57 protein-coding genes, 1 tRNA gene and 2 pseudogenes (1 of these 60 running past the window's edge) are annotated in these 55571 nt (G+C 63.7%); 38 read left to right on the top strand and 22 right to left on the bottom strand.

The window, feature by feature from the left end; genetic code table 11:
- Window positions 1-577, top strand: the 3' portion of a protein-coding gene (locus tag IVB13_RS31960) for a helix-turn-helix domain-containing protein (RefSeq protein WP_018455343.1). The gene continues 236 nt to the left of window position 1, outside the view; 577 of the gene's 813 nt are visible here — the last part of the coding sequence; its start codon lies off the left edge, out of view; the stop codon is at window positions 575-577.
- 163 nt (window positions 578-740) lie between these two features.
- On the top strand, window positions 741-1670 hold the full coding sequence (locus IVB13_RS31955; RefSeq protein WP_247299768.1) for a tripartite tricarboxylate transporter substrate binding protein: 930 nt from the start codon (window positions 741-743) through the stop codon (window positions 1668-1670).
- A 42-nt stretch (window positions 1671-1712) separates the two neighbouring features.
- On the opposite strand, the gene IVB13_RS31950 is transcribed toward IVB13_RS31955, so the two are convergent.
- Entirely contained in the window at window positions 1713-2420 is a 708-nt protein-coding gene (locus tag IVB13_RS31950; protein WP_085351121.1) for a GntR family transcriptional regulator, read from the bottom strand.
- 265 nt (window positions 2421-2685) lie between these two features.
- Between IVB13_RS31950 and IVB13_RS31945 the strand changes: the two genes are divergently transcribed.
- From IVB13_RS31945 to IVB13_RS31920, 6 genes are all read left to right on the top strand, one after another.
- Window positions 2686-3672 (top strand): ABC transporter ATP-binding protein, encoded by a 987-nt coding sequence (locus IVB13_RS31945; protein ID WP_085396144.1) that lies wholly within the window; start codon window positions 2686-2688, stop codon window positions 3670-3672.
- A gap of 42 nt (window positions 3673-3714) precedes the next feature.
- Entirely contained in the window at window positions 3715-5004 is a 1290-nt protein-coding gene (locus IVB13_RS31940) for a PotD/PotF family extracellular solute-binding protein (protein WP_247476132.1), read from the top strand.
- Between the two features lie 4 nt (window positions 5005-5008).
- Window positions 5009-5968 (top strand): ABC transporter permease, encoded by a 960-nt coding sequence (locus tag IVB13_RS31935; protein ID WP_018455339.1) that lies wholly within the window; start codon window positions 5009-5011, stop codon window positions 5966-5968.
- Between the two features lie 3 nt (window positions 5969-5971).
- Window positions 5972-6850: an ABC transporter permease gene (locus IVB13_RS31930; protein ID WP_018455338.1), complete on the top strand. Its 879-nt coding sequence runs from the start codon at window positions 5972-5974 to the stop codon at window positions 6848-6850.
- 20 nt (window positions 6851-6870) lie between these two features.
- Window positions 6871-7599, top strand: a complete 729-nt coding sequence (locus IVB13_RS31925; protein WP_247491410.1) for an aspartate/glutamate racemase family protein — start codon at window positions 6871-6873, stop codon at window positions 7597-7599.
- A gap of 176 nt (window positions 7600-7775) precedes the next feature.
- Window positions 7776-8270: a hypothetical protein gene (locus IVB13_RS31920; RefSeq protein ID WP_247491260.1), complete on the top strand. Its 495-nt coding sequence runs from the start codon at window positions 7776-7778 to the stop codon at window positions 8268-8270.
- 179 nt (window positions 8271-8449) lie between these two features.
- Here IVB13_RS31920 and IVB13_RS31915 read toward each other — a convergent pair whose 3' ends face one another.
- Window positions 8450-8818: a hypothetical protein gene (locus tag IVB13_RS31915; protein ID WP_247476128.1), complete on the bottom strand. Its 369-nt coding sequence runs from the start codon at window positions 8816-8818 to the stop codon at window positions 8450-8452.
- 103 nt (window positions 8819-8921) lie between these two features.
- Window positions 8922-9218, bottom strand: coding sequence for a hypothetical protein (locus IVB13_RS31910; protein WP_247491258.1), 297 nt, complete (start codon window positions 9216-9218; stop codon window positions 8922-8924).
- Window positions 9219-9360: 142 nt separating this feature from the next.
- On the opposite strand from IVB13_RS31910, the gene IVB13_RS31905 reads away from it, so the two are divergent.
- Entirely contained in the window at window positions 9361-9525 is a 165-nt protein-coding gene (locus IVB13_RS31905) for a hypothetical protein (RefSeq protein ID WP_247371639.1), read from the top strand.
- Window positions 9526-9527: 2 nt separating this feature from the next.
- Here the strand turns inward: IVB13_RS31905 and IVB13_RS31900 are convergent, their stop codons facing one another.
- Both IVB13_RS31900 and IVB13_RS31895 read right to left on the bottom strand, forming a co-directional pair.
- On the bottom strand, window positions 9528-10058 hold the full coding sequence (locus IVB13_RS31900) for a gamma carbonic anhydrase family protein (RefSeq protein WP_247476126.1): 531 nt from the start codon (window positions 10056-10058) through the stop codon (window positions 9528-9530).
- A gap of 90 nt (window positions 10059-10148) precedes the next feature.
- A complete protein-coding gene (locus IVB13_RS31895) occupies window positions 10149-10478 on the bottom strand; it encodes a hypothetical protein (protein ID WP_007602553.1) in 330 nt (109 codons plus the stop codon).
- Between the two features lie 221 nt (window positions 10479-10699).
- On the opposite strand from IVB13_RS31895, the gene IVB13_RS31890 reads away from it, so the two are divergent.
- On the top strand, window positions 10700-11407 hold the full coding sequence (locus IVB13_RS31890) for a hypothetical protein (RefSeq protein WP_247476125.1): 708 nt from the start codon (window positions 10700-10702) through the stop codon (window positions 11405-11407).
- Window positions 11408-11670: 263 nt separating this feature from the next.
- Window positions 11671-12255 (top strand): DUF1349 domain-containing protein, encoded by a 585-nt coding sequence (locus IVB13_RS31885; protein ID WP_026232925.1) that lies wholly within the window; start codon window positions 11671-11673, stop codon window positions 12253-12255.
- Window positions 12256-12344: 89 nt separating this feature from the next.
- Here the strand turns inward: IVB13_RS31885 and IVB13_RS31880 are convergent, their stop codons facing one another.
- Both IVB13_RS31880 and cysE read right to left on the bottom strand, forming a co-directional pair.
- Window positions 12345-12563 carry a DUF3126 family protein gene (locus IVB13_RS31880; protein WP_007602550.1) on the bottom strand — a complete coding sequence of 73 codons (219 nt, stop codon included), beginning with the start codon at window positions 12561-12563 and terminating at the stop codon, window positions 12345-12347.
- A 151-nt stretch (window positions 12564-12714) separates the two neighbouring features.
- Window positions 12715-13539 (bottom strand): serine O-acetyltransferase, encoded by an 825-nt coding sequence (gene cysE / locus IVB13_RS31875; protein ID WP_007602549.1) that lies wholly within the window; start codon window positions 13537-13539, stop codon window positions 12715-12717.
- A 275-nt stretch (window positions 13540-13814) separates the two neighbouring features.
- On the opposite strand from cysE, the gene IVB13_RS31870 reads away from it, so the two are divergent.
- Entirely contained in the window at window positions 13815-15173 is a 1359-nt protein-coding gene (locus IVB13_RS31870) for a hypothetical protein (RefSeq protein WP_247491256.1), read from the top strand.
- A gap of 160 nt (window positions 15174-15333) precedes the next feature.
- Here IVB13_RS31870 and IVB13_RS31865 read toward each other — a convergent pair.
- Together IVB13_RS31865 and IVB13_RS31860 are read right to left on the bottom strand one after the other, a co-directional pair.
- Window positions 15334-15935, bottom strand: a pseudogene (locus IVB13_RS31865) (hypothetical protein).
- 188 nt (window positions 15936-16123) lie between these two features.
- Complete coding sequence (locus IVB13_RS31860) at window positions 16124-16894, bottom strand: alpha/beta hydrolase (protein ID WP_026232924.1); 771 nt, start codon at window positions 16892-16894, stop codon at window positions 16124-16126.
- Between the two features lie 214 nt (window positions 16895-17108).
- Here IVB13_RS31860 and IVB13_RS31855 point away from each other — a divergent pair, with 214 nt between their 5' ends.
- On the top strand, window positions 17109-18071 hold the full coding sequence (locus IVB13_RS31855; RefSeq protein ID WP_247367960.1) for an AraC family transcriptional regulator: 963 nt from the start codon (window positions 17109-17111) through the stop codon (window positions 18069-18071).
- Window positions 18072-18217: 146 nt separating this feature from the next.
- Here the strand turns inward: IVB13_RS31855 and IVB13_RS31850 are convergent, their stop codons facing one another.
- Window positions 18218-18973: an alpha/beta hydrolase gene (locus IVB13_RS31850; protein ID WP_085396325.1), complete on the bottom strand. Its 756-nt coding sequence runs from the start codon at window positions 18971-18973 to the stop codon at window positions 18218-18220.
- A 34-nt stretch (window positions 18974-19007) separates the two neighbouring features.
- A complete protein-coding gene (locus tag IVB13_RS31845) occupies window positions 19008-20144 on the bottom strand; it encodes a hypothetical protein (RefSeq protein ID WP_247491254.1) in 1137 nt (378 codons plus the stop codon).
- Window positions 20145-20447: 303 nt separating this feature from the next.
- Here IVB13_RS31845 and IVB13_RS31840 point away from each other — a divergent pair, with 303 nt between their 5' ends.
- Window positions 20448-20693, top strand: a complete 246-nt coding sequence (locus IVB13_RS31840) for a zinc-finger domain-containing protein (protein WP_007602543.1) — start codon at window positions 20448-20450, stop codon at window positions 20691-20693.
- Between the two features lie 19 nt (window positions 20694-20712).
- Complete coding sequence (locus IVB13_RS31835; protein WP_247491252.1) at window positions 20713-21915, top strand: FAD-dependent monooxygenase; 1203 nt, start codon at window positions 20713-20715, stop codon at window positions 21913-21915.
- 15 nt (window positions 21916-21930) lie between these two features.
- Here IVB13_RS31835 and IVB13_RS31830 read toward each other — a convergent pair whose 3' ends face one another.
- Window positions 21931-22362: a twin-arginine translocation pathway signal gene (locus tag IVB13_RS31830; RefSeq protein WP_247361955.1), complete on the bottom strand. Its 432-nt coding sequence runs from the start codon at window positions 22360-22362 to the stop codon at window positions 21931-21933.
- A 171-nt stretch (window positions 22363-22533) separates the two neighbouring features.
- On the opposite strand from IVB13_RS31830, the gene IVB13_RS31825 reads away from it, so the two are divergent.
- Both IVB13_RS31825 and IVB13_RS31820 read left to right on the top strand, forming a co-directional pair.
- Window positions 22534-22622, top strand: a tRNA-Leu gene (locus tag IVB13_RS31825).
- Window positions 22623-22782: 160 nt separating this feature from the next.
- Complete coding sequence (locus tag IVB13_RS31820) at window positions 22783-24033, top strand: multidrug effflux MFS transporter (RefSeq protein ID WP_026232922.1); 1251 nt, start codon at window positions 22783-22785, stop codon at window positions 24031-24033.
- Window positions 24034-24237: 204 nt separating this feature from the next.
- Here the strand turns inward: IVB13_RS31820 and IVB13_RS31815 are convergent, their stop codons facing one another.
- Both IVB13_RS31815 and IVB13_RS31810 read right to left on the bottom strand, forming a co-directional pair.
- Complete coding sequence (locus IVB13_RS31815) at window positions 24238-25821, bottom strand: glycosyltransferase family 39 protein (protein WP_346731689.1); 1584 nt, start codon at window positions 25819-25821, stop codon at window positions 24238-24240.
- 240 nt (window positions 25822-26061) lie between these two features.
- The gene (locus IVB13_RS31810; RefSeq protein ID WP_247361948.1) at window positions 26062-27669 is read right to left on the bottom strand and encodes an ABC transporter substrate-binding protein; all 1608 of its coding nucleotides are present in this window, start codon (window positions 27667-27669) and stop codon (window positions 26062-26064) included.
- Window positions 27670-27949: 280 nt separating this feature from the next.
- Between IVB13_RS31810 and IVB13_RS31805 the strand changes: the two genes are divergently transcribed.
- The 8 genes from IVB13_RS31805 to IVB13_RS31770 all read left to right on the top strand — a co-directional run bounded on the left by IVB13_RS31805 (window position 27950) and on the right by IVB13_RS31770 (window position 38121).
- Window positions 27950-29080 carry a M20/M25/M40 family metallo-hydrolase gene (locus IVB13_RS31805; protein ID WP_247491248.1) on the top strand — a complete coding sequence of 377 codons (1131 nt, stop codon included), beginning with the start codon at window positions 27950-27952 and terminating at the stop codon, window positions 29078-29080.
- A 168-nt stretch (window positions 29081-29248) separates the two neighbouring features.
- The gene (locus tag IVB13_RS31800; RefSeq protein WP_007602533.1) at window positions 29249-30190 is read left to right on the top strand and encodes an ABC transporter permease; all 942 of its coding nucleotides are present in this window, start codon (window positions 29249-29251) and stop codon (window positions 30188-30190) included.
- A 20-nt stretch (window positions 30191-30210) separates the two neighbouring features.
- Entirely contained in the window at window positions 30211-31098 is an 888-nt protein-coding gene (locus IVB13_RS31795) for an ABC transporter permease (RefSeq protein ID WP_018455317.1), read from the top strand.
- 14 nt (window positions 31099-31112) lie between these two features.
- A complete protein-coding gene (locus IVB13_RS31790) occupies window positions 31113-32762 on the top strand; it encodes an ABC transporter ATP-binding protein (protein ID WP_247491408.1) in 1650 nt (549 codons plus the stop codon).
- Between the two features lie 212 nt (window positions 32763-32974).
- Window positions 32975-34480 carry a M81 family metallopeptidase gene (locus IVB13_RS31785; protein ID WP_247491246.1) on the top strand — a complete coding sequence of 502 codons (1506 nt, stop codon included), beginning with the start codon at window positions 32975-32977 and terminating at the stop codon, window positions 34478-34480.
- A gap of 13 nt (window positions 34481-34493) precedes the next feature.
- Window positions 34494-35666, top strand: a complete 1173-nt coding sequence (locus tag IVB13_RS31780) for a M20 aminoacylase family protein (RefSeq protein ID WP_085351102.1) — start codon at window positions 34494-34496, stop codon at window positions 35664-35666.
- Window positions 35659-37080 carry an amidase gene (locus tag IVB13_RS31775; protein ID WP_247371619.1) on the top strand — a complete coding sequence of 474 codons (1422 nt, stop codon included), beginning with the start codon at window positions 35659-35661 and terminating at the stop codon, window positions 37078-37080. The genes IVB13_RS31780 and IVB13_RS31775 overlap by 8 nt, the downstream gene beginning before the upstream one ends.
- Before the next feature lie 150 nt (window positions 37081-37230).
- Window positions 37231-38121: a crotonase/enoyl-CoA hydratase family protein gene (locus IVB13_RS31770; RefSeq protein WP_247371617.1), complete on the top strand. Its 891-nt coding sequence runs from the start codon at window positions 37231-37233 to the stop codon at window positions 38119-38121.
- 12 nt (window positions 38122-38133) lie between these two features.
- Here IVB13_RS31770 and IVB13_RS31765 read toward each other — a convergent pair whose 3' ends face one another.
- Together IVB13_RS31765 and IVB13_RS31760 are read right to left on the bottom strand one after the other, a co-directional pair.
- Window positions 38134-39111, bottom strand: coding sequence for an NADPH:quinone oxidoreductase family protein (locus IVB13_RS31765; protein WP_247371614.1), 978 nt, complete (start codon window positions 39109-39111; stop codon window positions 38134-38136).
- Entirely contained in the window at window positions 39111-39719 is a 609-nt protein-coding gene (locus IVB13_RS31760) for a 2-hydroxychromene-2-carboxylate isomerase (protein ID WP_247371610.1), read from the bottom strand. The genes IVB13_RS31765 and IVB13_RS31760 overlap by 1 nt, the downstream gene beginning before the upstream one ends.
- A gap of 110 nt (window positions 39720-39829) precedes the next feature.
- Between IVB13_RS31760 and IVB13_RS31755 the strand changes: the two genes are divergently transcribed.
- Together IVB13_RS31755 and IVB13_RS31750 are read left to right on the top strand one after the other, a co-directional pair.
- The gene (locus IVB13_RS31755; protein ID WP_247403910.1) at window positions 39830-40852 is read left to right on the top strand and encodes a methionine synthase; all 1023 of its coding nucleotides are present in this window, start codon (window positions 39830-39832) and stop codon (window positions 40850-40852) included.
- A gap of 4 nt (window positions 40853-40856) precedes the next feature.
- On the top strand, window positions 40857-41084 hold the full coding sequence (locus tag IVB13_RS31750) for a hypothetical protein (RefSeq protein WP_247371605.1): 228 nt from the start codon (window positions 40857-40859) through the stop codon (window positions 41082-41084).
- Here IVB13_RS31750 and IVB13_RS31745 read toward each other — a convergent pair.
- The 3 genes from IVB13_RS31745 to IVB13_RS31735 form a co-directional block, all read right to left on the bottom strand.
- Window positions 41081-41698, bottom strand: a complete 618-nt coding sequence (locus IVB13_RS31745; protein WP_247403907.1) for a hypothetical protein — start codon at window positions 41696-41698, stop codon at window positions 41081-41083. The genes IVB13_RS31750 and IVB13_RS31745 overlap by 4 nt on opposite strands.
- A 107-nt stretch (window positions 41699-41805) precedes the next feature.
- On the bottom strand, window positions 41806-42333 hold the full coding sequence (gene gpt, locus IVB13_RS31740) for a xanthine phosphoribosyltransferase (protein ID WP_007602504.1): 528 nt from the start codon (window positions 42331-42333) through the stop codon (window positions 41806-41808).
- Between the two features lie 36 nt (window positions 42334-42369).
- Window positions 42370-43107 carry a molybdopterin-binding protein gene (locus IVB13_RS31735; protein WP_027567758.1) on the bottom strand — a complete coding sequence of 246 codons (738 nt, stop codon included), beginning with the start codon at window positions 43105-43107 and terminating at the stop codon, window positions 42370-42372.
- Between the two features lie 277 nt (window positions 43108-43384).
- On the opposite strand from IVB13_RS31735, the gene IVB13_RS31730 reads away from it, so the two are divergent.
- The 5 genes from IVB13_RS31730 (at window position 43385) to IVB13_RS31710 (ending at window position 48335) form a co-directional block, all read left to right on the top strand.
- A complete protein-coding gene (locus IVB13_RS31730; RefSeq protein ID WP_018455304.1) occupies window positions 43385-44803 on the top strand; it encodes a circularly permuted type 2 ATP-grasp protein in 1419 nt (472 codons plus the stop codon).
- Window positions 44804-44807: 4 nt separating this feature from the next.
- On the top strand, window positions 44808-45752 hold the full coding sequence (locus IVB13_RS31725; RefSeq protein WP_247453793.1) for an alpha-E domain-containing protein: 945 nt from the start codon (window positions 44808-44810) through the stop codon (window positions 45750-45752).
- A gap of 68 nt (window positions 45753-45820) precedes the next feature.
- A complete protein-coding gene (locus tag IVB13_RS31720) occupies window positions 45821-46669 on the top strand; it encodes a transglutaminase family protein (RefSeq protein WP_247299785.1) in 849 nt (282 codons plus the stop codon).
- A gap of 122 nt (window positions 46670-46791) precedes the next feature.
- Window positions 46792-47550: a proteasome-type protease gene (locus IVB13_RS31715; RefSeq protein ID WP_026232918.1), complete on the top strand. Its 759-nt coding sequence runs from the start codon at window positions 46792-46794 to the stop codon at window positions 47548-47550.
- Window positions 47551-47576: 26 nt separating this feature from the next.
- On the top strand, window positions 47577-48335 hold the full coding sequence (locus IVB13_RS31710) for an SDR family oxidoreductase (RefSeq protein WP_247299787.1): 759 nt from the start codon (window positions 47577-47579) through the stop codon (window positions 48333-48335).
- A 167-nt stretch (window positions 48336-48502) separates the two neighbouring features.
- On the opposite strand, the gene IVB13_RS31705 is transcribed toward IVB13_RS31710, so the two are convergent.
- The gene (locus IVB13_RS31705) at window positions 48503-49741 is read right to left on the bottom strand and encodes an MFS transporter (protein WP_039799415.1); all 1239 of its coding nucleotides are present in this window, start codon (window positions 49739-49741) and stop codon (window positions 48503-48505) included.
- Window positions 49742-49899: 158 nt separating this feature from the next.
- Here IVB13_RS31705 and IVB13_RS31700 point away from each other — a divergent pair, with 158 nt between their 5' ends.
- The 4 genes and pseudogenes from IVB13_RS31700 (at window position 49900) to IVB13_RS31690 (ending at window position 53380) form a co-directional block, all read left to right on the top strand.
- Window positions 49900-51150, top strand: coding sequence for a nucleoside transporter C-terminal domain-containing protein (locus IVB13_RS31700; RefSeq protein ID WP_247491243.1), 1251 nt, complete (start codon window positions 49900-49902; stop codon window positions 51148-51150).
- 103 nt (window positions 51151-51253) lie between these two features.
- Window positions 51254-51874 (top strand): tetratricopeptide repeat protein, encoded by a 621-nt coding sequence (locus IVB13_RS31695; RefSeq protein WP_247491241.1) that lies wholly within the window; start codon window positions 51254-51256, stop codon window positions 51872-51874.
- Between the two features lie 12 nt (window positions 51875-51886).
- Window positions 51887-52126 (top strand): annotated as a pseudogene (locus tag IVB13_RS40520) (tetratricopeptide repeat protein); the annotation flags it as partial.
- 45 nt (window positions 52127-52171) lie between these two features.
- Window positions 52172-53380, top strand: coding sequence for a hypothetical protein (locus IVB13_RS31690; RefSeq protein ID WP_346658578.1), 1209 nt, complete (start codon window positions 52172-52174; stop codon window positions 53378-53380).
- Between the two features lie 12 nt (window positions 53381-53392).
- Here IVB13_RS31690 and IVB13_RS31685 read toward each other — a convergent pair whose 3' ends face one another.
- Both IVB13_RS31685 and IVB13_RS31680 read right to left on the bottom strand, forming a co-directional pair.
- A complete protein-coding gene (locus tag IVB13_RS31685) occupies window positions 53393-53932 on the bottom strand; it encodes a cupin domain-containing protein (protein ID WP_247371583.1) in 540 nt (179 codons plus the stop codon).
- Between the two features lie 149 nt (window positions 53933-54081).
- The gene (locus tag IVB13_RS31680) at window positions 54082-54369 is read right to left on the bottom strand and encodes an usg protein (protein ID WP_007611911.1); all 288 of its coding nucleotides are present in this window, start codon (window positions 54367-54369) and stop codon (window positions 54082-54084) included.
- 372 nt (window positions 54370-54741) lie between these two features.
- Here IVB13_RS31680 and IVB13_RS31675 point away from each other — a divergent pair, with 372 nt between their 5' ends.
- Entirely contained in the window at window positions 54742-55056 is a 315-nt protein-coding gene (locus tag IVB13_RS31675; RefSeq protein ID WP_007611913.1) for a co-chaperone GroES, read from the top strand.
- Between the two features lie 44 nt (window positions 55057-55100).
- A partial coding sequence (locus IVB13_RS31670) for a TCP-1/cpn60 chaperonin family protein (protein ID WP_276578410.1) occupies window positions 55101-55571 on the top strand: 471 nt, incomplete at its 3' end.

The raw sequence follows: 55571 nt of genomic DNA, 5'->3' as shown, positions 1-55571 counted from the left end.
GCCGACCTGGATTGGCGGCATCGCCGAACCCATCCTGAACAAATTCCGCAAGCAGATCCATTGGCCGTCAGACATCGCGGTGCTCGATCAGGAGTCCATGGTCATCGCCCACACGACGCGCGTCGATGGATCGCTGCTGTTCAGCCGCCCGCCGGGTTTTCGCTTTCCCGTCCTCGGCACCTCGATGGGACGCGCCTATCTCGCCTTCTGCGAACCCGCCGAGCAGGAGCGCATTGCCGCACGGCTGGCCCTTGGTCCGGAGCCCTGGAACGATCTGGCGCGCAATCCCGGCAGACTTGCCAAAGTGCTGCGCACGATCCGTAGCGCGGGGTTCGCAGTCATGGACGAGACCTACAGCCGCCGCGTCTTCGGGGGCGCAGTGTGGGCGATCGGCGTACCCGTCGTTTTGCGGAATCGCCTGTTCGGCAGCATGAACGTGATGATGCTTCGCGAGGCGGTCGGTCTGGAGGACGGTGTGCGGCGCTTCGTACCGCCGATGAAGAAGGTCGCTTCCGCACTTGCCGAGGCGCTCGGTGCCAAGCTTGCTGCGCCGGGTTCTCCTGCAGGTCGGCGATGATCATTTCACACAGTGAAACGATATTTTGATTTCTTGACCCCCCTTCCTGCCCGTGTGACACCTCGTTGCGGCGGCTGCCGGCTGCCCAATGACACAGGGAAAAGGGGAGGCCGAAGTGCGGACATCCGCGAGAATTTGGGCTGCCGCGATGGCATGCCTGACGATGGCCGCTTCTGAAACGGCTTTGGCCGAAGCCTGGCCGACCCGGGCAATCAGGATCGTCGTCTCCACGCCGGCAGGCGGCATCACCGATGCCTTCGCCCGCGCCTATGGCGACTATATCTCGCAGAAGCTTGGCCAGCCGGTCATTGTCGAAAACAAAACCGGAGCCAGCGGTGCGCTGGCGGCACAGTCGGTGAAGGATTCCCCGGCCGACGGCTACACGCTGATGTACACGATCTCGTCCACCTTGCTCGGTAACCGGCTGTTGTTGAAATCGCTGGCCTATGATCCGGACAAGGATTTCACGATCGTCGCGATGACGCCTTCGGGGCATCTGCCGCTGGTGGTCCATTCCGCCACCAATGCAAAGACGATCGAAGAGTTCGTCGCGTACGCACGTGGCAACAAGGTCACGGCCGGCTCGTACGGCATCGGCTCGTTCGCACATATTGCGATCGCCGAGCTCAACCGGCAATTCGGTCTCGACATTTCCATCGTGCATTACCGCGGCGAAGCGCCGATGTGGCAGGATCTGGCCGCGGGGGTGATCCAGGCGGCCGTCGGCAGCTATCAGGCTGCGCTACCGGTGCTCGATACCGGCATCGGCCGCCCGATTGCCGTGCCGACACCAGTGCGCATGAAGAAGCTGCCCGAAACCAAGACATTTGCCGAGCAAGGGGTCACGGGCAATGTCTTCCAGCTCATCAGTTTTACCGCGCTGGTGGCGCCCGCTGCGATGCCGGCAGACCGGATCGACATGCTCGCCAAGTTGATGGTCGAAGGCGGCAAGACGGAGCGCGTGCAGAAGCTGCTCGATGCCTTCGGCGTCGACCAGCCGGCCATGGATCGCGCATCCTCGATTGCGCTCTACGAAAAGGAAGGGCCGATCTGGCTCGAGTCGATCAAGACTCTCGGATTAGAGCCGCAATAGCCGCCGTCGCGCCCAGCCGGGTGCGGACGCGCCTCGTTGAGCTCAGACCCCGAGCACGTCCGCGAGTCGCAACTCGTCAGCGGCGGGATCCTTCAGAAACAGCTCGGCCTCGATCTCGTTCAGATGCGACAACATCTGCGCGCGCGCGGCCTCCCTGTCGCATTTGCGGATCGCGGAGACGATTCCGGCGTGATGATCGGTGCCGCAGGCCGGCGTGTCGTGCCGGCGGTAGAGCAGGATGATCAGCGAGGACCGCGCGATCAGCTCCTTGAGAAAACCAAGATAGATGCTGTGGCCACTCATCTCGGCGACGAGTCGATGGAAGTCGCCGGAGAGGCGGACCGAAGCACGCGCATCGCCACGCAGCTCCGCCTCGCGCTCCTCGGCAAGATGCCGCTGGAGACGCCCGATCCAGGCCGGCGACACCGCGTCAACGGCGTGATCGACGATTGTCGGCTCGATCAGGCGGCGCGCCTCGAACACTTCGCGGGCGTCCGCAGGCGTCGGCCGCGCGACGAAGGCGCCGCGGTTCTTCTCGATGTTGACGATGCCCTCGTGCGCGAGCTGTTGCAGCGCGGTGCGAACCAGCGTTCGGCTTGCTCCGTAGATCTCGCCGATCTCGTCCTCACCGAGTTTCGTGCCGGGCAACAGGCGATGCTCGAGGATCGCCGCAGTCACACCTTCCCGGATGCGGCTGACGCGATCGCTCGCATCTGGCGCGTCGGATTTCGGTCGGGACTTGACGGCCATGGGGGTGAGGACTCGATCGTCGACGAGGGCGTTGAATCCTAATCGACCAGCTGTATCCAATCACAGGCGAAACTTTATACAATCCGCGCCTGTTTTGTGTGCACGCAACTGCGAAGGCAGCGAACCGCCCAAGCCCGTGGGATTCGATCTAACGATCTGACTCCGCTGCACTGTTTTGGAATTCGGCCGGCCGAGAACGATTCAAGCGCGATTGGCATGGACCTTGCGGAGAGAGGCGCAGCATCGCCCTCGCCCCGGACACGCCATGGCCACTCCCGCCGCCCTCGAACTGGTCGCCGTCACCAAGCGCTACGACACGACGCTGGCGGTCGACACCGTCAATCTGAAGATCCCGGCCGGCACTTATTGTTGCCTGCTCGGCCCCTCCGGCTGCGGCAAGACCTCGACCTTGCGCATGATCGCCGGCCACGAGGCCGTCAGCGAAGGCGACATCATCCTGGGTCCGCAGAACGTCACGGATCTCGAACCCGCCAAGCGCGGCACGGCGATGATGTTCCAGTCCTACGCGCTGTTTCCACACCTCACCGTGCTCGACAACGTGGCGTTTGCCCTGAAAATGCGCGGCATCGACCGGGCGACGCGGCACAAGCGCGCCGGCGAGTTGCTCGAGCTGGTGGCGATGACGCCCTATGCGGCCCGCCTCCCCGCACAGCTGTCCGGCGGCCAGCAGCAGCGCGTCGCGCTCGCCCGCGCGCTGATCACGGAGCCGCAGATCCTGTTGCTCGACGAGCCGCTCTCGGCGCTCGATCCGTTCCTGCGGGTGAAGATGCGGGGCGAATTGAAGCGGCTGCAGCGCGAGCTCGGCATCAGCTTCGTTCAGGTCACGCACGGCCAGGAAGAGGCGATGGCGCTGGCCGACCACATCGTGGTGATGAACCAGGGCAGGATCGAACAGCAGGGAAGCGCCCGCGACATTTTCCATCACCCCCGCACCGAATTCGTGGCGCGCTTCATCGGCGGTCACAACGTCCTCAGCGACGCAGGCAAACTCATCGCCGTGCGCGCCGATCAGCTCGGCATCGCGCCGTTCACTGACGGCGCCTTCGGCGCGCCCGCGCTACTGACCCAGACCGAGTACCAAGGCTCCTACATCGCCGTCTCGCTCACGCTCGACGACGGGACCGCCCTGTTTTCCCACCTTCCCGAGGCCGCCTTCGACGTCCACCAGTTCCGGCCGGGCGATCGCGTGCTGGCCATCTGGGATCCCGCCAAGGCGCAACGTCTGCAATAGCGCCGATCAATCACCGGAATGCGCAACAGAGGAGTGAGTGATATGACCGAAACGACCAGGAAGAAGGGCCTTAGCCGCCGCACGCTACTGAAGAGCACCGCGGGTCTCGCCGGACTTGCCGCGGGCTCCGGCGCCATCACCGGCTTTCCCTATGTGATGTCGGCCGAGCCGAAGGTGCTGCGCTATCTCGGCACCGCCGTGAACGAGGGCGACGAGATCTCCAAGCAGTGCCTGAAGGACACCGGCATCAAGATCGAATATATCACCGCGACCACCGACGACGTCACCAAGCGCGTGATGACCCAGCCGAACTCCTTCGACGTGCTGGACACCGAATATTTCGCGCTAAAGAAGATCGTGCCCTCGGGCAACATCCTTGCCCTCGACGGCAGGAAGATCAAGGAATTCGACAACATCACGCCCGTCTTCACCAAGGGCGTCACTCCCGGCGGCAAGAAGATCGGCGGCCAGGGCACCGCACCCTGGAAGGTGCTCTATCTCGAAGGCAAGGACTCCAAGAAGTTCGCGACGTCTGCCACCGAGTTCGTCACGCTGATCCCGACCGTCTACAACGCCGACACGCTCGGCATTCGCCCCGACATCATCAAGCGTCCGATCAGCTCGTGGGCCGAGCTGCTCAATCCCGAGTTCAAGGGCAAGGCCTCGATCCTCAACATCCCCTCGATCGGCATCATGGATGCCGCGATGGTCGTGGAAGCCACCGGCAAGTACAAATATGCCGACAAGGGCAACATGACCAAGGAAGAGATCGATCTCACCATGAAGGTCATGACCGAGGCCAAGAAGGCCGGTCAGTTCCGCGCCTTCTGGAAAGACTTCAATGAGAGCGTCAACCTGATGGCCTCGGGCGAGACGGTCATCCAGTCGATGTGGTCGCCGGCGGTGACGAAGGTCCGCTCGATGGGGATTGCCTGCACCTTCCAGCCGCTCAAGGAAGGCTATCGCTCCTGGGCCTCCGGCTTCTGCGTCTCCAAGGGCGTCTCGGGTGCGAAGCTCGAATGGGCCTACGAGTTCGTCAACTGGTTCCTGTCCGGCTACGCCGGCGCCTATCTCAACCGCCAGGGCTACTACTCGGCCGTGCTCTCCACCGCGAAGGCGCAGATGGAGCCATACGAGTGGGCCTACTGGATGGAAGGCAAGGCGGCCGAGAAGGACATCAAGGCGCCCGACGGCTCGCTGCTCGAGAAGGCTGGCGCCGTGCGCGACGGCGGCTCCTACGAGGACCGCATGGGCGGCGTCGCGTGCTGGAACGCCGTGATGGACGAGAACGACTACATGGTCCGCAAGTGGAACGAGTTCATCGCGGCGTAACCTGATGGACACGTCGGAGGACATTTTGCAACAGGCATCCCCGGACCTGGTCCGGGGATCGGAGACGGCGCGCCGCAGCAAAGCGGCGCGGCTGTCACCCTCCTTCATCTCCTGGCTCCAGGCCGGGCCGATGATGCTGGTGTTCCTCGCCTTCTTCCTGATCCCCCTCGTCTTCGTCGTCATCGTCTCGTTCTGGGACTACAACGAATATCAGTTGCTGCCGGCCTTCTCGGGCCGCGGCTACACCGACACGTTCGAGGGCTGCATCGCGCAGCTCCCCGATCTCTGCACGATCGCCAAGACTTATCTGAAGACGCTGAAGCTTTGTTTCATCGTGTGGGTCATCACACTCTTCATCGGCTTCTGGGTCGCCTACTTCCTCGCCTTTCACGTCAAGTCGAAAACCTGGCAGATGGGACTGTCGCTGCTCTGCACGATCCCGTTCTGGACCTCCAACGTGATCCGCATGATCGCCTGGATTCCGCTGCTCGGGCGCAATGGCCTTGTCAACTCAGGCTTGGTGAAGACGGGGCTGATCAACCATCCCGTTGAATGGCTGCTGTTCTCCGAATTCTCCGTGGTGCTGGCGCTGGTGCACCTCTTCACCTTCTTCATGGTGGTGCCGATCTTCAACTCAATGGTTCGCATCGACAAATCGCTCATCGAGGCCGCCTATGACGCCGGGGCGACCGGTTTCCAGACGCTCGTCAACGTCATCATTCCCCTGGCAAAACCCGGCATCGTGATCGGCTCGATCTTCGTCATCACCATCGTGATGGGCGACTTCATCACCATCGGCGTGATGGGCGGGCAGCAGATCGCGGCCGCCGGCAAGATCATCGAGACGCGGGTGAATGCGCTGCAATTCCCGGCAGCAGCGGCCAATGCCGTGATCCTGCTCGTCATCACGTTCCTGATCATCACCATGATGTCGCGTATCGTCGACATCAAGAAGGAGCTCTAGAGCATGAAGGAAGGACGCCCGCGCTCTTTCTACGTGCTCGCGATCTTCTTCGCGGCCTACACGCTGTTCCTCTACGGCCCGATGATCGCGATCTATGTGCTGTCGTTCCAGGGACCGCAGGGCGGCCTCACCTTCCCGATGAACGGTGTATCGACTTTCTGGATCGCAAAATTGTTCCAGGGCACCGGCATCGTCGATCTCGGCGCCGCCTTTCGCCGTTCGCTGCTGCTTGGCATTATCGTGATGATCGTCACCGTCGTGCTGTCGGTCGCAGCGGGCATGGCGTTTCGCCGCAAGTTCAAGGCGCAAGGCATCCTGTTCTACTCCGCGATCGCGAGCCTCATCGTGCCCTCGATCATCACCTCGCTCGGCATCTCGCTTGAATTCCGCATCATCGACGACCTGATCAAGGCGTATTGGAACGAGAATTTCGAGACTTCGATGGGCCTGCTCACCTCGGGCCTCGGTGCACATCTGACCTGGACGCTGCCGTTCGGCCTGCTCATCATGTTTGCGATCTTCAACCGCTTCGATCCCAGGCTCGAGGAAGCCGCGCGCGATCTCGGTGCGACGCCGTGGCAGGCGTTCCGTCATGTCGTGCTGCCGATCATCCTGCCCTCCGTGATCGGCATTGGATTGTTCGGCTTCACGCTGTCCTGGGACGAACTCGCGCGTTCCAGCCAGGCGATCGGGGCGGTGAACACACTGCCTCTCGATCTCCAGGGCCTCACCACCACCGTGACCAACCCAGACATCTATGCGCTCGGCACCGTAATCTCGGCCGTCTCGTTCACGGTGATCAGCCTTGCGCTCGGCACCATCCACATGCTCAACAAGCGACAGGCGGCCAAAGGCTCGGACGCCGGCAAAGGGCTTGTCTGAGAAGGGGCTTGTCTGATCCGATGCGGCTTCACGTCGTCAATCCCAACACCACTGCGTCCATGACGGTGAAGATCGCCGATGCCGCGCGCGCGGTCGCCCTGCCCGACACCGTGATCGATGCGCGCCAGCCCACGATGGGCCCGGTCTCGATCGAGGGATTTTACGACGAGGCGTTCGCGGTGCCGGGCATGCTCGGCTGCATCCGCGAGGCCGACCGCGACGCGGATGCGCACATCATCGCCTGCTTCGACGACACCGGCCTCGACGCCGCGCGCGCTGCGGCAAGGGCACCAGTGATCGGCATTGGCGAGGCGGGCTTCCATATGGCGAGCCTGATCGCCGCGCGCTTCGCCGTGGTGACGACCCTCGGTGTCTCCATCGTGCCGATCGAACATAATTTGCGGAAATACGGCCTCGCCGATCGCTGCGTCCGCGTCCGCGCTGCCGAAGTGCCGGTGCTCGCGCTCGAGGAGCGCAACACCGATGCGCTCGCAAGAATCTCTGCGGAAATCACGGCCGCGATCCGCGACGATCGCGCAGAGGCCATCGTGCTCGGCTGCGCCGGCATGGCCGATCTCGCCATCGAGCTCGCCGCCACGCACAGCCTGCCCGTGATCGACGGCGTCGCCGCCGCGGTGACCTTGGCAGAATCACTGGTGCGACTGGGACTGAAGACCTCCCGGCTCGGGTCCTACGCGGCGCCGCGCTCGAAGACCTATTCCGGTCCGTTTTCGCCGTTTCAGCCCTGATCTCTGCCTCTGACGGGGGCACGGATGCCCTAAGGCATCCTGATTGTTGGTTTTTTTGCTCTTAGCCTCTTTTTGGTCCCATTCCTTGCCGACACGTAACGTTTTCGGGACGCCCCGGTAACCTCAGGTTGCCGGTCTTCGCCACTCACCAAGTTTCAATTTGGGTTTTGTCAGCGATGATCGATCTCGCAGAGGACACACGGTCCCATCCCCTCCTTCGCCTTGGCGCGCAGCCTATCGCGCTGACCGCCGCCGCGCTCCTGCTCCTGATCGCCGGTGTGACCTCAATCGCGATCTGGCGTGCCTATACCGGCTCAGCCCCTGAGACCGACCGTGTGGTGGCGTCGCGGCAGCTTCAGGCTCGCACCGCCCAGGCCTCCGAGCAGCTGGTCGAGAAGACCAAAGGGCTGGAGGCAACCCAGCAGGAATCGATTGACCAGCTCCAGGTCGTGCAAGACCAGCTCCAGAGTGTGAAGCGCTTGCTCGCATTCCAGCAGGCTGACACCAAGCGTCTGTCCGAGCAGGTCACGACACTCAACGAGTCCATCGACGGCCTGCGGCAATCCTTTGCCAGCGCCCGGGCGAGCGAGGCGGAGACTCCCTCGGTTACCCACAGGAAACCTGCACGGCATCGTGTCCATGCCAGTGCACGCAAGCGCTCGCGCGGCTGAACAGCCGGCGCCGCCACCCTTAAATTTTTGGACTTGTGAACTGGATCACATTCGCCCGTGTGATTCCAAGCGATGCTCGCCGTTACCGGATGGCGTGAGCCGATTTCAATGTCCGGGGCTGGCAAGGTCGTTGACGGTATATTGCGTCAACGGCCTTGTTTTTTGACGGGTACCGCCGCCTATTCGCAGACATCCACGGGGCGGATGCGCCAGCCCGATGGCGTCATGACGCGCTTCCGCACAACGTAGCAGCCGCCATAACCGCCATCATCGTATCCGGTACCATAGTAATATGGATTGCCGTAATACGGTTGGCCGTAGCCGTAATACCCGCCGTAGTAACCTGCGCCGGCGATACCGGCACCGATGGCGACGCCTGGCCAGAAGCCACCGCCATGCCAGTGGCCGCCATGACCCCAGCCGCCACCATGGCCCCAGCCACCGCCGCCATGACCCCAGCCGCCGTGACCGCCCGCTTGTGCCGCCTGCGGCATCGACAGCCCAACCGCCACCACGGCCAGCGCCGTCAACATCATCTTCCGTAACATCACTCGATCCTCTGCGTGGATACCCTCCACGCTCCAAAGCAGGACCAAGCTAATCGGCTTGAGGCGTTCCTGACAGCCTCACTGTCTCACTTCCCCGCGAGCGTCAGCAGCCGCGGCAGATGCTCTTGAGCTTCTTGTCGAGCAGCCGGTTCTCGGCGTTGACGGCGGCGTCGGTGGACCCACCTGCGCCGGTCCCAGTGGTGACGCCCGGTGCATTAGCACCGGACGATTGGGCGGTACCCAGACTGTTGGTGCCTGGCGCGGGAGCCGGAGAATTGGCGACACCTCCGGTCGATCCTGTGGAGCCGGTGGCTTGCGCGAACGATACAGCCGGTATCGCGGCAAGGGCGAAGACCACGATCAAGGTCTTGATCGAAAAGGTTGTGGGCAATCTGGCCATTGAAATTCTCCTTCGCCGGTCAACCGCCGCAGCAATGACCGGTTCCGGAACAAATGCCGTCGCATCAGCTTGAAACCGGGAAGGCGGGCACGAGCACGCGCAAGCTGATCTTCTGCTCCGTAAACAGAAAGGCGCAGTCACGATGAACGATCGCGATGCTTTTGCAGAAGGCGAACGCGCGGCGCGTAAAAACATTCCGGCGGAAGCCAATCCGTACCAGGACGGTAGCGATGAGCATGCCCTATGGTCCGCGGGGCACGAGAAGGTCGCAAGCGCAATAGAAGCGCGCGAGTCCGAAGGAAGCTGAGTTCACCCGATCCGCTTGAGGCCCTTTGTGAAGCGCGGGCCATTGGCGACGTAGAACTTCGCAGCACTTCCCATCTTCTGCACCTGAACATCGTCGAGCGTGCGGATCACCCGCGCCGGCGAGCCGATGATCAGGGACCGTTCGGGGAATTCCTTACCCTCGGTGATAACGGAGCCGGCGCCGACGATGCTGTTGCGGCCGATCCTGGCACCGTTCATCACGATGGAGCCCATGCCGACGAGTGCACCCTCCTCGATGGTGCAGCCGTGCAGGATGACGTTGTGGCCGACCGTACAGTTTCTGCCGATCTGAAGCGGAAAACCGAGATCGGTGTGGCAGGTCGAGCCGTCCTGCACGTTGGCGCCCTCGCCGATCTCGATCCACTCATTGTCGCCGCGCAGCACCGCGCCGAACCAGACGCTCGCGCCCGGCTTCAGGCGCACGCGGCCGATCACGGTAGCGGTCTCCGCGATGAAGTAGTTGCCGTCGGCGGGAAGGTCGGGCGCCTGCCCGTCGAGCTCGTAGATCGCCATGAGGGTCTCCTGTCGCGTCAACCCCAGCCATAGCGAAACGGCGGCCTTGACGCAAAGGGCCGCCGCGCAGGCAGCCCTACAGCGCGCGCATCAGACCAGAACGCCGGCCGCGCGGAGCGTCATCAGGAAGAAGGTGCCGCTCATCATGCTCCAGAAGCCGGCGATGACGGTCGCCATCATCACGAATTCGACGCGGCGGCTCTCCACCTGCCTGCCGCGCAGGGTATTGCGCATGATGATGAAAGGCGCCGCGAACACCAGGAACGGAACCGCCGCGAAGGTCTTCGGCGCCACGCCGTCCTGCAACAGACCGAAGCCGGCCGGCCGCTGTGCGACCGTCTGGTATCCGCTCACGAGCGCTCCCGCGAGCGCGAAACCAATGCCGATCGAGAAGAATGTGTTGAGAGCTTCAGGTGTCATCGGAACGGTCCGCCCTTACGCAACGCCGGAGCCTTCCTGTGACAAAGAGTGCCGGTTAACGCTACATTATCCTTAAGGGAAGGTTAACGCCGCCAGCCGTTCCACGCAGGCCTCTCTCCCTTCCCTGCAGCCGGCGAACGCTCCGCGAAATCGCCACCACGTGGCATATTCGCCGCTGATTCGTCGGCCATCGGCCGACTTCTGGCTCATTCGCGCGGCTCATGACGGTGTTTTCGGCAATTTCCCCTCAATCTCCCCGGGCGCGCACCCGGGTCCACGTCGTCCCGATCGTGCTCGGCGGCACTGCCGCGGTGTGCGCCGTCGCGCTCGTCGCCTATTTGTTGTGGCCGACCTGGGGGCCGAGCGGCGCGAACGCCCCGGACAAGCTGCCGGTGAGCGTCGGCGGCACCCTGTTCAACCTGCCGACCAACGCGATTCGCATGAAGATCCAGCGCCACTCCGGGCCGCAGGAGCGGATCGATCTCGACTTCCTGTACCCTTCGCTGGAGCCGCCGGGCGCGCCGAAGCACGTCACCGCCGAGAGCGTGGATGCAGCGATGCAGCCGATCGACCGCATCTTCCTGTCGATCGCCGCGCATCGCGATGCGCTCTCGCCCGAGCAGCGCACCGCCACGATTTATCCACGCTATCTCGACCAGGCCGCGGCAATGCCTCAGGACGGGCTGACGATGCGGATATTCCGCGCTGACACGCCTTACGGCAGCGAGGATCTCTATTCTGCCGCAAGTCCCGCGCTGACCGCGCGCTGCACGCGCGATGGAGCGACGCCCGGCATGTGCCTCGCCGAACGCCGCGTCGGCGGCGCCGACCTCACCTTCCGCTTTCCGCGCAGCTGGCTATCGCAGTGGCGCGATACGGCGGAAGCGATGGAGAAGCTGACGGCGCAGCTGCGCGGCCCGAAGGGCTGAACGCGACCGCGCGACCTGCGCCTCCCAAACAAAAACTGCGAAAACAACCCCATGCACAGTAGCCAAGCTCCTGTAATGCTTCGTATTTTTCGAAGTCAGCTTCGCGCGTATGGTGTCAGGATGGGGCGGCGGCGAAGCTGTTGCTCGTCCTTGCGAGCGAAGCGAAGCAATCTCGGCTACATTGCCTTTTCATCTCAATGCACGATGCCGTGCTCGTCCGACTCACGGACCGAACCGGCAGGCATCCGCGACAGAGGTTAGTCATGATTCTCCGCAGAAGTGACGGTGTGTGGCTAAATGAACCGCAGCGATGGGCGGCAGAGGGTGATGACCTGCGGATCCTCACGGACAAGGCCACGGATTTCTGGCGCGAAACCCATTACGGCTTCAATCGCGATAGCGGACATTTCCTGGGCTTTCCGACAGGCGAAGCATTCACCGCAGATTTGCGTGTTCAGGGCGATTTCCGGGCGCTCTATGATCAGGCGGGGATCATGGTGCGCCTCGACGCGCATCATTGGGTCAAAGCCGGAATCGAATTGTCAGATGGCCGCGCTATGCTCGCGAGCGTGCTGACAAACGGGCAATCAGACTGGGCGACAGCACCCTATGAGCATAATGCCAGCGACTTCTGGGTCCGCGCGACCATCGCCAACGGTGTCCTTCGTCTGCAGGTTTCGGCCGACGGCAAATCCTGGCCCCTCATGCGGCTGGCGGCGTTTCCTAAAGCAAACTCCTACCTTGTGGGACCGATGGCCTGCACACCCGAACGGGCGGGGCTAGAAGTCGTATTCTCGACGTTTCGTCTGACACCTCCCCTCGGAAAAGACCTGCACGACCTGAGCTGAACATCACCCTTGCAGAAATATGTTCTTGCAAGAAAGCAAAGGCATGGAGCCGCGCCCGCGCGGCCCCGTTGAGCGAGACGATCGCCGAACTATTCCTGGTCGACGAGGTCGTCCTCGAGGATCGCCATCTGGAATTGGAACGAGCGATCATCGTCCTCGTCGTCGACGAAGAGCACACCGATGAATTCCTCGCCGATATAGACCTCGGCGGAATCATCCTTCTTTGGCCGCGGCACGACGCGGATCTTGGGATTGCCGAATACGCGCTTCAAATACGCGTCGAGCTTCCTAACTTCCTTGACGTCCACGGCAAGTCTCCAATCGAAATCTGGGTTGGCGCGGGTTTTAGGACGAGACGCGACCAACCGCCAGCATGAATTGCCAAAGAATTTTTGGGACGAAAGGGGCGGAAAATCCGCCCCTTCCGACAAGCTCGAAGGCCCGCCTCAGAGGCCCATCTCAGAGTCCCATGGCGTTGATCATCTGATCCATGGTGCGCGACGGCTCGGCACAGCCGGCTTCGCCGACGACCTTGGCAGGCACGCCTGCGACCGTCACGTTGTGCGGCACCGGTTTGACCACGACCGAGCCCGCCGCGATGCGCGCGCAATGACCAATCTCGATGTTGCCGAGGATCTTCGCGCCGGCGCCGATCAGGACGCCGTGGCGGATTTTCGGATGGCGGTCCTCGTTCTCCTTGCCGGTGCCGCCGAGCGTAACGCCATGCAGGATCGAGACGTCGTCCTCGATCAGCGCAGTCTCACCGCAGACGAAGCCGGTGGCGTGGTCGAGGAAGATGCCGCGGCCGATGCGCGCGGCGGGATTGATGTCGGTCTGGAATACCGCAGACGCCCGGCTCTGCAGATAATACGCAAAATCCTTGCGGCCCTTCAGATAGAGCCAATGCGCGAGGCGGTGGGTCTGGATGGCGTGAAAGCCCTTGAAATAGAGCAAGGGATCGATGAAGCGCGAGGTCGCGGGGTCGCGATCGTAGACGGCGACGAGATCGGCGCGGAAGGCGTTGCCGAGATCGGGATCGTCGCGCAGCGCCTCGTCATAGGTCTGGCGCACGAGATCGCCCGACAGCGCGGAATGATCGAGCCGGTCGGCGACTCGATGGATCACCGCATCTTCCAGGCGGCTGTGATGCAGCACCGTCGAATAGATGAAGGTCGCAAGCTCCGGCTCGCGATGGACGATGTCCTCCGCTTCGCCGCGGATCCGATCCCAGATCGGATCAAGCGTTGCAAGCTTTCCTCCCGGATTGACCTGATGCACTGCCATGAGATCTGCTCTTTCGAATTGGCTCGTTTCACTGGTTCTATAACACAGTCTAGGCGACAAAGTCCTGACGGGCTTGCCTGAGAGTGAACAGTGCGTTGTCCGGCGGGGGCATGCCAACGCGTTGAATCACAACAGTTTCTTCCGACACCCCGGGCCGCAAGGTCGGCTCAAAATGGTCAGGGTTTCGCCAAATTCAAGCCGGGCGGCGTCAAACTATTGGTGAATTCCGCCTCAACCGTTATTGCGGGCATGGTCCGAGTGAGGACGGAGCGGATTTGACCATCACCACCGATCATGTGCGCGCGGGCGCCGCGGGCTCACTCTGGCTGCGGCTCGCCGCCATCGCCTTGCCGCTCCTGTTGATCGCGCCGGCATTCTGGAACGGCTATCCGCTGTTGCAATGGGATACCGGAGGCTATCTGGCGCGCTGGTACGAGGGCTATCTCGTCCCGAGCCGCTCCACCGTGTTCGGCATCTATCTGCACTATGGCGAAAGTTCAGGGTTCTGGATCAACCTCGCGGTCCAGTCGCTGGCCACGCTGTGGCTGTTGCAGCTCACCTTGCGCGTGCTCTCGATGATGCAGACGTTCCGTTTCGTCGTGATCAGCCTGCTCCTGATCCTGTCGACTGCGCTGCCCTGGCTTGCGAGCATGCTGCTCACCGACATTTTTGCAGGCCTGTCGGTGCTGTCGCTATTCCTGCTGGTCATCGGTGGGCAGCGGACCTCGGCGCTCGAAAAGATCTCGCTGTTCGTTTTCACCGCCTTTGCCGCCGCGACCCACAGCGCCACGCTCGGCATGCTGCTCGGGCTCTGCCTCGCCGGCTGGATGGCGCGGCCGTTGCTGGGGCGCCGACTTCCGATCGCCGGATTGGTCCAAGCGAGCCTCACCATCGTCGCCGGCGGCCTGATGCTGGTGTCGGCGAACCATGCCTTGTCGGGCAAATGGACGTGGACGCCCGGCGGCACCGGCGTCGCCTTCGGCCGCATGATGCAGGACGGCATCGTTGCGCGTTATCTCAATGACCATTGCCCACGCGAAAAACTCAAGCTCTGCCCCTATCGCGACCAATTGCCGGCGAGCGCCGACGAATTCCTGTGGGGCAAGAGCATGTTCAACACGCTCGGCCGCTTCGAAGGCATGAACGACGAGATGGGCAGCATCGTCGTGGGTTCGCTCGCCGACTATCCTGTCTGGCAGGCCGGCGCGGCGTTGCGGGCGCTGGGACGGCAATTGCTCCATGTGGCGACCGGCGAAGGCACCAATGGCTGGATCCCGCACACCCGCGGCATCATCGAACGTTATGTCCCCTCGCAGGCCGCGCCGATGCGCGCCGCGCGCCAGCAGAATTGGGGACTGGATTTCGACACCATCAACTGGCTGCACGTTCCCGTCGCGCTGGCCTCGATGCTGGCGCTGGTCGCGCTGCTGGCGCATGCCCTCGCGAACCGCCGGCTCGACGACCTGACCTTGCTGGCGGCGACCATCACGCTGGCGCTGCTCGGCAATGCCTTCATCTGCGGCGTGATCTCCGGCCCGCACGACCGCTACGGCGCGCGGATGGTGTGGGTTGCGACCTTCACCGTGCTGATGGCGCTGGCGCGCCGCCTTGGGGAAGACAGTAAAGCGCGGTGAGATTGGGGTGAAGCGCCATCGTGCCTGGTTTCGTCCGAGCAGCGATCGCGTTTATCCAGTAAGACCAGCGCATCGTTCGTTCTCAAGGGTGTTTGGAGCCCTTCATCGCCCCCGCAAATCGGCACACGCGGCGGGGCGGTGGCATGAGCACGACCAGCCGTTAGTCAGCCGGCTGCGTGAAAACGGACCCAAGTGCGAGACGGTCAGTGCCGTACAACAACTGAGGCGTTCCGCGGCTAGCTCTTTGTGCCGGTGCCGCCGGCACCGGAAGAATGATTTCGGAAGCGACCCTCCAGTCCTTCCCGACGCGAAGCCAGTTGCTGATCATGAGAAACGGCCTGGCTGTTCCATCTTGCCCCGCATAAGAGACGGTGATGGTCATCGGCACATAGGACTCGGCGACGTCGCGCGTCAGGCCGACAACCCTGAGCTTCGAAAAATCTGGCTCGAGTACGACCGGACCGGGCTACCGATATCATGCAGCTATTGATCAATCGCCGCGTTACCCCAAAAGCCGGCCCAGTTTCCCTCGGACGGGATCGCGCTCTTGGCCACCAAAAGGGCCGAGGGCGATTGCCAGAACATCCGATACAGAGCCTTGAAATCATGCTTGTTTGCCAATTCCATCAGCCTGCCGAACTTCGATTTGATTGCGCTGAGCGTCGCAGCATTCAGCGGCTCTCTGCTGACGGCGGGAGCAGACGCGGCAGACACGGTGGTAAGAGCCACAGCAGTGAGGGTGACAAGAAGTGCCTTATACATGCAGGAATGTCCGTTCCAATGCGTCGCTCACATCATGACAACACTTGTTGCGTTTCCGCGATTGGAGGTGTTCACGTCCGTGAGCTGAAGTGTCGTCAGGACGTTTCAGCACTCTACGGATGCCTGGCTTAAAATGGTCGAGCGGGAGCGCGCGGGCTCCCGGCGCCACAGCGCCGGGAGCGGCACCGTCACCTCGTGAGGGCGGCTTTTTCGATCACCTCAGCGACCTGCTTCGCATGGACGACGAGCGAGGCATGGCTGCCGGTGACTTCCGTCGTCTGGGCGTGGATCCTGGCCGCGAACGACTTCTGGGCCTCGGGCGCGAGGACTTTGTCCTTCGTGCTGATGACGTAGAACGTCGGCTTGTCATGCCAGGCCGCAACGTCGACCGGGGCTTCGAATGCAACGTGGTTCAGCGGAAGCTGCGAGTTGGCCAGGTGCGCGGCGATCTCCGGAGGAAGGTCAGCCGCGACGGCTGACGGAAACACCTTTGGATCGATGTACAGATTGCCCTTCGCATCGGGGTGGATCGCCTTGCCGCCTTCGGTCGGCGGACCGGCCTTTGCCAGCGACGCCAGGGATTCACCGACCTCCGGCGCAAAGGCGGACACATAAACCAGCGCCGAAACCTTGGGATCGTTGCCGGCTTGCGTGATCACCACGCCGCCCCATGAGTGGCCGACCAGAACGGTCCTGCCGGCTTGCTTCGCGAGCGCCTGTTTGGTCGCATCGACGTCGGCGGCGAGCGAAGTGAGTGGATTTTCGACGAGCGTGACGTTGTAGCCTTTCTTGGTGAGAATATCGGCAACCGGCTGCCAGCTCGTCTGGTCTACGAAGGCGCCGTGCACGAGCACGACGTTGTGCGCTGCCCCCTTGGGCAGTTCGGCGGAATGTACGGCTCCGACCAACGTCGTTCCGGCCAGGAGGACGGTGGCGGCTGAGAGGAGAATAGTTCGCATTGTTTGTTCCTGTTGGCATGTCGGACGAAAGTAGTCCGGGGGAATGGACAGGCGTTTCCAGCAAGGTCGCGGTTCTTCCATCTGCCGTTGGCGAAATGGTTGCCGCACGTCCCGTCGGCCCGCCGTGGCATGACGTATTCCGTGGACCTCTCGGACGATAGGGACCAATCGTCCGTGTCTTGTGTCCGATCGTCCGCGGTTCTAGTCTCGGGGGATGGATATACTCACCCAGGTGCTCGATCGGGTTCGTCTCGGCGGGACGCTGCTCTTTCACTTCGAGCTCGGCCATCCCTGGCATCTTGAGTTGCCGGCGCGCCCCTACGCCCTGTTTCACTATCTCAGCCAAGGTTCAGCGACCCTCGCGCTCGAACAGGGAGAGGAAATCCAGATCACCGGGGGCGATTTTGTCGTCATCACACGTGGCGAGCCCCATGTGTTTTATTCGGATCGCCGGGCCGAGCCTTTGCGCATCGTGGATATCGAACGGTCGTCGCCACGCCTCGGATTCGTTCGTCACGGCAGCCGTGCAAAGCCGCTCTCGACCATGCTCTGCGGCAATTTCACGGTGTCGCGGCCGACGTTTGGCAGCGTGCTGGAGTTGCTTCCACCCGTGCTCTTGCTGAAGCCGACGTCCGACCGTGGTTGGCTTGAAGCCATCCTGCGCCGCATGATGAGCGAGTCCGCGCTCGAGCGTCCTGGCCAAGGCGTCGCGCTTTCACGACTGACGGAAGTGCTCTTCGTCGAGGTGCTGCGAAGCTGGATCGCGTCTCTCAGTCCCGGGCAAGGCGGCTGGATCGGGGCCATTTCTGACCCCCATATCGGACCGGCGCTGAAGCTGATTCACGAAAGTCCGGAGCAGCTTTGGACGCTGAGCGACCTAGGCCGTCGCGTCGGGCTCGGCCGCTCGGCATTTTCGGCGCGCTTCACTAGGCTCGTGGGCCAGCCCATGCAACGTTATGTGATCGAACGCCGGATGGCGGAGGCGGCGTTCCTGCTGGAAACCAGCGACGAACCGATCGCACGGATTGCCAACCGGATCGGTTACGAGACTGCAGCGGCGTTTTCGAAGTTGTTTCACCGGCACATTGGTCAGTCGCCCGGCCGTTACCGGGCTGCGCGACGCGCCGACGGAGGCCGTGCGCAGTTGGACGGATCGGAATTGCAAGTATCCGATTGACCTCGATAAAGCTGTGGCTTCGAGCTGAGTCTCATATGCGCCCTTAGCGAACCCCGATCCCTAGGTACAGGAATGGACGGTTGCCGAAGGGAGTGGATGGCCCACTGTAACGAGACATTTCAGGATAGCTGAAACCGCCTCATCGCTCAGGCGCGGCGTGAGAGGAAATCGAGCACGCCAGTCTTGTAGACCTTGTCGCCGACTGCGCGCATGTGATCGCGACCGGGAATATCGAGCACTTCCGAACCCGGGATGATGGCACCGAGTGCGCTGGCTGAACCCGCGACGTCGTCGGTGCTGCCGACCGCGATCAGCACGGGCACGTCGATGCGCGCGGCTTCGTCCTTCGTCATGAGATCGCGCGTGCCGCGCAGGCAGGCGGCCAGCGCCTTGCGGTCGGAACGGGTCTGGTCTGCAAAAGCACGAAAAGTGCGTCCGACGGGATCGGAGACGTCGTCGAGCGAGGGCGCTTCCAGCGCCTTCGCGACGTTCTCCCCGGGCCCGGTGCCCTCGATCAGGCCGCCGATGCCGATGCCGCCGAGGATTGCCGAACGCAGGCGCTGCGGCTCGTTGAGGGAGAGCCAGGCCGTCATCCGTCCGCCCATCGAATAGCCCATGAGATCGGCCTGCGGGATGGCGAGGTGATCCATCAGCGCGAGCACGTCGCCGGCCATGGTCGGGATGGAGTACTGCGCGGGCTCGTAGAGCTTTGCGCTTTCGCCATGGCCGCGATTGTCGAGCGCAATGACACGGCGGCCGTTCTTGCGCAGCTCCGAGACCCAGGTCGGATAGACCCAGTTCACGTTCTTGCTGGAGGCAAAGCCGTGCACCAGGATGATCGGATCGCCCTCGCCTTCGTCGAGATAGGCAATTTCAACGGCGCCGTTGTGAAAGCTCGGCATCATCAGTTCCGCAATCTTGAGGGGAAGAGGTATCTTAGGCCGTGATGGCAGGGCTTGCCAGAACGGCTTCGGCGGCGATCCGCGCCCGGCGAAGTCGCCGCGCCCGTCTGCGATCGCACCAGGCCTGGGTCAGGCGCTCCGTCGTCGCCTTGATCGAGGACAACAGGCCGAGCAGCGTCAACGCCGCACCGAACAGCCAGAGTGCAAGATTGAACGCCCCGCCGATCAGCAGCAGCGCGCCGCGGCCGAGCAGCTTCAGAATCGCGCGCGTCTTGCCGCCCTGCGCTTCCGCGAGCCGCGCCGCGCGTGCGACGTCCTTGGGACCTTCAGCGATGCGCAAGCTATCCATCGCGCCGCGCGTGCCGGTCTTCTCGACCACGCGCGTAACATCCTTGCCGAGCCGAACCAGCGCGCCGGCCTTCTCGGCGCGGAACGCGGCCTTGATCGCGCTCAAGGTCTGGCCCGGCCGCAGCACCGAGCCGGAGGCAACCGCGTTCTGGAGCATCGGCGTATCGACGACCTCGCGCGCGGACCGGCCGGCCCATGCCGCTAGTCCCTCGCCGAGCCGGCCGACCTTGCGCGCGTCCTTCACCAGCGTCAGCCCGGCGCGAACCGGCGCGGCACCGCCGACGGAGACGTAGGTCACGGCCGTGACCGCGAGACCCGCGGCCGCAAGGCCCAGCACCAGGCGATCGGTCTCCTCGCCCATGGCGAGGTGCTTGCCCTCGCGGACGACGTCCCTGATGTCGCCGATGACGAAGAGATCGCCGGCCACGGTTCCCGACAAGCTCGCAACATCATCCGCGTTGCCGGTAACGAGACCGGTGGCAAACCGTTTTGCGAAATGCGAGGTGGAGTTTTCGGCTTTGACCGCGTCACCGACACGGCTCGGGAGGTCGTCAGGCAGCGCGATGTTGCGGTCGCGCGCCAGTGCGACAAAACTGTCGGCAAGATCGGCATCGCCCGATGCGAGCGCGACCTCGATGTTGTCTTGAATCAGGCGGTCGTTGTGCCGCAGCAGCGCGTCGAGCTTGATCTCTGAGAGCGCGGCGGGATCGTCCTGGGCGGCCAGAATCGCCCCGGCCTCGCGGGCGTGCGGTGCTACCTGCGCGAGCATGAAGCCGCATGCCGCGATACCGGTCAACGCTGTGCTGATTCGCAACCACTTCATGCGGAGAGCCTGGACGGTCCTGAGATCGTTGACGCCTAACGGTTGTCTTTCGTCGCAATTACGCTCGTCCACAGACATAGTATGCCAAAATTGCGACACAACGTCCCCGACGAAAGAAGGGCTTCTCTCAGGCCGCAAGATTGTGTCGAATTTGCATGAGCAAATGAGCATGGGGCATTGCGGAGCTTTCGGTTCCGCTGGACTAGCAATCATCTCCACCCACCAGTATGGTCCGCGGCGCCTTAATAATGCCGCGGCAGTCGTGATTGTGTCTGCCGCCATTGCCACTCCAGGATGAGTACGATGTCCGACCATGTCGTCCCGCACTTCCACAACGATGCCGGTGTCCCCGTCATCGAGATCGGCTCGCAAGAGTTCATGTGCGTGGGCGCCAACCCTCCGTTCGATCATCCGCACGTCTTCCTCGACCTCGGCAACGACAACGAGATCATCTGCCCGTACTGCTCGACTCTGTACCGTTTCGCCGCCGACCTGAAGGCGGGCGAAGCCCGTCCGCCGGAATGCGTCCTGAAGGACAAGGTGGCCTGACCGCTTCCATCGGCCAGGGGTGGCGCTCTCCCGAACGATTGTCATCGCCGGTGCCGGCATCGGTGGACTGACGGCTGCGCTTGCGCTCGCGGCCCGCGGCTTCCGCATCATCGTGCTGGAAAAGGCCGAGCGGCTCGAGGAAGTCGGCGCCGGTCTGCAACTCTCCCCGAACGCCAGCCGCGTGCTGGTCGAGCTCGGCCTCACCGAGCGCCTCAAGTTGCGCGCCGTGATCCCGGAGGCAGTCTCGATCATGAGCGCGCGGGCCGGCGGTGAGCTTTTGCGCATGCCGCTGGGAGAAGCCGCCGCCGAGCGCGCCGGCGCCCCCTATTGGGTGGTGCACCGCGCCGACCTGCAATCCGCCCTCGCCGGCGCAGTTTCCGACCATCCCCATATCGACCTGAAACTCGGCGCGACCTTCGAAGACGTCGCGCCTCACGCCAAGGGGCTGACGGTGGTTCATCGCAGCGGCACGATCCGGCGCAGCGATCTCGCCAGTGCGCTGATCGGCGCCGACGGTATCTGGTCGACGGTGCGCCAGCATCTATTCCCCGAGGTGCAGCCGCGCTTCTCCGGGCTGATTGCCTGGCGCGGTACGCTCGATGCCACGCAACTGCCGAAGGACTACACAGCGCGCCGGGTCCAGCTCTGGATGGGCCCGAATGCCCATCTCGTCGCCTACCCGATCGCGGGCGGACGCCAGATCAACGTGGTCGCGGTGCTGCCGGGCACCTGGAACAGGCCGGGCTGGAGCACGCCCGGCGATCCCCGCGAAGTGCTGGACGCCTTCGCCGCGCCGCGCTGGCCGCCGCCGGCGCGCATGATGCTCGCCACAGTCGACAGCTGGCGGAAATGGGCGCTGTTCGGCGTCCCCGACGACTGCCCCTGGAGTAAAGGCCCGGTCGCGCTGCTCGGCGACGCCGTGCATGCGATGCTGCCGTTTGCGGCCCAGGGCGCCGGCATGGCGATCGAGGACGCCGCGGTGCTCGCGCAGCATTTGAGCCCTGAGATCGCCGAGATCACCGCGGGCATCACGGCAGCGCTGAGACAATACGGCCGGACGCGCCAGGCGCGCGTGCGGCGGGTGCAGCGGACCGCTCGGCAGCAGGGCCGCATCTATCATTTCAGTGGGCCGCTCGCGTTCGCGCGCGATCTTGCGGTCCGCGCCCTCGGCCCGGAACGCATGCTGGCACGGCAGGACTGGATCTACGGCTGGCGGCCCTGACGCGAGGCGCTAGTTTCAGCGCACGGCTCTTGTCGATTTCGGGCCAGGCTTGATCGGGGCAGGATTGGCAGCGGGCGCCGCGGCGGCCGGCGTCGCCTCGGGGGGCGTTTCCCGGCACTTGTTGCGGCGCCAAGCGTCATCGGCCATCTGCGCCTGCCCGCGTACCGCGATGTAGTCGTTGCGATAGGCAAGCTCCGACACCACGGCGCCGCCCGCGCCGGTCTGTGCCTTGTCCATCAGCCTCTGCAAATCGCCGGTGCGGTTGGCGATCGACTTGCGCTCGCCTTCAAGCTGCTTGCAATCGTACAATTCGTACTTGGCGGGATCGGCAAAGGCCGGAGCGACCGTCTCGCTCATGCCGGCGCAGCCGGACAGCGCGAAGCCGGCCGCGAGCAGCGCGGCGACCACGCAGCACGGGCGCAGGCGATATTGGATCAAAGCTGACATGCCGGATGAATAGTCCCCGTCGATTGAGAATGCCTAAAGCAACAACAGATGTCCGGATTGAGGCTTTGCCTTGTGCCGCCGGCTCGCCTAAGGAAGAACCACCCTCCGGCCTGCAAATGCCAATTCCAGACCGCCGGCAAGGGACTTAAGTGGCTGATCTCGTTGGATCAAGCGGGCATGGCGGAATTGGTAGACGCAAGGGACTTAAAATCCCTCGGCGCGCAAGCGCTGTGCCGGTTCGACCCCGGCTGCCCGCACCACGAAAGCTGCGCGGAGGATCCCGCCGCGCGCGGCGGCCGCGAGCGCTGATACCTCATCAATTCCTGTCTGCTCCTGCACCGCCTGCCAGCCATCCCGAAACGTTGCTTGTGCAACGCAGCATTGAAGATAGATAAGGGCCTCAAATCAGAGGTGAGCTTCTTGTCCGACGTCAATGCCGACGACTGGGTGTCCTCGGGACACCGTCCCATGGGTTTCCCCGAATTCGTCATCGTGATCGCGTCGATCATGGCGCTGAATCCGCTTGCGATGGACATGATGCTCCCGGCACTGCCCAATATCGGGTCGGCCTTCAATATCCCCGTCGCCAACCATCTTCAGCTGGTGCTGTCGACCTTCCTGATCGGCTTTGGCGCGGGGCAGTTCGTCATGGGCCCGCTGTCGGATCGCTTTGGCCGCCGCCCGGTGCTGCTCGGCGGGATGGCGGTCTATGCGGTGGCAAGCGTGCTGGCGATTGCGGCGCCGTCGTTCGAGACGCTGCTGCTGGCACGCGCACTGCAGGGTTTCGGTACCTCGGCGACTCGCGTGATCGCGACCTCGATCGTGCGCGACTGTTACGTCGGCCGCCGCATGGCGAGCGTGATGTCGCTTGCGATGATGATCTTCATCGCCGTCCCCGTGATCGCCCCTTCGTTCGGACAGGCGGTGCTGCTGGTGACGCAATGGCGCGGCATCTTCGTCGTGCTGATGCTCTACGGGCTGCTCGCGCTTGCATGGTCCGTGCTGCGGCTTCCGGAGACCCTGCCTGAGAGCGAACGCAGGTCGCTTGCGCCGGCCGACGTGCTCACGGCCTACTGGCAGACCGTGACCCATCGCCAAACCCTCGGCTATGCGCTCGCCGCCGGTAGCGTCATGGGCGCGCTGTTCGCCTACGTATTTTTGGCTCAGCAAGTTTTTGTCGGCATCTATCACCTCGGCCATTATTTTCCGCTCGCCTTCGCCGGGATCGCGGCCGGCACCGCCATTGCCGGCTTTCTCAATGCGCGATTCGTCGGGACCCTCGGCATGCGCGTGATCTCGCACGGCGCGCTGACGCTCTACACCGCGGTGGCGGGAGTGATGCTGCTGACGGAAAGCCTCGCCGCGTTGCCGCTTCCCCTGTTCATGGTGCTCTCGGCGCTGATGATGTTCTCGTTCGGCATGATGGTCGCCAACTTCACTGCACTCGCCATGGAGCCGCAGGGCCACATCGCCGGCACGGCGTCCTCGCTCTACGGCTCGATCACCACGCTGATCGGCATCGCCGTCGGCATGGCCATCGGACAAAGCTTCGACGGCACGTTGCTGCCGTTCTCGGTCGGCTTCTTCGTGTCGTCCCTCGCCGCGCTCGCGATCGTGCTGGTGGTGGAGAGAGGACGGTTGTTCAGGCCGCATCATCGCGCCATCGGCTGAGGAACTCCGTGGCGCTCTCGATGTTGTACTGCAACAATTTGAAAGGGCGCTTCAATGGAACCGAAACACCGTAAAGACCACGACGCCGCGGAACGGGCGGAGACGGAACGCACGCCGTCGAGCGCCGAAAAGACCGCCGTCACCGTGCCATTCGCGAGTGAAGGGCTCGAGCGGGTCCGCGACAGCCACTGCTGAGCAAGACGCCTATTCCGTTGCGCGCCTGCTGGCGCTGAAATCGTCCGCAATGCCTTCGGGTGCCGCGCCGCTTCCACGGGGCGGCACCATCAGCACAACCACTTCCCGCGTGAGACCGGGCCGGCCCCATAGCTGCGCCTGTATGATAAGTTCCCGCCTGATGAAATGCTCGGCGCGCCCGGCCACCGAGTCCATCCACCGGCTGCAATCATCCTGATCGCGAAAACAGAGCGCGGCCCAGCCGCGCTCCAGCGTCGTCTTGTGCGGCAAGCCCCCGGGATATTGATCCTCGAACGGCCGCACGTGGTGCGGGTGGTCCGGGCTGTAGAAGGCTGTCGCGAAGGCCAGTGAATCGTCGCCGCTGACGGCGGCGAGCGGCTCGTCCGTCAGTTCGCGCCACTCGCGTGTCAATCGGCTCGCCGCTTGCGCGTAGAAATTGCGCCCGTGATCGTTGCGATAGACCGCGTGGGTCGGCGCGGCGACGAGGACGGCCGTGAGCGCGACAACGGCCACGACCACGGTGAGGTTGACGGTGTAAAAGCGCTCGATTGAATAATTTGTGCCGCAGACCACGAGAATGGCGAACAGAAACAACCCTTGCAAAGCCCACAGCGACGGCAGATCGGTGCCCATCACGAGCGAGATCAGGACCGGCAGCGCAATCGTGCCGACGGCAACGCAAAAGAGGAGCCGCAGGCCCGGATTCATCGCCGCGAAATCGTCCGGAAACTGCTTCAGCCGCGTGCCGGCGATTAATACCCAGCTGACGGCTGACACACTCATGGCCGCCAACAGGCCCAAAAGGAAGTTCCTGACATCAGCAGCAGAACTCGCCGCAGTGCCGTTGGCATGGTTCAGCGCGTAGGTGAAGGTCGATGCCCCCGTGGTCGCGAGCCAATGAAGATGCGGTGACAGCGCCGCAAGCCCGACGACGACCGAAATCCAGGGCGAGGCGGAAGTGAAATAGGCGCGTCGCGCCGGATGCGCCAGCGCGGCAAACGTGAAGCTCGCGACAAGGAAGATCGAATAATATTTGCCGACCATGGCCAGTGCCGTCGTGCATCCCACGGCAACCGCCCACGACGCCGCTCGGGTCTCGAATGCGCGCAGGAAGCACCAGGTCGCCAGTGGCCAGACGGCCAGCAGCACCGCATTGGCGTTGAAGCGCTGGGCATGGAATTGATAGGCCGGCGTCAGCATCAGGAGCAACAGCACCAGGACGCGCTTGTGCCCCGTCACGAATTGCCGCGCGATCCGATCAACGAAGACCAGCGCAAGCCCGGCATTGGCCATCGCCATCAATTGCAGCGACCAGTCGGTGAGCGGAAAAATGGCGCTCCAGCTCGCGGCAACCCAGCCGGTCAATGGCGGATGCTTGGGATAGCCCCACGCGAAATGCCGCCCCAGCGTCCAGGCCTCCAGCGTATCGGGGTGCAGACCGCTGCCGGCATAGGCGACTGCCAGATAGAGCGTCCAGATCCCGACGAAGCAGGCGACGAGAAGCGGCACGGCCCAGCCCGTCTCGACGCCATCGAGCCAACGCCGGAATGGCCGGCGCCATCGTGCCGGCGCGCGATCGGACCGTTCGGCCATCGCCTGGAATGCAAAATCGATCGGCACTGGAATCAAATGGAGGAAGGAAGATGATGCGCGAGCACGACACATCTAGTTCTGGATCGAAACAAATAGCAATGACCGCAGACTGGGAACGTTGAAAGCATCCGCTTTCTCAGCCGGCGTAAGGTCAACAAAGGACCGAGACTGGCAAAAGAGCGGCGCCGCTGATGACAGCGGCGCCGCATGATGATCCGGACGAAAGGAAGGGCCTTTGCCCTACTCCGACTTGTCGACGTTCCAGAACAGCGGGGTCGCGGGACCGTCGAGCACGCCGGTCAGCGATTTGCGCCAGCCGCTCGGCAGGAGATACTGCCCCAGCGGGATGTAGATCACCTGCTCATAGGCTTCCTTCTGGATGTCAGCGGCGATCTTCTTCTGATCGTCGAGCGAGGCGGCGCGAACGAAGTCGTCCTTGAGCTTTTCGATCTTGGCGTTCTCGGCCCAACCGAACCAGCCCTTCTTGCCCTGGCCGCCGATCGAGAGATTGGCGATCGGGTTGGAGACGTCGGCCGCGACCCAGTTGGTGAAGAACATGTTCCAGCCGCCCTCTTTCGGAGGCTTCTGACTGGCGCGGCGGCTCACCACCGTCTGCCAATCGGTCGCTTGCAGGTCGACCTTGAAGCCGGCCTCGCGCAGCAACTGAGCCGCAACGATCGGCTGCGCCTTCAGCGTCGTGACATCGCCGGGGGCCATGATCACGATCGGGGTGCCGTCATAGCCGGATTCGGCGAGCGCCTTCTTGGCTTCGGCCATGCCGTTGCCCTTCACCAGGGTCTCGGCACCGGCCTCCGTCGCGAACGGCGTATCGCACACGAAGAAGGCGCCACAGACCTTCTGATATTTGGCGTTGCCGACGAGCGCGTCGAGAACGTCCTTCTGGTTTATCGCCAGAAAGGCAGCACGGCGCACTTTGACATTATCGAACGGCGGATAAAGGAAGTTCATCCGGCCGAGCGTCTGGAAACCGAACTTGTTCGAGACCTCGATCGTGATGTCCTTGTTCGCTTCCAGTAACGGGAGCATGTCGTAAGGCAGATTTTCCACGAAGTCGATGTCGCCCGACTGCAACGCGTTCACCGCGGTCTGCGAGTCCGGCATGGTGATCCACTCGACGCGGTCGACCTTCACCACCTTGCCGCCGGAGGTCCAGCTCGACGGCTCCTTGCGCGGCACGTAATCGGTGTTCTTGACGTAGACCGCCTTCACGCCCGGCTGGAATTCCGACTGCACGAACTTGAAGGGCCCCGAACCGATCTGCTCGGGGATCTGCTTGTCCGGCGGCGTCTCGGCGAGGCGCTTCGGCATCATGAAGGCAACGCGGGAGGACGGCTTGCCGATCGAGTCGAGCACGAGGCCGTAGGGCTCCTTCAGTTTCAGCGTGATGGTCTTGGCATCGGTCGGCTCGATGCTGGCGGTGAAGTCGAGCAGTTTCTGGCCCATGCCATCGACTGCGGCCCAGCGCTTGAGCGAGGCGACGCAGTCCTCCGCCGTCACCGGCGCACCGTCATGCCACTTCAGGCCGTCGCGCAGCGTGAACGTGTAGGTGAGCTTGTCGTCGGAGATCTTCCAGTCCGCCATCTGCGGCTGGATCTTGAAGTTCGAATCGGGCGCCACGAGCGTGTCGTAGATCATGTAGCCATGGTCACGCGTGATGTAGGCCGTGGTGAAGATCGGATCGATGATGCGCAGATCCGAATGCATCACCGCCGTGATGGTCTTGCCGGCCGCAAGCACCGGCGAGGCCAGTGCGGTCGAAAGCGCGACGACCGACAGCGCAAGTTTGGAGGCGAACGCGCGAGGCCCCCGGCGCATCAACTTAAACATAAAAAGTTCTCCTGACGTGAAACTGTTCAAAGGCAGGTTATTGATTGAGCATCCGGTTCGTTCTTTAGGCGAACTAACCTCATGCAATGCCTTTATCTTTTCGAGACTTGCAGACGGTGCCGAGCGCGTCAATCCGGTTTCGCTGCAAGCCCAAGCGGCGCGCACACGGGCTCCACAAGGATCGGTTTGGCTCTACAACACTCTCCGCCTGTCCTGCCCCGCGCCGATGCAATGCGCGTTCCATGTTCCAAAGCCCAAGAGACATTGGAGAGACATTGAGATGAATCCAGCCAATCTTCCCTTCGATTCCGAAGCGATGCTACAGGGTCTGCGCGGCTGGGTGGAATGCGAAAGCCCGACCTGGGACGCGAGCGCCGTGAACCGCATGCTCGATATCGCAGCGCGGGAGATGGCGATCATGGGTGCGACGATCGAGCGCATCGCCGGTCGCCAGGGCTTTGGCGGCGTGATCCGCGCCCGCTTTCCGCATCCGAAGCAGGGCGAACCGGGCATCCTGATCGCCGGACACATGGATACGGTCCACCCCACGGGCACCATCGAGAAGCTGAAATGGCGCCGCGAGGGCAGCAAGTGCTACGGCCCCGGCATCTACGACATGAAGGGCGGCAATTATCTTTCGCTGGAAGCCATCCGCCAACTGGCCCGCGCCTCGTTCACGACGCCACTGCCGATCACCGTGCTGTTCACGCCCGACGAGGAAGTCGGCACACCCTCCACGCGCGATATCATCGAGGCGGAAGCCGCGCGCAACAGATACGTGCTGGTGCCGGAGCCCGGCCGCGCCGACAACGGCGTCACCGCCGGACGTTACGCCATCGCGCGCTTCAATCTCGAGGCGACCGGCCGGCCCAGCCACGCCGGCGCGACCTTGTCGGCGGGCCGCTCGGCGATTCGCGAGATGGCGCGGCAAATCCTCGCCATCGATGCGATGACGGGCGAAGACTGCACGTTTTCGGTCGGCGTCGTGCATGGGGGTCAATGGGTCAATTGCGTTGCCACGACCGCCACCGGCGAAGCGCTTTCGATGGCCAAGCGCCAGGCTGACCTCGATCGCGGCGTCGAGAGGATGCTGGCGCTCTCCGGTACAACCAATGATGTCACCTTCAAGGTGACGCGCGGCGTGACACGTCCGGTTTGGGAGCCCGATGCCGGCACCATGGCGCTGTATGAAAGGGCGCGCGGGATCGCCAAGTCGCTTGGCGCAGAACTGCCGCATGCGAGCGCCGGCGGCGGCTCCGACGGCAATTTCACGGGCGCAATGGGCATCCCGACTCTCGACGGCCTGGGCGTGCGTGGCGGCAACGGCCACACGCTCGAAGAGTATATCGAGGTTGAAAGTCTGGTCGAACGCGGCCGGCTGATGGCGGGGCTGCTCGCGACTCTGGAGTAACGGCGCGAGCCACATCGCCAAAACCGGGCCAGATCACCGAAACAAATTGACCGCACTGCAAAAACGGTGGCCCGGATGGCATGGGAATTGCTGAAATGTTAGGCTGGTGGCAGAACCCCAGGCTCCAGCCGCTGTCTCTGATTTGACTCTCATCTGACGGGATCCAACTTGCTCGGATATCTCCTTCGCCGAATTCTCGCCGCCGTGCCTGTGATGGGCGTAGTGGCGCTGTTCGTCTTCCTCCTGCTCCGCCTCACCCCGGGCGATCCCGCCGCGATTCTGGCCGGCGACAACGCCACGCCGGAGCGGCTCGAGCGCATCCGCACCTCGCTCGGCCTCAACGAGCCGCTGATCGTGCAGTTCATCACCTGGCTGAACAAGCTGCTGCATGGCGATCTCGGAACGTCACTCATCTCCAACCTTCCGGTGATGAAGATGATCGGCCAGCGGGTCGAGCCGTCGATCTCGATCGCGCTGTCGACCATCATCCTCGCCGTCATCGTCGCGGTTCCCCTAGGTGTGATCGCGGCGTGGAAGCACGGCACCTGGATCGACCGCTTCGTGATGGGCCTGTCCGTGCTCGGCTTCTCGGTGCCGGTGTTCGTGGTCGGCTACATCCTGATCGAGGTCTTCGCGATCGACCTGCGCTGGGTGCCGGTGCAGGGCTTCCGCAGCATCTCGAACGGGTTTGGGCCGTTCTTCGAGCGCATCATCCTGCCGACCTGTGCGCTGTCCTTCATCTATATCGCTTTGATCGCGCGCATGACGCGCGCGGCGATGCTCGACGTGCTCGGGGAGGACTACGTCCGCACCGCGCGGGCAAAAGGCATCAACGAAGTCGCCGTGATGATGCGGCACGCGCTGCGCAACGCGGCCGTGCCCGTGATCACGGTGATCGGCACCGGCTTTGCGCTTTTGATCTCCGGGGTCGTCGTCACCGAGAGCGTGTTCAACATCCCCGGCATCGGCCGCCTCACGGTGGATGCGGTGCTGGCGCGCGACTATCCGGTGATCCAGGCGATGATCTTGCTGACGTCGCTGATCTATGTCGTCGTCAATCTCCTGATCGACGTCGCCTACACGCTGCTCGATCCCCGGATCCGGTACTAGGGCTAAGGATAACAACAAAAATGTCGGTCGATACCCTTCCCCAGTCCTCCATCCCGATCACATCGCCGCTGCGACCGCGCCTCGGATTCCTGACCTCGACGCCGATCATCGCGGCGGCGACCATCTGCCTGGCGTTGGTTGTGCTGATCTCGATCCTGGCACCGTTGATCGCGCCGTATGATCCGATCCAACTTGCGCCCTCGCAGCGGCTGAAGCCCTCTTCGGCGCAATTCCTGCTCGGCACCGATGCCTATGGCCGCGACCTGCTGTCGCGCGTGATGTATGGCGGACGGATTTCGCTTCTGATCGGCATCGGCTCGGCGATCATGTCGATCGTCATTGGGTTGGCGATCGGCCTCGTCTCCGGCTTCTTCAAGCTGGTCGACTCCGTCATGATGCGGATCATGGACGGCCTGATGGCAATGCCGAGCATCCTGCTGGCAATCGCCGTGGTGTCGCTGTCCGGCGCCAGCCTCTGGACGGTGCTGATCGCGATCACGATCCCCGAAGTTCCGCGCGTGGCACGCCTGGTGCGTTCGGTCGTGCTGTCGGCGCGCGAAGAGCCCTATGTTGAAGCGGCGATCTCGGTCGGCACATCCCTGCCAAAGATCATGTGGCGGCATTTGATGCCGAACACGATCGCACCTCTGATCGTGCAGGGCAGTTACGTCTGCGCGTCCGCGATCCTTACTGAGGCCATCCTCTCCTTCCTCGGCGCCGGCATCTCGCCGGAAACGCCGACCTGGGGCAACATCATGGCCGAGGGCCGTCAGTACTTCCAGCTCAAGCCGACGCTGATCTTCTGGCCGGGCCTGCTGCTCTCGATCGCCATCCTCAGCATCAATTTGATCGGCGACGCCGCCCGCGATGCACTCGATCCGCGCATGAAGCAGCGGGAAGGCAAATGATGACCGATCAAGTGATGACCAGCCCGATCCTCGACATCAACAACCTCGTCGTGTCCGTCGGCAAGAAGCCGAATGCTGCAAACATCCTCGACGGCATCTCGATCCAGGTGCACGAGCGCGAGACGCTGTGCCTCGTCGGCGAAAGCGGCTCGGGCAAGTCGGTGACCTCGCTGACCACCATGGGTCTGCTGCCGAAGGGCACGCTGGTTCCCACCGGCGGCAGCGTCAAGCTGGTCGGTGAGGAGATTCTCACCGCGACCGACCGCCGCCTGCGGCAGCTCCGCGGGACCCGGATGGCGATGATCTTCCAGGAGCCCATGACGGCACTCAATCCGGTGATGCCGGTCGGCCGCCAGATCGACGAAGTCCTGCGCGCGCACACCAAACTCGACGCGAAGGCGCGCAAGAAGCGCATCCTCGACATGATGGAGCAGGTGCGTCTGCCCCAGGTCGAGCGTATCTTTGCCTCCTACCCTCACCGACTCTCCGGCGGTCAGCGCCAGCGCATCATGATCGCGATGGCGCTCGTGCTCGAACCGAAGCTGCTCATTGCGGACGAACCGACCACCGCGCTCGACGTCACCACGCAGAAGCAGATCTTGACCCTGATCCGCGACCTCCAGCGCGATCACGGAACCGCAGTGCTGTTCATCACCCACGACATGGGCGTGGTCGCCGAGATCGCCGACCGCGTCGCCGTGATGCGGCAGGGCCGACTGGTGGAGACCGGAACGCTGGATTCCATCCTGCGCAATCCGACCATGGAGTACACCCGCAACCTGCTTTCCGCAGTGCCGAGCCTGGTGCCGCGCGCGGCACGGCTTGAGACCAAGGAACCGGTGGTGCTGGAAGCCAACGAGCTTGGGAAGGTCTACCGCGAGCGCACGTTCTTCGGTAAAGGCCGCGAAGTCGTCGCTGCCGACAAGGTCACGCTGACGCTGCGCAAGGGCCGCACGCTCGGCATCGTCGGCGAGAGCGGCTCAGGCAAATCGACCGTGGCGCGCTGCATCGTCCGCCTGATCGACCCGACTTCGGGCGGCGTGCGCCTCTCCGGCCGCGAGATCTCGGACATTTCGCGGCGGCTGTTGCAGCCGCATCGGAAGAAGATCCAGATCGTATTCCAGGACCCCTACCGCTCGCTCAACCCGCGCGTCACCGTCGGCGAAAGCATCGCGGAAGGCCCGATCAATTACGGCGTGTCGCATGCCGACGCAACGAAGCGTGCGCGCGAATTGCTCGAGCTGGTCGGCCTGCCCGCCGATGCGGTCGCGCGCTATCCGCACCAGTTCTCCGGCGGCCAGCGTCAGCGCATTGCGATCGCCCGCGCGCTCGCACTCGATCCCGACGTGCTGGTCGCGGACGAGGCGGTCTCCGCCCTCGACGTCTCCGTGCAGGCGCAGGTGCTGGAACTGTTCGACGAGATCCAGCAGCGGCTCGGCATCGCCATCCTGTTCATCACTCACGATCTACGCGTCGCAGCACAGATCTGCGACGAGGTCATGGTGATGCAACACGGCCGCGTCGTCGAGCAGGGTCCGGCCGCCGAAGTGCTGACGCATCCGAAGGAGGCGTACACCAGAGCCCTGCTCGAGGCAGCGCCAGGCCGCGGCTGGGATTTTGCGAACTTCCGGCCGGTGGCCGAGGGCGCGGCGGCCAGCGCCTAGTCTCTCGCCTCGTCATTGCGAGCGCAGCGAAGCAATCCAGACTGTCCCCGCGGAGGGATTCTGGATTGCTTCGCTTCGCTCGCAATGACGGCAGTTGCGACAAGCATTCCCAAAACGGCTTGACGCCATGCGCGGCGCGATTGCTTCCCGGCTTGCTCTCGCCGCAAGCACAGGGCTAACGTCGCGCACTTTCAATTGCTGGACTTGAGTTGATGACACGTATCGCCGTCGGCGGCTTCCTGCACGAGACCAACACCTTCGCTCCGACGAAGGCGACGTTCGCGGACTTCCAGCACGGCGGCGGCTGGCCGGCGATGACGCAAGGTCCCGACGTGCTGAAGGTGATGCGCCGCATCAATGTCGGCCTCGCCGGTTTCGTCGACAGCGCCGAGGCCCACGGCTGGGAACTCATTTCAACGATTGCCTGCGGCGCGAGCCCTTCGGCGCATGTCACCAAGGACGCCTTCGAGCGCATCGTGAAGGTCATGGTCGATGGCATTGCAGCCGCCGGCCCGATCGACGCCGTCTATCTCGATCTGCACGGCGCGATGGTCACGGAACATCTCGACGACGGCGAAGGCGAGATTCTCGCGCGCGTGCGCCGCGTCATCGGCAAGGGCATTCCGCTTGTCGCGAGCCTCGACCTGCACGCCAACGTCACGCCCGAGATGATAGAGCATGCGGACGCGCTGATCGCCTACCGCACCTATCCCCATGTCGACATGGCCGAGACCGGCCGCGCCTGCGCGCAATATCTCGCAATGCTTCTGAAGACAAAGCAGCGTTTCGCAAAGGCTTTCCGGCAATTGCCGTTCCTGATTCCGATCAGCTGGCAGTGCACCAACGACCAGCCGACCAAGGGCATCTACGAAAAGCTTGCCGCGCTGGAGAGCGACGCGGTTCCGACGCTGTCCTTCGCGCCCGGCTTCCCCGCCGCCGATTTCCGCGATTGCGGGCCGAGCGTGTTCGCCTATGGCAAGACGCAAGCCGATGCCGACCGCGCGGCGGATGCGATCGTGAAGCTGATCGAAAGCCACGAGGACGATTTCGACGGCAAGATCTGGTCACCTGATGACGGCGTACGCCACGCGATGGAACTCTCGAAGGGCGCCAGCAAGCCGATCATCATCGCCGACACCCAGGACAATCCCGGCGCCGGCGGCGATTCCGACACGACGGGGATGTTGCGCGCGCTGGTGCGCAATAAGGCGAGCGCCGCGACCGGCGCGATCTATGATCCGGAGTCTGCCAAAGCCGCGCATGCAGCCGGCGCCGGTGCCATTGTGACGCTGTCGCTCGGTGGCAAGTCCGGCATCCCCGGCGACGAGCCCTATCGTGCGACCTTCGTCGTCGAAAAACTTTCGGACGGCCGCTTCATCGCGCCCGGTCCCTACTACGGCGGCCGCGAGATGGAGATGGGCCCGTCGGCCTGCCTTCGCATCGGCGATGTCCGGGTCGTCGTATCCTCGCATAAGGCGCAGCTCGCCGACCAGGCAATGTACCGCTATGTCGGCATCGAGCCGACCGAAGAGAAGATTTTGGTCAACAAGAGCTCGGTGCACTTCCGCGCCGATTTCGAGCCGATCGCAGAAAAGCTGATGATCTGCGCCGCCCCCGGCGCGATGCCCGCGGATACAGCCACGCTGCCATGGACGCGCCTGCGGCCGGGCATCCGCATCAAGCCGAACGGCCCGATTTTCACTCCCTCCTCACGCTAACTGGACAGAACACATGCCCACGATCGACCGCATCGACGGCTATGCCGACGAACTCACTGCCATCAGGCGCGACCTTCACGCCCATCCGGAAATCGGCTTCGAGGAAGTGCGCACCTCCGGAATCGTCGCGGACAAGCTGAAGAGCTGGGGCATCGAGGTGCATCGCGGTCTCGGCGGCACCGGCGTGATCGGCGTCATCAAGGGCAAGGGGTCGAGCGGCAAGCGTATCGGGCTTCGCGCCGACATGGACGCGCTGCCGATGGAGGAGAACACCAATCTGAAATGGAGCTCGAAAATCCCCGGCCGCTTCCACGGCTGTGGCCATGACGGCCACACCACCATGCTGCTCGGCACCGCGCGCTACCTCGCCGAAACCAGGAACTTCGACGGCACCGTGCACCTGATCTTCCAGCCGGCCGAGGAAGGTCTCGGCGGCGCCCGCGCGATGATCAAGGACGGGCTGTTCGAGAAATTTCCCTGCGACGAACTCTACGGCCTGCACAACGCGCCCGACCTCAACCACGGCGAGATCGCGATCCTGCCCGGCCCCGCGATGGCCAGCGCCGACTTCTTCGACCTCCGCATCACTGGCTACGGCGCGCACGGTGCGATGCCCGAACGCTCCAAGGACGCGGTGATCATCGCGACCACGCTGGCGCAGGCGATCCAGACCATCGTCAGCCGCAACGTCGAGCCGCTGCAGGCCGCCGTCGTCTCGATCACGCAGATTCACGCCGGTTCGGCGTACAACGTCATCCCCGGCGAAGCGCATCTTTGCGGCACCATCCGCACTTTCTCGAAAGAAGTCCGCATCCTGATCAGCGAACGCATTCGCACGATCTGCGCCGGCATTGCGAGCGCCTATCAGTGCGTGATCGACGTCGACATCCGCGACACCTTCGATGTGCTGGTCAACCAGGTCGAGCAGTCCAAGGTGGTCGAGGAGGTCGCGCGCACCATCGTCGACCCCGCCAACGTGATCACCCGCGCCCAGCCGAAGATGGGCAGCGAGGATTTCGCCGACATGCTTCAAACCATTCCCGGCGCCTATTTCTGGGTCGGCCACGACGGCTCGGTGCCCGTGCACAATCCCGGCTTCGTGCTCGACGACAAGATCCTGCCGATCGGTGCCAGCATGTTCGCCCGGATCATCGAGACCCGGATGCCGGTGGGTGCCCATGCATAAAAAGGGTGTCGAAGAGGAAGTCACCTCGCTGCACGATCTCTCTGCGGTCGATCTGATCGCGGGCTATCGCGCCAAGCAGTTCTCGCCGAGCGAGGTGCTGGAAGACGTGCTCGCGCACGTCGCCGCGTGGGAGCCGCACCTCAAGGCGCTTTATGCATTCGATCCCGACGGCGCGCGCGAGACCGCGAAGGCCTCGACCGCGCGCTGGTCCGGGGGCGAGCCGTCCGGAGCGCTCGACGGCGTGCCGGTGACGGTGAAGGACAACATCGCGACCAAAGGCGTGCCGGTGCCGCTGGGCGCGGCCAGCGTCAAGCTCGTGCCGGCCGAGAAGGACGCACCGCCCGCCGCGCGCCTGCGCGAAGCCGGCGCGATCATCTTTGCCAAGACCACCATGCCTGATTACGGCATGCTGTCCTCGGGGCTGTCCTCCTTCCACGCGCTCGCGCGCAATCCCTGGGACCTCTCCAAGAACCCCGGCGGCTCCAGCGCCGGCGCGGGCGCCGCGGCCGCGGCCGGCTATGGTCCGCTGCATCTCGGCACCGATATCGGCGGCTCGGTCCGCCTGCCCGCGGGCTGGTGCGGCCTCGTCGGATTGAAGCCGAGCTTTGGCCGCGTGCCGATCGATCCCACCTATGTCGGCCGAGTCGCCGGCCCCATGACCCGCACCGTTGACGATTGCGCGCTGATGATGAGCGTGATCGCAAAACCCGACCGGCGCGACGGCATGAGCCTTCCAGCGGAGCCCCTCAACTGGAAGGGGCCGGAGAAATCCCCGCGCAAACTGCGCATCGGATTGATGCTCGATCCCGGCGTTGGCCTCGCGCTGGAGAAACCGGTGCGCGAGGTCGCGGTAAAGGCGGCGAAAGCGTTCGAATCCGCAGGCGCCGTCGTCACCGAGGTCGACGGCATCCTCACGCGCGAGATGCTCGACGGGCTCGACAGCTTCTGGCGCGCACGGATGTGGGACGATCTGTCCAAGCTGACGCCCGCCGAACAGGCAAAGGTGCTGCCCAACATTTTCAAGTGGGGCGAGTCCGGCGCGAAGCTCTCGGGCGTCGACGTCATCAGGGGCTTCAACCAGACCATGGCAATCCGCGCTGCGGCATCAAAGCTGTTCTGCGAGCTCGACTATGTGATCTCGCCGACCGCGCCGAACGTGAATTATCCGGCGGAGTGGGCCTCGCCGACCAACGATCCCATGAAGCCGTTCGAACACATTGCCTATACCGTGCCATGGAATATGTCGGAGAATCCGGCGATCTCCATCAACGGCGGCTTCGACGCCAAGGGTTTTCCCATCGGCGTGCAGATCGTCGGCCGCCGCTTCGACGATATCGGCGTGCTTGGCATGGCCAAGGCTTTCGAGAGCCTGCGCGGGCCGCAGAAGCCCTGGCCGAGCCCGCCGGCGAATTAGATACACTCCGTCATGGCCGGGCTTGTTGTTTAGACTGGCCATCCGCGTTCTCTTACTGGCCGCCACATGCCCAGTCCGCGCAAGACGGACGCTGGCGGCTATGCATGACGTCTCTTCGAGACAGAATTCAGGACAGGGAAGGAAACCACCATGGCGTATGAGACGATCAAATACGAGGTCGCCGAGCAGATCCTCACCATCACGCTGAACCGCCCCGACAAGCTCAACGCCTTCAACGCGCAGATGCAAGGAGAGCTGATCGACGCGTTCGACGCCGCCGACAAGGACGACGACGTCCGCGCCATCATCGTCACAGGCGCCGGTCGCGGGTTTTGCGCGGGCGCAGATCTTTCGTCGGGCGCGGACACCTTTGATCGCGACGCGCGTCGCGGACCGGTGAAGCGCTTCGCCGACGGCAAGGTCGACTACAGTGATTCCCAGGTGCGCGACGGCGGTGGCCAGGTGACACTGCGCATCTTCAAATGCCTGAAACCGGTGATTGCCGCGGTCAACGGTCCCGCGGTCGGCATCGGTGTTACCATGCAGCTCGCGATGGACATCCGCATCGCCTCCGATGCGGCGCGCTTCGGCTTCGTGTTCTCCCAGCGCGGCATCGTGCCGGAGGCGGCCTCGAGCTGGTTCCTGCCGCGCATCGTCGGCATCTCGCAGGCGCTGGAATGGTGCTATTCGGGCCGCGTCTTCCCGGCGCAGGAAGCCCTCGCAGGACGTCTCGTCAGCAAGGTCGTGGCCCCCGATGATCTGCTGCCGGCCGCCCGGGCGCTCGCCAAGGAATTCGCGGCCAAGACCGCGCCGGTATCGGTGGCGCTGATCCGGCAGATGATGTGGCGCATGATGGGCGCTGACGACCCGATGGAAGCCCACAAGGTCGACAGCCGTGGCATCTACGCCCGCGGCCGCTCCGACGACGTGAAGGAAGGCGTGGTGTCGTTCCTGGAAAAGCGCCCCGCGCAGTTCAAGAACAAGGTATCGAGCGACATGCCGGATTATTTCCCGTGGTGGACTGAGCGGGAGTACAAGTGACCTTGTAGGCACTTAGTCCATCAACAACGCCACACGCCCGATCGCCTTGCGGTCGATCAGCAACCGCATCGCCTTCGCAACCTCCTCCAGCGGCAGGCGGTGCGAGACGTGGGGCCGCAGCTTGCCCTCCTCGGCCCATTGGAGCAACGCCTTCAGGCGCACCTCGCCGAGCGCGGGATTTTTCCGCACCGCTTCGCCCGCGCGCACGCCGAGCACGCTCGCACCCTTGATAAGCAAGAGATTGGTCTTGGCTGAGCCGATCCCGCCGGTAAAGCCGATCACCAGCAGCCGTGCGCCCCAGGCGATGCAACGCATCGAGTTCTCGAACACTTCGCCGCCGACGGGATCGAACACGACGTCGGCACCGCGACCGTCGGTGATACGTTTGACAGCATCACGAAACGGCTCGCGGTCGTAGCGCACGAGATGATCGGCGCCCCGCGCCTTGGCGATCGCAAGCTTTTCGTCGCTGGACGCCGTCGCAATCACGGTCGCGCCCAGCATCTTGCCGATCTCCACGGCGGCAAGGCCCACGCCCCCGCCGGCGCCATGCACCAGCAGCACCTCGCCGGGCGCCACCCGACCGCGGTCGATCAGCGCGTGATAGGCGGTGCCGTGCCCGGCGAGATAGGTCGCGGCCTCCGCATAGTCGAACGTCGATGGCATCGGCGTGAGCTGCGACGGCGTCACCACGGTTTCATCCGTGAAGGCACCGTGTCGCATCTTGACGATGACCTTGTCGCCGACGGCGACGCCGCTCGCCCCTGCGCCGACCTCGGTCACGTCGCCGGCCGCCTCCATCCCCGGCGTGAACGGCAGCTCCGGCTTGAGCTGGTATTCGCCGGCCGCCATCAGGACGTCGGGAAAATTCAAGCCGGCGGCACGGATCGCGACACGCACCTCGCCCGACTTCAGGTCGCGCGACGGAAACTCTTCGAGCTGCAATTTTTCGGGCGCACCGAGCGCGCGGCAGACGACAGCCCGCACCATCAGGCCGCGCTCGCCTTGCCGCGCAGCAGCGCCTCGCGGATCAACGGCAGGCGGTCATTGCCGAAATACATGTCGGTCTTGCCGACGAAGATCGTCGGCGAGCCAAAGCCGCCGCGGGCGACGACTTCTTCGGTGTTGGCCTTGAGCTGATCCTTGATCCCCTGCCCCGAAATGCCCGCGAAGAATTTCTGCTCATCGACGCCGACCTTCCTGCAGATCTCGGCGAGCACTGAATCCTGCGAGATGTCCTTGTCCTCGCCCCAATAGGCCTCGAACACCGCCGTGGCGAAAGGCACCGTTTCCTGCCCGAGCCAGATGCAGCCGCGCATCGCTTTCACGCTGTTCACCGGAAATACCGTCGGTGGCATCTTGATCGCGAGACCGGCCGAGCGCGACCAGTCGGCAAGGTCCTTTTTCATGTAGCGCGCCTTCAGCGGCACCGGTGTCTCACGCTGCGCGTAGACACTTGGGTTGACCGTATTGAAGATGCCGCCCACCAGGATCGGCCGCCAGATGATCTCCGCGCCAACCTCCCTGGCCAGCGGCTGGATGTTGTGGAAGGCGAGATAGGTCCAGGGGCTGGAACAGTCGAAGAAGAATTCGATCATGGCGTTTCCGGTCCGGCGCCGCCGGTTTCAAGGCGACTTTTGTTGTTCTGTACCTCGACGTTAAGACATGGCAGGAAGGGGCGCAATCATAACCCGCCGAGAGGGCCGCCATGCTGTTTCCAACCACGATCGCCGGCTCCTTGCCGAAGCCGGAATGGCTCGCCGAACCCAACATGCTCTGGGCGCCCTGGAAGTCGCAAGGCGACGAGCTCGTCCGCGCCAAGCGCGATGCGACGATGCTTGCCGTCAAAGTCCAGGAGGACGCCGGCATCGACATCGTCACTGAGGGCGAGCAGGCCCGGCAGCATTTCGTCCACGGTTTCCTGGAGAAGATCGAGGGCATCGATTTCGCCCACAAGGTCGAGATGGGTATCCGCAAGGATCGCTACAAGGCGATGGTGCCGCAGGTCGTCGCCCCGCTCCGGCTGAAGAGCCGCGTCCACGCCGACGAGGCGCGTGTCGCCCGCGCGCACACGATGAAGAAGCTGAAATTCACCCTGCCCGGCCCGATGACCATCATCGACACCATTGCCGATCGCTACTATGGCGATCGCGTCAAGATGGCCTTTGCATTCGCCGATCTCCTGAACGAGGAAGCCAAGGCGCTCCAGGCCGACGGCGTCGATCTCGTACAGTTCGACGAGCCCGCGTTCAACGTCTACATGGACGAGGTCAACGATTGGGGCATCAAGGCGCTCGAGCGCGCCGCGCAGGGCCTGACCTGCGCCACCGCCGTGCATATCTGCTACGGCTACGGCATCAAGGCCAACACCGACTGGAAGGAAACGCTCGGCGCGCAATGGCGGCAGTACGAGCAGATATTTCCCGCGATCGACGCCAGCCCAATCCAGCAGGTCGCGATCGAGTGCCGCAACTCGAAGGTGCCGCTCGACCTGCTTGCGCTGCTCAAGACCAAGATCGTGCAGGCCGGCGTGATCGACGTCGCCAGCCACACGGTGGAGACGGCCGAGGATGTCGTGCAGGTGATCGACGCCGTGTCGAAATTCGTACCCAAGAGCAACATCATCGCCACCACCAATTGCGGCATGGCGCCGATGCGGCGCGAGATCGCCGAAGCCAAGCTGATGGCGCTCGGCGCCGGTGCCGCGCTGGCACGCGAGAAGCTGGGTTAAGGATGTGATCCGTCTGGCGTTCACCATTGCAGCGCTTGCCGCGTTCGCGCTGTCGGCGCGCGCAGAGGATCGTTCCGTGCTTCTCAATTGCAAAGCAATCGTGGAGCGTGCGTCGAAGGATGCGAATGCCGCGAGCGAAGCCGAGCTGACGCGCTGCCGCCAAGTGATCCGCGAATGGGCGCTGCGCGATGCGCGGACGACAGTGGATGAGCACGGCAAGCCGCTGCGCTAGCGGCGGGCGGTCGGATGCAGCACGGGCTTATATCCAGCGATGATCGCGCGGAGCGTGGAAGGCGGCGTCAGCAGCATCGGGTGATCGAGGGCGCTCGTATGCAGGACGTAGCCCGCCGGTGACCACAGCAGCGGCTTGCCCTGCGCGAGGAGGAAGCAATCATCGCCCTGTTGCACCATCGCGCCGTCAGGCAATTCCGCGAGCGGCATCGGCAGCACATGCAGCCGTTTCTTGCCACGATCGAGCCGCTCCCGATGCAGCACGGCATCCATCGCCTTGGCGCTGATGCCGCGGGCGTCGTTGCCCATCTCCCATGCTACGCGAAAGCGCTTCGCATCGTCGCGGCGGCAGAAGAAGCAGGGTCGATGGCCGGCGGCAAAAGCCGTGGCCTCGTCGAGGAAGAACAGCTCGGTCCAGCTCCGCCGCGCCATCACGGGTCGACGCCAGCCGCGGAATTCGCACAGGCAGGTGATCCAGGCCGGCGACGACCAGCGCTTTTTCAGCAGCGTCTTCGTCGCGGGATCATGAATGATGCCGCGGTTGCCGGTGAACATGCCGCGGTGCGGTGTCGCGATGATCTCGCCGGTCGGCGTGACGCGGTTTTGCAGGGGCATGGTCGCCTCCACCGGTCATTGCGAGCGAAGCGAAGCAATCCAGAAATGCATCCTCGGAGGTAGCCTGGATTGCTTCGTTGCTTCGCTCCTCGCAATGACGGCGATAATCACGCCGCCCCGTCGCGAAGCGGCGGGTGATAGGACAGCGCGGTGTCCCAGGGGAAGAAGATCCAGGTGTCCTGCGAGACTTCGGTGATGAAGGTATCGACCAGCGGACGTCCCTTCGGCTTGGCGTAGACGGTTGCGAAATGCGCGTCGGGGAGCATCGCGCGCACCAGCTTGCCGGTCTTGCCGGTATCGACGAGGTCGTCGACGATCAGGAGCCCCTTGCCGGTGCCGCCGCCGAGTTTCATCACGTCTTCGGAGATGCCCTTCAGCACTTTGAGGTCGCCCTGTTTGTCGTGGTCGTAGCTGGCGATGCAGACCGTATCGATCACGCGCACGCCGAGCTCGCGCGCAACGATCGCCGCCGGCACCAGGCCGCCGCGCGTGATCGCGATCACCGCATGAAACGGACCAACCTCGTTGAGCCGCCAGGTCAGTGCCCGGCAATCCCGGTGGAACTGGTCCCACGACACCGGAAAGGGGCGGCCCGCCCGTTCTTCCGCACTTAGTTCCGGTGCTTCACCAGCCATCCTCGTCTCCTGCTTCGTCTGCCGGCAGCTAGGTTGCTAGCGGGTGATATTCAATCCCGCCAGCATTTCCTTCACCGCCGCCATTGCGGCTGCGAGCTTGTCCGCATCGCGCGAGCGCACCACCAGATTGGTGTTCGGCTTCTGCTCTTCATCCATGAAGGGATAGCTGCCGATGATAGTGTCGGGATGTTGGGCGGCAATCGCCCGCAGCGGGCTGCCGATGTCGCCTTCCCGCGCATTGGCGCGGACCGATTCAGAGAGCATGCGCACGCCCGATTTCAGCTTGGGCGAGACGATGTCCATCATCGCCTGCATGATCGAGGGCACGCCCGCCATCACGATGACATTGCCGATCTTGAAGCCGGGGGCGAGGATGGTGGCGCTCTGGATCAGCTCGGCACCATCAGGAATGCGGGCCATGCGCAGGCGGGCCTCGTTGAGGTCCTGCTCGCTCCAGCGCTCGCGGAAACGGGCGACCACCTCCGGATGATGGTCGATGCCCACGCCGAACGCCTTGGCGACACTGTCGGCGGTGATGTCGTCATGGGTCGGCCCGATGCCACCGGTGGTGAAGACATAGGTGTAGCGATGCCGCAGCGCATCCAACGCAGCAATGATGTCGGGCTCGTCGTCGGAGACGACACGGACCTCCTTCAGGTCGATGCCGATATTGGTCAGGTATTCGGCGATGAAGCCGATGTTCTTGTCCTTGGTCCGGCCGGACAGGATTTCGTCCCCAATGACCAGAATACCCGCCGTGACGATCTCGCTCATACCTCAAGTCCCTCACCTATCGGCCCGACTTTGCCGAGGTAACGCGTTGAAGTCACGCGGTTTTGCTGCCGAAATAAGCAGTCCTCAGCCATTTTTTCAGGCAAGCCGCCGGCCATCCCCGGCAAATGTCCTCTCCCCATGCTTATCGCGCTGGCCCGGCCCTTGCTACCGCATGAAAGTCATGCACTCTTGCCGCATGGCCAGGACGTTGCGGTCTTCACCAGGGCCTCGCGACCTGTCGAATGGCGCAACGCCTTGCGGAGACAAGTCGGGATCTATGGCAGTCGCGTTTGATGAAATGAACATTCCCGGTGGGGACCTTCGGCCCGCCTATCAGGAGCTGGCGCGCTGGCTCAAGGAGACGCCTCCCGAGGCGCTCGAATATCGCCGCCAGGAGGCCGAGCTCCTCTTCCGCCGCATCGGCATTACCTTCGCGGTCTATGGCGACTCAGAGTCCACGGAGCGCCTGATCCCCTTCGACGTGATCCCGCGGATCATGTCCGGCAAGGAATGGGCGCTGCTGGAGAGGGGCCTGAAGCAGCGCGTGCGCGCGCTCAACATGTTCCTGCGCGACATCTATCACGGCCGCGATATCCTCCGTGCCGAGATCGTGCCCGACGACCTCATCTTTCAGAACCCGGTCTTCCGTCCCGAGATGAACGGCCAGCAGGTGCCGCACGACGTCTACGTGCACATCGCCGGCATCGACATCGTCCGGGTCGATGCCGAGGACTTCATCGTGCTGGAGGACAATGCACGCACGCCCTCGGGCGTGTCCTACATGCTGGAAAACCGCGAGATCATGATGCGGCTGTTTCCGGACCTGTTCGCCCGCCACAGGGTGGCGCCGGTCGAACGCTATCCGGACGAGCTGCTTTCCGCCTTGCGCTCGGTGGCGCCGCAAAGCGCCTCCGGCGAGCCGACCGTCGCGTTGCTCACGCCGGGCGTCTACAACTCGGCCTATTACGAGCACTCCTTCCTCGCCGACAAGCTCGGTATCGAGCTGGTCGAGGGCCGTGACCTCATCGTCAAGAACAACGAAGTGTTCATGCGGACGACCGAGGGCGTGAAACGGGTCGACGTGATCTACCGCCGCGTCGACGACGACTACCTCGATCCCCTCACCTTCCGCCCCGACTCCGCGCTCGGCGTGCCCGGGCTGATGTCGGCCTATGCGGCCGGCAACATCACGCTCGCCAACGCCGTCGGTACCGGCATCGCCGACGACAAGGCGATCTACTCCTATATGCCGGACATCGTAAAATTCTATCTCGGCGAGGAGCCGATCCTGAAGAACGTGCAAACCTGGCGCTGCCGCGAGCCGAAGGACCTCGCCTATGTGCTGGACCATCTGAGCGAGCTCGTCGTGAAGGAGGTGCACGGCTCCGGCGGCTACGGCATGCTGATCGGTCCTGCCGCGACCAAGGCGACGATCGAGGCTTTCCGCGAAAAGCTCAAGCGCGAGCCCGAAGGCTTCATTGCGCAGCCGACGCTGGCGCTCTCGACCTGCCCGACCTGCACGGCATCCGGCCTCGCGCCGCGCCACGTCGACCTGCGGCCGTTCGTGCTCACCGGCAGCAAGAGCACCACGATCGTGCCCGGCGGGTTGACACGCGTTGCCCTGAAGGAAGGCTCCCTGGTGGTGAATTCGAGCCAGGGCGGTGGTACCAAAGATACCTGGATCCTGGACGAGTAGAGAGATGCTGTCGCGTACCGCCGAAAACCTCTATTGGCTCGCCCGTTACGTCGAACGGGCCGAGTATCTCGCGCGCACCATCGATGCGACGCTGCGCGTCACCGCGCTTCCCGCCGCCTATATCGGCAAGACCAACGAATGGGACTCGGCGCTTTTGACCGCCGGCGTCGCCGCGAGCTTCTATCAGCAGTATGAAGAGGCCAACGAGCACAACGTCGTCGATTATCTCTCGTTCTCGGCAGACAATCCGTCCTCGATCAGGAATTGCATCGAGGCGGCGCGGCTGAATTCACGTTCGGTGCGCACAGCGCTGACGAGCGAGATGTGGGACACCATCAACTCGGCCTGGATCGAATTGCAGGAGGTCTGGAGCAGAGGAACCTCCACGCGCGAGGATCTCGCAAAGTTCCTGCGCTTCGTGCAGGAAACCTCGCTGCGTTTCGACGGCTCGGCCTACCGGACCATGTTGCGCAACGACGCCTACTGGTTCTCGCGGATGGGCCTGCATCTCGAACGCGCCGACAACACCGCGCGCATTCTCGACGTGAAATACCATGTGCTGCTGCCGGAGGAGGAGCATGTCGGCGGCCCGCTCGATTTCTACCAATGGACCTCGATCCTGCGCTCGGTTTCGGCACTGACGGCCTATCACTGGGTCTATCGCGAGACACTGAAACCCTGGCTGATCGCGGATTTGCTCATCCTCAACGATTCGCTGCCGCGTTCGCTCGCAAGCTGCTACGGCAATCTCGTACGCAATCTCGATCAGATCGGGGTCGCCTATGGCCGCCAGGGCCCGGCCCAGCGCCATGCCCGCGGCATTCGCAACCGGCTGGAACACAGCAATATGAACGACATTTTCCAGCATGGCGTGCATGAATTCATTCAGGAATTCATCTTGGACAATTCCAGGCTGGGCGAAATCATCACGAAGCAGTATTTGATCTGATACTGCTGTCATTCCGGGGACGCCCGCAGGGCTAGCCCGGATCGATGACGCTACAACAACGGTCCACCATGCGCCTGCGAATCCTGCACACCACGACCTATCGCTACGAGCCGCAGGCCACGAGCGTGATCCAGATCCTGCGCATGACGCCCGGCAGCCATGACGGGCAATATGTGGCGGAGTGGCAGATCGACGTGTCGACCGACACCAAGCTCGACACGCACGAGGACGCGTTCGGCAACGTCACCCACGTGCTGTCCTGCGGACCGGTCGGCGACATCAAGATCACCGCCGAGGGCCTGATCGAGACCCACGACACCGGCGGCGTTCTGCGCGGCGCCGACGAGCGCTTTCCGGCCGGCATGTTCTTGCGGGCCACCGACCTTACCACGGTCAATCCCGCGATGAATGCGGTCGCGCGCCAGCTGCGCAGCGAGGCCGAGAGCGACACGCTGGGCTTCCTGCACACGCTGATGACGCAAATCAGCGATCACATGACCTTCGACGAGGACCCGACCAACAGCGGCACGTCGGCGGCGGAAGCGTTCACGCTCAAGCGCGGCGTCTGCCAGGACTACGCGCACATCTTCATCGCCTGCGCCCGCAGCGGCGGCGTGCCGGCGCGCTTCGTCTCCGGCCATTTCCTGCGCTCCGACGGCACGGTGCATCAGGACGCGGGCCATGCTTGGGCGGAGGCCTATGTCGACGGTCTCGGCTGGGTCGGCTTCGATCCCGCCAACAGCATCTGCGCCACCGACGCCCATGTCCGCGTCGCGATCGGGCTCGATTATCTCGGCGCCGCCCCCGTACGCGGCACCCGCTATGGCGGCGGCGCGGAGACGCTGTCGGTGGCGGTCAAGGTCCAGCAGGCCGGCCGTGGCGGCCAGTCGCAATCGCAGTCCCAGCGGCAGAGCTGAGCCGCGCCCCGCGCGCCCCTCACCCACGGTCTGTTTCCACCCTGCCGCCCCGCGGCAATCGGGGGTTGGAGCGGCCGTTGAAATTGGCTAGTAATCCGCGCAAACGCGTTCGGGGACAGGAAATGACCTATTGTTGCGGAATTCTGGTTCGGGACGGTCTGGTGATGATCGCCGACACCCGCACCAATGCCGGCCTCGACAACGTCTCGACCTTCCGCAAGCTCCACATCTTCTCCAAGCCCGGCGATCGCATCATGGCAATTGCCAGCGCCGGCAACCTCGCCATCAGCCAGTCGGTGCTCTCGACGCTGACCGAGGGCCTCGAAGACCCCGACACCGGTGAGATCGAGACGCTGATGAACGCGCCGACCATGTTCCAGGCCGCCCAGCGCATTGGCCGGGCGATCCGGGCCGTGCACGCGACCGAGGGCCCCGCGCTGAGGTCTGAGGACGTATCGTTCGACGTGTCCTTCCTGTTCGGGGGCCAGATCAACGGCGCGCGCATGCGCCTGTTCATGGTCTACACCGCCGGCAATTTCATCGAATGCACCACCGACACACCCTATCTGCAGATCGGGGAGCACAAATACGGCAAGCCGGTGCTCGACCGCGCCATGCATTACGACGTCGAACTCTACGAGGCGCTGAAGACCGGGCTGATCTCGATGGATTCGACCATGCGCTCGAATCTCGGCGTCGGCCTGCCGATCGACGTTCTGGTGGTGCGCGCCGACGCCTGCGAGGCCGACCTCAACCACCGCATCGAGGCGGGCGAGCCCTATTTCCACGATTTGCGCTCGCGCTGGTCGGCGGCCTTGCGCGCCGCGCATCAGAACATTCCGCGGCCGCCCTACAAGAACGAAAAAGAATCCAAAACCTGACAGATCAAGAGAAAAGGCCGGAAACGATGAGTGAAGCGAAAAAGATCGCAGTGGTGACGGGCGCCGGCACTGGAGTCGGGCGCGCGGCGTCACTGGCGCTGATGAACACAGGCTTCACCGTGGTGCTGGTCGGGCGCCGGCCCGAGATGCTCGAGGAGACGGCCAAGCTCGGCCCCGCCGGAAAGAGCCTCTGCATCACCGCCGACATGACCAAGCCGGACTCGATCGCCGCGCTGTTCGACAAGGTCAAGGCCACCTATGGCCGGCTCGACGTGCTCTTCAACAATGCCGGGATGGGCGCACCGCCGGTGAATTTCGAGGATCTCAGCCTCGAGCAGTGGCAGGCGGTGGTGAACACCAACCTCACCGGACCGTTCCTGTGCACCCAGCACGCCTTCCGCATCATGAAGGACCAGACCCCGCGCGGCGGCCGCATCATCAACAACGGCTCGATCTCGGCGCATGCGCCGCGGCCATTCTCGGCGGCCTATACCTCGACCAAGCACGCCATCACCGGCCTCACCAAGGCGTCCAACCTCGACGGGCGCATGTACGACATCGCGGTCGGCCAAGTCGACATCGGCAATGCCGCAACGCCCATGACCGACCGCATGGTCAACGGTCCCGGCGTGCTGCAGCCCGACGGCACGTCGAAGCAGGAGCCGCGCATGGACGCGAAGGCGGTCGGCGATGCCGTCGCCTACATGGCCGGCCTGCCGCTCGATGCCAACGTGCTGACCATGACGGTCATGGCAACCAAGATGCCGTTCGTGGGACGCGGCTGAACAAAAAACGCGAAAACAACCCCATGCACAGTAGAATGCGTGGGGTTGCAACCTGCCTTCCGCCAGCGGGTCATTGCGAGCGCAGCGAAGCAATCCAGACTGCCAACTGTGGCAAGATTCTGGATTGCTTCGCTGCGCTCGCAATGACGGGGGAGGGAGCGAGTCCCCTACTCCAAACTCTCCACCCGGCGCAGACTCGGAAACAGCTTCATCCACAACAGCGCCACCGCAACCGTGCAGACGCCGCCCAGCACGGCTGCCGGCATGGCGCCGAACAGTGCGGCAGCAACCCCGCTCTCGAACTGGCCGAGCTGGTTGGAGGCGTTGATGAAGAGGAAGTTCACCGCGCCGACCCGGCCGCGCATCTCGTCGGGGGTCGCGAGCTGCACCAGCGAGAAGCGGATCACGACGCTGATCGTATCGGCCGCGCCGAGAACGGCGAGCGCGAGCACCGAGAGCCACATCCAGGACGACAGCGCGAACACGATCGTTGCGACGCCGAACACGATCACTGCCTGAAACATGCGCAGGCCCACATGCCGCGAAATGGCGTGACGGGCCAGCACCATGGTCATCAGCAGCGCGCCGACCGCGGGCGCGGCGCGCAGGATCCCGAGCCCCATCGGACCGGTCTGGAGGATATCTCGGGCATAGATCGGCAGAAGCGCGGTGACGCCGCCGAACAGGACCGCGAACAGATCGAGCGAGATAGTGCCGAGGATCGCGGGATTGCCGCGGATGAAGCGGACGCCGGCGAAGATATTGTCGGCGCCCGCCATGTCCTTGGCGATCGCCTGCGGGCGCGGCCGGATGAAGCCGGTCAGGATCATCCCGAAGATCCAGAACAGCACCATGACCGCGTAGGCGAGATGCGGCGCAACCGCGTAGGCAAAACCGCCTAGCGCCGGACCGGTAATGGTCGCGACCTGCGCCGCACCGCTGGAGACGGCGGTGGCGCGCTGGAGCGAGCCCTGCGGCGCGATCGCCGGCAGCAGCGCCGCGGTGGTCGGGCTCTCGAACGCGCCGGCAATGCCGAGCACGAAGGTGGCCACGAAAATCTGAACTTCGCTGACCAAGCCGAGATAGGTGATGACGCCGAGATAGAGCGCGGTCGCTGCTTCCACGAGTTGGCAGAGCTGGACCACGCGCTTGCGCTCGTAGCGGTCGGCGGCATGGCCGGCGATGAACACCAGCAGCGCCGTGGGCAGGAATTGCACGAGGCCGACCATGCCGAGATCGAAGGCCGAGCCGGTGAGATCGTAGATCTGCCAGCCGATCGCGACCGCCGCAATCTGGCTGGAGAAACGCGACAGGCTGCGCGAGAGCAGAAAGAACAGAAAGGCGCGATGGGAGAGGAGCGCGCGGGCACTGACCGGCGGGTTTCCCGATATGGGCTGGTCTGGCATCGCCTCTTCGGTCACGCTCGGGCTATCCGGCTCCTGATGTCGACGTGCTCCGCGTGGCTGACGCGGACCTGCTTGTCAACAGCGAGACGCTTCGACAATCTCCCGGCATTGCGTTTGCAACGCAGGGGTGGCCATAATCATCGGGGTTTGGGGACATCATGCTGCGGCTGCAATCGGCACTCGGCGTTTTCGCATTGCTGTTGATCGCCTTGGTCCTGAGCGAGAATCGCCGCGCGGCCTCGCTGCGCCAGGCGGCGATCGGCCTCGTCGCCACCTTCGTCACCGCGATCGTTCTCGTGAAGGTGCCCGTCGTCGCGCGCGCGTTCGGTGCCATCAACGACGCGGTGGGCGCGATCTCGGCGGCCTCGCGCGCCGGCTCCTCCTTCGTGTTCGGCTATGTCGGCGGCGGTCCCCTGCCCTTCGACCTGAAAGCACCGGGTGCCGATTTCGTCCTGGCGTTCCAGGCGCTGCCGATCGTGCTGGTCATGAGCGTGCTGACGACGCTCTTGTTCTATTGGCGCGTGCTGCCGCCGGTCGTGCGCGGCATGGCCTGGCTGCTGGAGCGGACGCTCGGCGTCGGCGGCGCGGTCGGACTCTCGACCGCCGCCAACATCTTTCTCGGCATGGTCGAGGCGCCGCTGTTCGTGCGGCCTTATCTCGCGCAAATGACCCGCAGCGAGTTGTTCCTGGTGATGACCGGCGGCATGGCCGGCATCGCCGGCACGGTGCTGGTGCTGTATGCGACGCTCCTTGCTCCCCTCATTCCCGACGCAGCCGCCCATTTCGTCATCGCCTCGGTGCTGGGTGCCCCGGCCGCGATCCTGGTCAGCCTCATCATGGTGCCGGAGACATCCGACAAGCGCACCGCCGGCGCGCTGGAGGCTCCCGAGATGGAGGTCTCCAGCACGATGGACGCGATCGTGAAAGGGACGGGCGCGGGGATCGAGCTGCTGATCAACATCGTCGCCATGCTGCTGGTGCTGGTGGCGCTGGTCTATCTCGTCAATGCGATCCTCGGCCTGCTGCCTGATGTCGGCGGCGCTGCGATCTCGTTGCAGCGCCTGCTCGGCCTCGTGATGGCGCCGGTGTGCTGGCTCATGGGATTGCCGTGGGATCAGGCGATCACCGCCGGCAGCCTGATGGGCACGAAAACCGTGCTGAACGAGCTGATCGCCTATGTCGACTTCTCGAAGCTGCCGCCCGGCACGCTCGATCCGCGCTCGCGCCTGATCATGCTCTATGGGATGTGCGGCTTCGCCAATTTCGCCAGCCTCGGCATCATGATCGGCGGTCTCGGCGTGATGGCGCCGGAACGGCGCGAGGAAATCAATGCGCTCGGGCTGAAGTCGATCGTGTCGGGAACGCTGACGACGTGCCTGATGGGAGCAGTGGTGGGGGTGTTGACGTGAAGCTTGTGTGAGGCTGGCGCCCTCGCAGCTCCGATGGGGCGCAGCGCAATCGCGACAATCCTTCCATGTTAATCTCTTCAGGAGATTCGGCTGGAATTGATTCATGAGCAACAGCGCAGGCCAGCGGGCATTTCAAAATGCCCGGCTTCAGAAACGGCAAAAAGCCGAGCTAGGGCCGTTGCTCGCGCGCGCCCTCCAGCTGCACAAGGCGGGACTTCTCCCCGAGGCAAAGACGGCCTATCGCGAACTCCTGGAGCTTGCGCCCGACCAATTCATCGCGCTGCATTTGCTGGGCGCTTTGGAGTCTGAATCCAAAAACTATCGGCAGGCGCAAATTTTGCTGAGCCGAGCGGTGGCCTTGGATCCGCGATCTGCCGAAGCCCATATGAGCCTGGGCGTCGCGCTCAACGGGCTGAAACGTCACAATGAGGCCCGCGAGAGCTATCGGAAGGCCCTCGCCCTTCGACCCAACTACGCCTTGGCCCTGTCCAATCTCGGCAACGCAAGCGCGGCCCTTGAACTTTACCAGGAAGCGCTCGAGAGCTACGACAAGGCGCTCGCAATCGACGGAAGACTTTCCGAAGCCCATAACGGCCGGGGTTGGGCGCTCTGCCGTGTGCGCGCCTATGACGAAGCGATCGCAAGCTTAAACCGCGCGCTATCGATCAAGCCTGACTACGCCTCGGCGCTGTCGACCCGCGCCGTTGCATTGCGGGAGCTTTAGCGATTTGACGAAGCCATGGCGGATTGCAATCGCGCAATCGCCCTCGCACCCGACGACGCGAATGGATGGCTCTGGCGGGCCAGTATCTTGCTCCTGACCCGGCAAGTTGCCGAAGCATTGTCCGATTGCGAGAAGGCTCTCGCGGCCGATCCCGGCTTCTCTCAGGCCCACAGCCTGCTCGGCCAATGTCTCGCGGCACTTGGCCGGGTCGACGAAGCCCTCGCCAGTTTCGACAGAGCTCTCGACATCGAGCCTGATCAGAGCACGATCTCCAGCAAGATATTCACCCTCGATTTCATGGCCGACGCCAGCGTTGCGCAGCATCAGCAAGCGCGACATGTATGGTGGGAGCAGATCGGTGCGAAGATCGCCTCAGCAGCGGCGGGATCGCATGAGAACAGCCGCGATCCGGATCGCCGTCTGGTGCTGGGTTATGTCTCGTCGGATTTTCACACACATTCAGCGGCGTTCATTTTCAAGCCGGTCCTGCAGCACCATGATCGGGCACAGTTCGAGATCGTGTGCTACGCCTGTTCACCGAGAACGGACGCGACGACCCGTGAGTTTCAGGGGATCGCCGATCGCTGGCGCGACGCCTCGCAATGGTCCGACGATCGCCTCGCCGCTCAGATCCGCGCCGATGGCGTCGATATCCTGATCGATCTGTCCGGCCACACCAGCGGAAACCGCCTCGGTGTGTTTGCGCGCAAACCGGCACCTGTTCAGGCGCATGGCTGGGGCCACGGTACCGGCACCGGGCTGCCAACGATCGATTATCTATTCTCGGACCCGGTCGCCATTCCTGCCGCGGTTCGGCATCTGTTTGCGGAGACCATCGTTGACCTGCCGTGCTTTGTGACGCTGGCGCCGCTACCGGCCGGGATTGCGCGAGCGCCGACGCCGGCGCTTGCGAACGGCTTCATCACATTCGGTGTCTTCAACCGCATCAGCAAGATTTCGAACGAGGCGGTGGGAGTCTGGTCCAGGATTCTCGAGCGGGTGCCGGGTTCGCGACTGCTGATCAAGGATACTGCACTGGACGCCCAGCTGGTCCGCGACAATCTGCTGGCGCGGTTTGCCGCTTGCCGATTGCCGGCCGAACGCGTCGATCTGCTCGGAGCCACGTCGCGAGACGAACATCTGGCAACGTTCAATCGCGTCGATATTGGCCTCGACCCATTCCCGCAGAATGGCGGCGTCAGCACGTGGGAAGCCTTGCAGATGGGCGTGCCGGTGGTGGCGAAGCTCGGTCACAGCCTGCCGAGCCGTGCTGCCGGCTCCATCCTCACCGCGCTGGGCCTGCCGGAGTGGGTCGCGGACAGCGATGAGGCCTATGTCGAAATCGCAGCGAGCCGTGGGTTGCAGATCGGCGAGCTCGATAAGTTGCGCAGCGAACTGCCCGGACAGATCAGGGCTGCCGCCGCCGGCAACCCAATCTCATACGTGCAAGCGGTGGACGATGCCTATCGCGCGATGTGGAAACGCTATTGCAACGACGGCGGCTGATCTCCGCCTCGCCTACGCCTTCAACTCCACGGTCCTGAACTCCGCCGGCAGGATCACCTCCAGCAGCTCGACGTCGTCCGAATAGTCCAGGATCATGTGCTTGATCTTCGGCGGCTGGGTCCAGGCGCTACCTTCTTTCATCAGCGTCTCGCCCTCTCCGTCCATATAGGTCTTCACCCAGCCCTTGAGCACGTAGACCATCTGGAATTCGACGTCGTGAAAGTGCAGCTTCGACACTTCGTCCGGATTGCAGGGGCCTTGCAGCCGGATCACGTGCGCCTGCGCGAGGCCCTGGCTGGCGGCGGCGATGCCGAGGTCGCGATATTTCGCGTAGGTACGCAGACCGTCGGCTTTGAAGTCTTCCTCGCGGTGATGGCTGATCGCAATGCGCTGCTTGGGCCGCGCCGGTTTCTTGACGGATGACTTTGCCGTTGTCGTGGGGGCTTTTGCCTTCACCGCCTTGCGCGCCGTGGATCGTGCTGCGGGTTTGGCCCCGCTACGCTTCTTCACCGCGGCTTGCGATGCGCTGCGCGATTTTGCTTTCTTGGCCATGGGCGGCCTCCCCTGTTGTTATGGGGAGAGGCTAGCACAGAATGCGAAATCGCAGGGTGGGTTAGCGCTAACGTACCCACCACTTCCTTGCGCAATCTTTGAAGCATGGGGGGTTACACTGACGCTAACCCACCCTACAGCTCCGCCCTTCAATGCAGCCGGAATACGCCGTCCACCGCGCGCAACTCGGCCGGCTTGATCAGCTTGGAATGCGCCACTGTCACCGAGTGAAGCGGACCGTCGAGCTTTTCCTGCCAGAACGCCAGAAAATCCTTCAGCGCCGGAAATTTCGGAAACATGTCGTAGTCCTGCCAGACGTAAGTCTGGAGCAGCGAGGGATGATCCGGCATCCGATAGAGAATCTGCGCCGTCGTCATTCCGTAACCCAGCAGCTGTTTCCGGAAATCGTCCGAAACGGCTCCACTCCGCAAGCCCATGCCAACCTCCTTTGCAGGAGCGCATTCAAGGGGTGGCTTTCCGGTGCGCCTTAAGAGCCACCCGCTACTGATGCGCTCACATGAGAGAAATGTGACGCAAACTGACAATCCATCTCAAGCCCAAAAGTTTAACAAGCTGTTGAAATTCAATGCGTTAGCAGCAGATCTAGCTCCGTGCTAATACTGCGCCGAGCGCGATTAACGATGGAAAGAGATTTTGGCAGGCGGCGCCTCCGAGTGCTATTTTTCTGCTACAGGCCCTTGCTCCCGCCAAAATCCTGCCTTATCTCAGTTGTGCCTGCGCTGGCACTCGCCGGCGCGACTGCTAACAACCCAAAATTCCCAAATCGTGCAAAAGCTTAGGAGAACTGCATGAATTTCCGTCCGCTTCACGACCGCGTCGTGGTCAAGCGCATCGACGCAGAAGAGAAGACCGCTGGCGGCATCATCATTCCCGACACGGCGAAGGAAAAGCCCTCGCAGGGCGAGATCGTCGCCGTCGGCCCGGGTGGCCGCGACGAAGCTGGCAAGCTGATCCCGATCGACCTGAAGGTCGGCGACCGCGTGCTGTTCGGTAAGTGGTCCGGCACCGAGGTCAAGATCGACAACGTCGACCTGCTGATCATGAAGGAAAGCGACATCATGGGCGTCCTCGACGTCCCCGCTTCCAAGAAGAAGGCGGCCTAAGAGCCCCTCTCTTATCCAGTTAAACACCTAAGGAAAAAATCCAGATGGCAGCTAAAGAAGTCAAATTCTCGGTCGATGCGCGCGACAAGATGCTTCGCGGCGTCGACATTCTCGCCAACGCGGTGAAGGTCACGCTCGGTCCGAAGGGCCGCAACGTCGTGCTCGACAAGTCGTTCGGCGCTCCCCGCATCACCAAGGACGGCGTCACCGTCGCCAAGGAGATCGAGCTCGAGGACAAGTTCGAGAACATGGGCGCGCAGATGGTGCGCGAAGTCGCCTCCAAGTCCGCTGACGCGGCCGGCGACGGCACCACCACCGCGACCGTGCTGGCCCAGGCGATCGTGCGCGAAGGCGCCAAGTCGGTTGCCGCCGGCATGAACCCGATGGATCTGAAGCGCGGTATCGATCTCGCGGTCGAAGCCGTCGTTGCGGACCTCGTCAAGAACTCCAAGAAGGTGACCTCGAACGACGAGATCGCCCAGGTCGGCACCATCTCGGCCAACGGCGACGCGGAG

Source organism: Bradyrhizobium sp. 17, from assembly GCF_023073515.1.
GTDB lineage: Bacteria > Pseudomonadota > Alphaproteobacteria > Rhizobiales > Xanthobacteraceae > Bradyrhizobium > Bradyrhizobium canariense_D.
The sequence above is the reverse complement of the archived record's forward strand: the minus strand, read 5'-3'. Positions and strand labels throughout refer to the sequence as shown.

Excerpts from the sequence above, each read along its gene's own strand:
- IVB13_RS31955 (WP_247299768.1), top strand. The coding sequence starts at position 741 with ATGGCCGCTTCTGAAACGGCTTTGGCCGAAGCCTGGCCGACCCGGGCA.
- IVB13_RS31950 (WP_085351121.1), bottom strand. The coding sequence starts at position 2,420 with ATGGCCGTCAAGTCCCGACCGAAATCCGACGCGCCAGATGCGAGCGAT.
- IVB13_RS31945 (WP_085396144.1), top strand. The coding sequence starts at position 2,686 with ATGGCCACTCCCGCCGCCCTCGAACTGGTCGCCGTCACCAAGCGCTAC.
- IVB13_RS31940 (WP_247476132.1), top strand. The coding sequence starts at position 3,715 with ATGACCGAAACGACCAGGAAGAAGGGCCTTAGCCGCCGCACGCTACTG.
- IVB13_RS31935 (WP_018455339.1), top strand. The coding sequence starts at position 5,009 with ATGGACACGTCGGAGGACATTTTGCAACAGGCATCCCCGGACCTGGTC.
- IVB13_RS31930 (WP_018455338.1), top strand. The coding sequence starts at position 5,972 with ATGAAGGAAGGACGCCCGCGCTCTTTCTACGTGCTCGCGATCTTCTTC.
- IVB13_RS31925 (WP_247491410.1), top strand. The coding sequence starts at position 6,871 with ATGCGGCTTCACGTCGTCAATCCCAACACCACTGCGTCCATGACGGTG.
- IVB13_RS31920 (WP_247491260.1), top strand. The coding sequence starts at position 7,776 with ATGATCGATCTCGCAGAGGACACACGGTCCCATCCCCTCCTTCGCCTT.
- IVB13_RS31915 (WP_247476128.1), bottom strand. The coding sequence starts at position 8,818 with ATGTTACGGAAGATGATGTTGACGGCGCTGGCCGTGGTGGCGGTTGGG.
- IVB13_RS31910 (WP_247491258.1), bottom strand. The coding sequence starts at position 9,218 with ATGGCCAGATTGCCCACAACCTTTTCGATCAAGACCTTGATCGTGGTC.
- IVB13_RS31905 (WP_247371639.1), top strand. The coding sequence starts at position 9,361 with ATGAACGATCGCGATGCTTTTGCAGAAGGCGAACGCGCGGCGCGTAAA.
- IVB13_RS31900 (WP_247476126.1), bottom strand. The coding sequence starts at position 10,058 with ATGGCGATCTACGAGCTCGACGGGCAGGCGCCCGACCTTCCCGCCGAC.
- IVB13_RS31895 (WP_007602553.1), bottom strand. The coding sequence starts at position 10,478 with ATGACACCTGAAGCTCTCAACACATTCTTCTCGATCGGCATTGGTTTC.
- IVB13_RS31890 (WP_247476125.1), top strand. The coding sequence starts at position 10,700 with ATGACGGTGTTTTCGGCAATTTCCCCTCAATCTCCCCGGGCGCGCACC.
- IVB13_RS31885 (WP_026232925.1), top strand. The coding sequence starts at position 11,671 with ATGATTCTCCGCAGAAGTGACGGTGTGTGGCTAAATGAACCGCAGCGA.
- cysE (WP_007602549.1), bottom strand. The coding sequence starts at position 13,539 with ATGGCAGTGCATCAGGTCAATCCGGGAGGAAAGCTTGCAACGCTTGAT.
- IVB13_RS31860 (WP_026232924.1), bottom strand. The coding sequence starts at position 16,894 with ATGCGAACTATTCTCCTCTCAGCCGCCACCGTCCTCCTGGCCGGAACG.
- IVB13_RS31855 (WP_247367960.1), top strand. The coding sequence starts at position 17,109 with ATGGATATACTCACCCAGGTGCTCGATCGGGTTCGTCTCGGCGGGACG.
- IVB13_RS31850 (WP_085396325.1), bottom strand. The coding sequence starts at position 18,973 with ATGCCGAGCTTTCACAACGGCGCCGTTGAAATTGCCTATCTCGACGAA.
- IVB13_RS31845 (WP_247491254.1), bottom strand. The coding sequence starts at position 20,144 with ATGAAGTGGTTGCGAATCAGCACAGCGTTGACCGGTATCGCGGCATGC.
- IVB13_RS31840 (WP_007602543.1), top strand. The coding sequence starts at position 20,448 with ATGTCCGACCATGTCGTCCCGCACTTCCACAACGATGCCGGTGTCCCC.
- IVB13_RS31830 (WP_247361955.1), bottom strand. The coding sequence starts at position 22,362 with ATGTCAGCTTTGATCCAATATCGCCTGCGCCCGTGCTGCGTGGTCGCC.
- IVB13_RS31815 (WP_346731689.1), bottom strand. The coding sequence starts at position 25,821 with ATGGCCGAACGGTCCGATCGCGCGCCGGCACGATGGCGCCGGCCATTC.
- IVB13_RS31810 (WP_247361948.1), bottom strand. The coding sequence starts at position 27,669 with ATGTTTAAGTTGATGCGCCGGGGGCCTCGCGCGTTCGCCTCCAAACTT.
- IVB13_RS31805 (WP_247491248.1), top strand. The coding sequence starts at position 27,950 with ATGAATCCAGCCAATCTTCCCTTCGATTCCGAAGCGATGCTACAGGGT.
- IVB13_RS31795 (WP_018455317.1), top strand. The coding sequence starts at position 30,211 with ATGTCGGTCGATACCCTTCCCCAGTCCTCCATCCCGATCACATCGCCG.
- IVB13_RS31790 (WP_247491408.1), top strand. The coding sequence starts at position 31,113 with ATGACCAGCCCGATCCTCGACATCAACAACCTCGTCGTGTCCGTCGGC.
- IVB13_RS31785 (WP_247491246.1), top strand. The coding sequence starts at position 32,975 with ATGACACGTATCGCCGTCGGCGGCTTCCTGCACGAGACCAACACCTTC.
- IVB13_RS31780 (WP_085351102.1), top strand. The coding sequence starts at position 34,494 with ATGCCCACGATCGACCGCATCGACGGCTATGCCGACGAACTCACTGCC.
- IVB13_RS31775 (WP_247371619.1), top strand. The coding sequence starts at position 35,659 with ATGCATAAAAAGGGTGTCGAAGAGGAAGTCACCTCGCTGCACGATCTC.
- IVB13_RS31770 (WP_247371617.1), top strand. The coding sequence starts at position 37,231 with ATGGCGTATGAGACGATCAAATACGAGGTCGCCGAGCAGATCCTCACC.
- IVB13_RS31765 (WP_247371614.1), bottom strand. The coding sequence starts at position 39,111 with ATGGTGCGGGCTGTCGTCTGCCGCGCGCTCGGTGCGCCCGAAAAATTG.
- IVB13_RS31760 (WP_247371610.1), bottom strand. The coding sequence starts at position 39,719 with ATGATCGAATTCTTCTTCGACTGTTCCAGCCCCTGGACCTATCTCGCC.
- IVB13_RS31755 (WP_247403910.1), top strand. The coding sequence starts at position 39,830 with ATGCTGTTTCCAACCACGATCGCCGGCTCCTTGCCGAAGCCGGAATGG.
- IVB13_RS31745 (WP_247403907.1), bottom strand. The coding sequence starts at position 41,698 with ATGCCCCTGCAAAACCGCGTCACGCCGACCGGCGAGATCATCGCGACA.
- gpt (WP_007602504.1), bottom strand. The coding sequence starts at position 42,333 with ATGGCTGGTGAAGCACCGGAACTAAGTGCGGAAGAACGGGCGGGCCGC.
- IVB13_RS31735 (WP_027567758.1), bottom strand. The coding sequence starts at position 43,107 with ATGAGCGAGATCGTCACGGCGGGTATTCTGGTCATTGGGGACGAAATC.
- IVB13_RS31730 (WP_018455304.1), top strand. The coding sequence starts at position 43,385 with ATGGCAGTCGCGTTTGATGAAATGAACATTCCCGGTGGGGACCTTCGG.
- IVB13_RS31725 (WP_247453793.1), top strand. The coding sequence starts at position 44,808 with ATGCTGTCGCGTACCGCCGAAAACCTCTATTGGCTCGCCCGTTACGTC.
- IVB13_RS31720 (WP_247299785.1), top strand. The coding sequence starts at position 45,821 with ATGCGCCTGCGAATCCTGCACACCACGACCTATCGCTACGAGCCGCAG.
- IVB13_RS31715 (WP_026232918.1), top strand. The coding sequence starts at position 46,792 with ATGACCTATTGTTGCGGAATTCTGGTTCGGGACGGTCTGGTGATGATC.
- IVB13_RS31710 (WP_247299787.1), top strand. The coding sequence starts at position 47,577 with ATGAGTGAAGCGAAAAAGATCGCAGTGGTGACGGGCGCCGGCACTGGA.
- IVB13_RS31705 (WP_039799415.1), bottom strand. The coding sequence starts at position 49,741 with ATGCCAGACCAGCCCATATCGGGAAACCCGCCGGTCAGTGCCCGCGCG.
- IVB13_RS31700 (WP_247491243.1), top strand. The coding sequence starts at position 49,900 with ATGCTGCGGCTGCAATCGGCACTCGGCGTTTTCGCATTGCTGTTGATC.
- IVB13_RS31695 (WP_247491241.1), top strand. The coding sequence starts at position 51,254 with ATGAGCAACAGCGCAGGCCAGCGGGCATTTCAAAATGCCCGGCTTCAG.
- IVB13_RS31690 (WP_346658578.1), top strand. The coding sequence starts at position 52,172 with ATGGCCGACGCCAGCGTTGCGCAGCATCAGCAAGCGCGACATGTATGG.
- IVB13_RS31685 (WP_247371583.1), bottom strand. The coding sequence starts at position 53,932 with ATGGCCAAGAAAGCAAAATCGCGCAGCGCATCGCAAGCCGCGGTGAAG.
- IVB13_RS31680 (WP_007611911.1), bottom strand. The coding sequence starts at position 54,369 with ATGGGCTTGCGGAGTGGAGCCGTTTCGGACGATTTCCGGAAACAGCTG.
- IVB13_RS31675 (WP_007611913.1), top strand. The coding sequence starts at position 54,742 with ATGAATTTCCGTCCGCTTCACGACCGCGTCGTGGTCAAGCGCATCGAC.